The sequence below is a fragment of the Actinoallomurus purpureus genome (assembly GCF_024055795.1).
GTDB classification, from domain to species: Bacteria; Actinomycetota; Actinomycetes; order Streptosporangiales; family Streptosporangiaceae; genus Actinoallomurus; species Actinoallomurus purpureus.
Genome location: NZ_JAMXMY010000011.1, coordinates 169,652 through 225,889, shown reverse-complemented (window position 1 = coordinate 225,889; position 56,238 = coordinate 169,652). Strand labels below are relative to the sequence as shown.

55 protein-coding genes (1 of these 55 running past the window's edge) are annotated in these 56,238 nt (G+C 71.1%); 34 read left to right on the top strand and 21 right to left on the bottom strand.

Features of this window, described 5'->3' with window-relative positions:
• Positions 1-227: 227 nt before the first annotated feature.
• The 3 genes from NE236_RS21930 (at position 228) to NE236_RS43695 (ending at position 5,848) form a co-directional block, all read left to right on the top strand.
• On the top strand, positions 228-836 hold the full coding sequence (locus NE236_RS21930; RefSeq protein ID WP_252843926.1) for a hypothetical protein: 609 nt from the start codon (positions 228-230) through the stop codon (positions 834-836).
• A 120-nt stretch (positions 837-956) separates the two neighbouring features.
• Positions 957-5,621 carry a cation-translocating P-type ATPase gene (locus NE236_RS44575; protein WP_252843925.1) on the top strand — a complete coding sequence of 1,555 codons (4,665 nt, stop codon included), beginning with the start codon at positions 957-959 and terminating at the stop codon, positions 5,619-5,621.
• A 104-nt stretch (positions 5,622-5,725) separates the two neighbouring features.
• A complete protein-coding gene (locus NE236_RS43695; protein ID WP_289850701.1) occupies positions 5,726-5,848 on the top strand; it encodes a hypothetical protein in 123 nt (40 codons plus the stop codon).
• 307 nt (positions 5,849-6,155) lie between these two features.
• Here the strand turns inward: NE236_RS43695 and NE236_RS21920 are convergent, their stop codons facing one another.
• Positions 6,156-6,749 carry a TetR family transcriptional regulator gene (locus NE236_RS21920; protein WP_252843924.1) on the bottom strand — a complete coding sequence of 198 codons (594 nt, stop codon included), beginning with the start codon at positions 6,747-6,749 and terminating at the stop codon, positions 6,156-6,158.
• Positions 6,750-6,978: 229 nt separating this feature from the next.
• On the opposite strand from NE236_RS21920, the gene NE236_RS21915 reads away from it, so the two are divergent.
• Genes NE236_RS21915 through NE236_RS21890 form a run of 5 tightly spaced genes read left to right on the top strand, consistent with a single transcriptional unit; the run spans position 6,979 to position 13,441 of the window.
• Positions 6,979-8,598 (top strand): AMP-binding protein, encoded by a 1,620-nt coding sequence (locus NE236_RS21915; RefSeq protein WP_252843923.1) that lies wholly within the window; start codon positions 6,979-6,981, stop codon positions 8,596-8,598.
• Positions 8,599-8,608: 10 nt separating this feature from the next.
• Positions 8,609-9,682, top strand: coding sequence for an acyl-CoA dehydrogenase family protein (locus tag NE236_RS21910; RefSeq protein WP_252843922.1), 1,074 nt, complete (start codon positions 8,609-8,611; stop codon positions 9,680-9,682).
• The gene (locus tag NE236_RS21905) at positions 9,682-10,854 is read left to right on the top strand and encodes an acyl-CoA dehydrogenase family protein (RefSeq protein ID WP_252843921.1); all 1,173 of its coding nucleotides are present in this window, start codon (positions 9,682-9,684) and stop codon (positions 10,852-10,854) included. Before NE236_RS21910 ends, NE236_RS21905 begins: the two co-directional genes overlap by 1 nt.
• 14 nt (positions 10,855-10,868) lie before the next feature.
• On the top strand, positions 10,869-12,275 hold the full coding sequence (locus NE236_RS43690) for an OB-fold domain-containing protein (protein ID WP_289850700.1): 1,407 nt from the start codon (positions 10,869-10,871) through the stop codon (positions 12,273-12,275).
• Positions 12,272-13,441, top strand: coding sequence for a lipid-transfer protein (locus tag NE236_RS21890; RefSeq protein ID WP_252843920.1), 1,170 nt, complete (start codon positions 12,272-12,274; stop codon positions 13,439-13,441). The genes NE236_RS43690 and NE236_RS21890 overlap by 4 nt, the downstream gene beginning before the upstream one ends.
• A 227-nt stretch (positions 13,442-13,668) precedes the next feature.
• Here the strand turns inward: NE236_RS21890 and NE236_RS21885 are convergent, their stop codons facing one another.
• The gene (locus NE236_RS21885; protein WP_252843919.1) at positions 13,669-14,319 is read right to left on the bottom strand and encodes a Type 1 glutamine amidotransferase-like domain-containing protein; all 651 of its coding nucleotides are present in this window, start codon (positions 14,317-14,319) and stop codon (positions 13,669-13,671) included.
• 229 nt (positions 14,320-14,548) lie between these two features.
• Between NE236_RS21885 and NE236_RS21880 the strand changes: the two genes are divergently transcribed.
• Complete coding sequence (locus NE236_RS21880; RefSeq protein ID WP_252843918.1) at positions 14,549-15,118, top strand: dihydrofolate reductase family protein; 570 nt, start codon at positions 14,549-14,551, stop codon at positions 15,116-15,118.
• Positions 15,119-15,173: 55 nt separating this feature from the next.
• Here the strand turns inward: NE236_RS21880 and NE236_RS21875 are convergent, their stop codons facing one another.
• The 3 genes from NE236_RS21875 to NE236_RS21865 all read right to left on the bottom strand — a co-directional run bounded on the left by NE236_RS21875 (position 15,174) and on the right by NE236_RS21865 (position 17,476).
• Positions 15,174-15,611, bottom strand: coding sequence for a DUF8820 family protein (locus NE236_RS21875; protein ID WP_252843917.1), 438 nt, complete (start codon positions 15,609-15,611; stop codon positions 15,174-15,176).
• An 11-nt stretch (positions 15,612-15,622) separates the two neighbouring features.
• Positions 15,623-16,705, bottom strand: a complete 1,083-nt coding sequence (locus NE236_RS21870; RefSeq protein ID WP_252843916.1) for a DUF6745 domain-containing protein — start codon at positions 16,703-16,705, stop codon at positions 15,623-15,625.
• A gap of 330 nt (positions 16,706-17,035) precedes the next feature.
• A complete protein-coding gene (locus NE236_RS21865; RefSeq protein WP_252843915.1) occupies positions 17,036-17,476 on the bottom strand; it encodes a nuclear transport factor 2 family protein in 441 nt (146 codons plus the stop codon).
• 174 nt (positions 17,477-17,650) lie between these two features.
• On the opposite strand from NE236_RS21865, the gene NE236_RS21860 reads away from it, so the two are divergent.
• Positions 17,651-18,436 carry a TetR/AcrR family transcriptional regulator gene (locus NE236_RS21860; protein ID WP_252843914.1) on the top strand — a complete coding sequence of 262 codons (786 nt, stop codon included), beginning with the start codon at positions 17,651-17,653 and terminating at the stop codon, positions 18,434-18,436.
• A 22-nt stretch (positions 18,437-18,458) separates the two neighbouring features.
• Here NE236_RS21860 and NE236_RS21855 read toward each other — a convergent pair whose 3' ends face one another.
• The gene (locus tag NE236_RS21855; RefSeq protein WP_252843913.1) at positions 18,459-19,346 is read right to left on the bottom strand and encodes an aminoglycoside phosphotransferase family protein; all 888 of its coding nucleotides are present in this window, start codon (positions 19,344-19,346) and stop codon (positions 18,459-18,461) included.
• 197 nt (positions 19,347-19,543) lie between these two features.
• Here NE236_RS21855 and NE236_RS21850 point away from each other — a divergent pair, with 197 nt between their 5' ends.
• Positions 19,544-19,738, top strand: a complete 195-nt coding sequence (locus NE236_RS21850) for a hypothetical protein (protein WP_252843912.1) — start codon at positions 19,544-19,546, stop codon at positions 19,736-19,738.
• Positions 19,739-19,871: 133 nt separating this feature from the next.
• On the opposite strand, the gene NE236_RS21845 is transcribed toward NE236_RS21850, so the two are convergent.
• Positions 19,872-20,291 carry an ATP-binding protein gene (locus NE236_RS21845; protein WP_372494408.1) on the bottom strand — a complete coding sequence of 140 codons (420 nt, stop codon included), beginning with the start codon at positions 20,289-20,291 and terminating at the stop codon, positions 19,872-19,874.
• Between the two features lie 159 nt (positions 20,292-20,450).
• On the opposite strand from NE236_RS21845, the gene NE236_RS21840 reads away from it, so the two are divergent.
• Genes NE236_RS21840 through NE236_RS45120 form a run of 3 tightly spaced genes read left to right on the top strand, consistent with a single transcriptional unit; the run spans position 20,451 to position 21,468 of the window.
• The gene (locus tag NE236_RS21840) at positions 20,451-21,245 is read left to right on the top strand and encodes a helix-turn-helix domain-containing protein (RefSeq protein WP_252843910.1); all 795 of its coding nucleotides are present in this window, start codon (positions 20,451-20,453) and stop codon (positions 21,243-21,245) included.
• A complete protein-coding gene (locus NE236_RS21835) occupies positions 21,242-21,337 on the top strand; it encodes a DUF397 domain-containing protein (RefSeq protein ID WP_252843909.1) in 96 nt (31 codons plus the stop codon). Before NE236_RS21840 ends, NE236_RS21835 begins: the two co-directional genes overlap by 4 nt.
• A 23-nt stretch (positions 21,338-21,360) precedes the next feature.
• The gene (locus NE236_RS45120) at positions 21,361-21,468 is read left to right on the top strand and encodes a DUF397 domain-containing protein (RefSeq protein WP_372494407.1); all 108 of its coding nucleotides are present in this window, start codon (positions 21,361-21,363) and stop codon (positions 21,466-21,468) included.
• 17 nt (positions 21,469-21,485) lie between these two features.
• On the opposite strand, the gene NE236_RS21830 is transcribed toward NE236_RS45120, so the two are convergent.
• Positions 21,486-21,884 carry a winged helix-turn-helix transcriptional regulator gene (locus NE236_RS21830; RefSeq protein ID WP_252843908.1) on the bottom strand — a complete coding sequence of 133 codons (399 nt, stop codon included), beginning with the start codon at positions 21,882-21,884 and terminating at the stop codon, positions 21,486-21,488.
• A 99-nt stretch (positions 21,885-21,983) separates the two neighbouring features.
• On the opposite strand from NE236_RS21830, the gene NE236_RS21825 reads away from it, so the two are divergent.
• Positions 21,984-22,652, top strand: coding sequence for an NAD(P)-dependent oxidoreductase (locus tag NE236_RS21825; protein ID WP_252843907.1), 669 nt, complete (start codon positions 21,984-21,986; stop codon positions 22,650-22,652).
• Positions 22,653-22,675: 23 nt separating this feature from the next.
• Here the strand turns inward: NE236_RS21825 and NE236_RS21820 are convergent, their stop codons facing one another.
• Positions 22,676-24,040 carry a cytochrome P450 gene (locus tag NE236_RS21820; protein ID WP_252843906.1) on the bottom strand — a complete coding sequence of 455 codons (1,365 nt, stop codon included), beginning with the start codon at positions 24,038-24,040 and terminating at the stop codon, positions 22,676-22,678.
• A gap of 388 nt (positions 24,041-24,428) precedes the next feature.
• On the opposite strand from NE236_RS21820, the gene NE236_RS21815 reads away from it, so the two are divergent.
• Positions 24,429-25,115 (top strand): hypothetical protein, encoded by a 687-nt coding sequence (locus tag NE236_RS21815; RefSeq protein WP_252843905.1) that lies wholly within the window; start codon positions 24,429-24,431, stop codon positions 25,113-25,115.
• 182 nt (positions 25,116-25,297) lie between these two features.
• Here the strand turns inward: NE236_RS21815 and NE236_RS21810 are convergent, their stop codons facing one another.
• Complete coding sequence (locus tag NE236_RS21810; protein ID WP_252843904.1) at positions 25,298-26,023, bottom strand: TetR family transcriptional regulator; 726 nt, start codon at positions 26,021-26,023, stop codon at positions 25,298-25,300.
• Between the two features lie 98 nt (positions 26,024-26,121).
• On the opposite strand from NE236_RS21810, the gene NE236_RS21805 reads away from it, so the two are divergent.
• The 3 genes from NE236_RS21805 (at position 26,122) to NE236_RS21795 (ending at position 28,944) form a co-directional block, all read left to right on the top strand.
• Positions 26,122-27,708 carry an MFS transporter gene (locus NE236_RS21805; RefSeq protein ID WP_252843903.1) on the top strand — a complete coding sequence of 529 codons (1,587 nt, stop codon included), beginning with the start codon at positions 26,122-26,124 and terminating at the stop codon, positions 27,706-27,708.
• A gap of 60 nt (positions 27,709-27,768) precedes the next feature.
• A complete protein-coding gene (locus NE236_RS21800; protein ID WP_252843902.1) occupies positions 27,769-28,170 on the top strand; it encodes a hypothetical protein in 402 nt (133 codons plus the stop codon).
• A 63-nt stretch (positions 28,171-28,233) separates the two neighbouring features.
• A complete protein-coding gene (locus NE236_RS21795) occupies positions 28,234-28,944 on the top strand; it encodes a rhomboid-like protein (RefSeq protein WP_252843901.1) in 711 nt (236 codons plus the stop codon).
• A 164-nt stretch (positions 28,945-29,108) separates the two neighbouring features.
• Here NE236_RS21795 and NE236_RS21790 read toward each other — a convergent pair whose 3' ends face one another.
• The 5 genes from NE236_RS21790 to NE236_RS21770 all read right to left on the bottom strand — a co-directional run bounded on the left by NE236_RS21790 (position 29,109) and on the right by NE236_RS21770 (position 33,839).
• The gene (locus NE236_RS21790; RefSeq protein WP_252843900.1) at positions 29,109-30,326 is read right to left on the bottom strand and encodes a CU044_5270 family protein; all 1,218 of its coding nucleotides are present in this window, start codon (positions 30,324-30,326) and stop codon (positions 29,109-29,111) included.
• On the bottom strand, positions 30,323-30,880 hold the full coding sequence (locus tag NE236_RS21785) for an RNA polymerase sigma factor (RefSeq protein WP_252843899.1): 558 nt from the start codon (positions 30,878-30,880) through the stop codon (positions 30,323-30,325). The genes NE236_RS21790 and NE236_RS21785 overlap by 4 nt, the downstream gene beginning before the upstream one ends.
• A 246-nt stretch (positions 30,881-31,126) precedes the next feature.
• Positions 31,127-32,335, bottom strand: a complete 1,209-nt coding sequence (locus NE236_RS21780) for an RNA polymerase sigma factor (protein WP_252843898.1) — start codon at positions 32,333-32,335, stop codon at positions 31,127-31,129.
• 115 nt (positions 32,336-32,450) lie between these two features.
• Positions 32,451-32,948: a cysteine dioxygenase gene (locus NE236_RS21775; RefSeq protein ID WP_252843897.1), complete on the bottom strand. Its 498-nt coding sequence runs from the start codon at positions 32,946-32,948 to the stop codon at positions 32,451-32,453.
• Between the two features lie 3 nt (positions 32,949-32,951).
• Positions 32,952-33,839 carry an amidohydrolase family protein gene (locus tag NE236_RS21770; protein ID WP_252843896.1) on the bottom strand — a complete coding sequence of 296 codons (888 nt, stop codon included), beginning with the start codon at positions 33,837-33,839 and terminating at the stop codon, positions 32,952-32,954.
• A gap of 201 nt (positions 33,840-34,040) precedes the next feature.
• On the opposite strand from NE236_RS21770, the gene egtA reads away from it, so the two are divergent.
• From egtA to NE236_RS21740, 6 genes are all read left to right on the top strand, one after another.
• Complete coding sequence (egtA, locus tag NE236_RS21765) at positions 34,041-35,267, top strand: ergothioneine biosynthesis glutamate--cysteine ligase EgtA (protein WP_252843895.1); 1,227 nt, start codon at positions 34,041-34,043, stop codon at positions 35,265-35,267.
• Positions 35,258-36,544, top strand: a complete 1,287-nt coding sequence (egtB, locus tag NE236_RS21760; protein ID WP_252843894.1) for an ergothioneine biosynthesis protein EgtB — start codon at positions 35,258-35,260, stop codon at positions 36,542-36,544. Before egtA ends, egtB begins: the two co-directional genes overlap by 10 nt.
• Complete coding sequence (gene egtC, locus NE236_RS21755; RefSeq protein ID WP_252843893.1) at positions 36,544-37,278, top strand: ergothioneine biosynthesis protein EgtC; 735 nt, start codon at positions 36,544-36,546, stop codon at positions 37,276-37,278. Before egtB ends, egtC begins: the two co-directional genes overlap by 1 nt.
• A 47-nt stretch (positions 37,279-37,325) precedes the next feature.
• Positions 37,326-38,276, top strand: coding sequence for an L-histidine N(alpha)-methyltransferase (gene egtD / locus NE236_RS21750; RefSeq protein WP_252843892.1), 951 nt, complete (start codon positions 37,326-37,328; stop codon positions 38,274-38,276).
• A gap of 105 nt (positions 38,277-38,381) precedes the next feature.
• Positions 38,382-38,552 (top strand): hypothetical protein, encoded by a 171-nt coding sequence (locus tag NE236_RS21745; protein ID WP_252843891.1) that lies wholly within the window; start codon positions 38,382-38,384, stop codon positions 38,550-38,552.
• A 121-nt stretch (positions 38,553-38,673) separates the two neighbouring features.
• Positions 38,674-39,687 carry a LacI family DNA-binding transcriptional regulator gene (locus NE236_RS21740; RefSeq protein WP_252843890.1) on the top strand — a complete coding sequence of 338 codons (1,014 nt, stop codon included), beginning with the start codon at positions 38,674-38,676 and terminating at the stop codon, positions 39,685-39,687.
• 108 nt (positions 39,688-39,795) lie between these two features.
• Here the strand turns inward: NE236_RS21740 and NE236_RS21735 are convergent, their stop codons facing one another.
• The 3 genes from NE236_RS21735 to NE236_RS21725 all read right to left on the bottom strand — a co-directional run bounded on the left by NE236_RS21735 (position 39,796) and on the right by NE236_RS21725 (position 42,721).
• Positions 39,796-40,395, bottom strand: a complete 600-nt coding sequence (locus NE236_RS21735; protein WP_252843889.1) for a hypothetical protein — start codon at positions 40,393-40,395, stop codon at positions 39,796-39,798.
• Positions 40,396-40,415: 20 nt separating this feature from the next.
• A complete protein-coding gene (locus NE236_RS21730) occupies positions 40,416-41,027 on the bottom strand; it encodes a matrixin family metalloprotease (protein ID WP_252843888.1) in 612 nt (203 codons plus the stop codon).
• A gap of 254 nt (positions 41,028-41,281) precedes the next feature.
• Positions 41,282-42,721 carry an aromatic amino acid ammonia-lyase gene (locus tag NE236_RS21725; RefSeq protein ID WP_252843887.1) on the bottom strand — a complete coding sequence of 480 codons (1,440 nt, stop codon included), beginning with the start codon at positions 42,719-42,721 and terminating at the stop codon, positions 41,282-41,284.
• Between the two features lie 75 nt (positions 42,722-42,796).
• Between NE236_RS21725 and NE236_RS21720 the strand changes: the two genes are divergently transcribed.
• Genes NE236_RS21720 through NE236_RS21705 form a run of 4 tightly spaced genes read left to right on the top strand, consistent with a single transcriptional unit; the run spans position 42,797 to position 45,906 of the window.
• A complete protein-coding gene (locus NE236_RS21720) occupies positions 42,797-43,591 on the top strand; it encodes an ABC transporter ATP-binding protein (protein WP_289850696.1) in 795 nt (264 codons plus the stop codon).
• Positions 43,591-44,262: an ABC transporter permease gene (locus tag NE236_RS21715; RefSeq protein WP_252843886.1), complete on the top strand. Its 672-nt coding sequence runs from the start codon at positions 43,591-43,593 to the stop codon at positions 44,260-44,262. Before NE236_RS21720 ends, NE236_RS21715 begins: the two co-directional genes overlap by 1 nt.
• Positions 44,262-44,939 (top strand): ABC transporter permease, encoded by a 678-nt coding sequence (locus NE236_RS21710; RefSeq protein ID WP_252844007.1) that lies wholly within the window; start codon positions 44,262-44,264, stop codon positions 44,937-44,939. Before NE236_RS21715 ends, NE236_RS21710 begins: the two co-directional genes overlap by 1 nt.
• Positions 44,940-44,973: 34 nt before the next feature.
• The gene (locus tag NE236_RS21705) at positions 44,974-45,906 is read left to right on the top strand and encodes an ABC transporter substrate-binding protein (RefSeq protein WP_252843885.1); all 933 of its coding nucleotides are present in this window, start codon (positions 44,974-44,976) and stop codon (positions 45,904-45,906) included.
• A 119-nt stretch (positions 45,907-46,025) separates the two neighbouring features.
• On the opposite strand, the gene NE236_RS21700 is transcribed toward NE236_RS21705, so the two are convergent.
• The gene (locus tag NE236_RS21700; RefSeq protein ID WP_252843884.1) at positions 46,026-46,931 is read right to left on the bottom strand and encodes a serine hydrolase; all 906 of its coding nucleotides are present in this window, start codon (positions 46,929-46,931) and stop codon (positions 46,026-46,028) included.
• Complete coding sequence (locus NE236_RS21695) at positions 46,910-47,854, bottom strand: LysR family transcriptional regulator (RefSeq protein WP_252843883.1); 945 nt, start codon at positions 47,852-47,854, stop codon at positions 46,910-46,912. Before NE236_RS21695 ends, NE236_RS21700 begins: the two co-directional genes overlap by 22 nt.
• A gap of 83 nt (positions 47,855-47,937) precedes the next feature.
• Between NE236_RS21695 and bla the strand changes: the two genes are divergently transcribed.
• The 3 genes from bla to NE236_RS21680 all read left to right on the top strand — a co-directional run bounded on the left by bla (position 47,938) and on the right by NE236_RS21680 (position 52,274).
• Entirely contained in the window at positions 47,938-48,876 is a 939-nt protein-coding gene (bla, locus tag NE236_RS21690; RefSeq protein ID WP_252843882.1) for a class A beta-lactamase, read from the top strand.
• 191 nt (positions 48,877-49,067) lie between these two features.
• Positions 49,068-50,234: an RNA-guided endonuclease InsQ/TnpB family protein gene (locus NE236_RS21685; protein WP_252843881.1), complete on the top strand. Its 1,167-nt coding sequence runs from the start codon at positions 49,068-49,070 to the stop codon at positions 50,232-50,234.
• A 165-nt stretch (positions 50,235-50,399) separates the two neighbouring features.
• Positions 50,400-52,274 (top strand): glycine betaine ABC transporter substrate-binding protein, encoded by a 1,875-nt coding sequence (locus tag NE236_RS21680; RefSeq protein WP_252843880.1) that lies wholly within the window; start codon positions 50,400-50,402, stop codon positions 52,272-52,274.
• 60 nt (positions 52,275-52,334) lie between these two features.
• Here the strand turns inward: NE236_RS21680 and NE236_RS21675 are convergent, their stop codons facing one another.
• The gene (locus tag NE236_RS21675) at positions 52,335-53,867 is read right to left on the bottom strand and encodes an RtcB family protein (RefSeq protein ID WP_252843879.1); all 1,533 of its coding nucleotides are present in this window, start codon (positions 53,865-53,867) and stop codon (positions 52,335-52,337) included.
• A 338-nt stretch (positions 53,868-54,205) separates the two neighbouring features.
• On the opposite strand from NE236_RS21675, the gene NE236_RS21670 reads away from it, so the two are divergent.
• Together NE236_RS21670 and NE236_RS21665 are read left to right on the top strand one after the other, a co-directional pair.
• The gene (locus NE236_RS21670) at positions 54,206-55,105 is read left to right on the top strand and encodes a sugar transferase (protein ID WP_252843878.1); all 900 of its coding nucleotides are present in this window, start codon (positions 54,206-54,208) and stop codon (positions 55,103-55,105) included.
• 232 nt (positions 55,106-55,337) lie between these two features.
• Positions 55,338-56,238 carry the 5' portion of an amidohydrolase gene (locus tag NE236_RS21665; RefSeq protein WP_252843877.1) on the top strand. 356 nt of this gene lie beyond the right edge of the window, so the window shows 901 of its 1,257 coding nt (coding positions 1-901); its start codon is at positions 55,338-55,340; its stop codon lies off the right edge, out of view.

Here is a 56,238-nt window from a genome sequence, read left to right as displayed (position 1 = left end):
CCCCACCGACGGTCTCCATCGTGCGGCGAACGGCGTTCGCGGACTGTCGGGCCTGCTGCAAGTCCGGCGTCTGGCGCAAATCGCCCGAAGTTGCCGTTCGTATGACCCTGACCAGGGAAAAGGTCTGTCCGGATCTCCCCTTGTGGGCTTGTGTCGAGGCCTTCCGCGGAGCAACGTGGAGCTTCGAGAGCGGAAAACGGTGTTCCGGCACGGGGGGGATGGTCGGCATGGCCGCGCAGAAGAAGGCCACGAAAGAGAAGTCCACGTCGCGGAGGGCATCGGCGAAGACCACGGCCACCGGCCGGGGCGGCCGATCGGCGACCTTGGAGCGGACGTCGCGGCGCGCTGAGCACGGGGCGACGGTTCCCGTCCCCGTCGTCATGCCGCGCGTGAAGGTCATGCAGGTCCCCGTTCCCACCCGTGGGATCTCCTACGTCGGCGACGCGGGCCGGGTCGCCGTCTCCTTCCTGCCGCCTCCGGACCGGCTGATGTTCTACGGCGGTCTGGGAGCCGCCGCCGTGTTCGGCATCATCGACTGGCCGGTCGCCGCCGCCATCGGCGTCGGAACGATGATGGCGCGCCGGGCATTCGGCAAGCGAGGACCGGCGCAGCCCTCCCGGGCGCCGAGCGCGCAGGAAACGGGACAGCCGGCGAGCACGTCTCGGTCCACGAGCCGGTCCGGAGCGACGGGCCGGTCCCGAACGACGGCCAGGACCGCGACCGCGGCCAGGACTGCGACCGCGGCCAGGACCGCGAGCGAGAGCGGAGCCGGGAGCCGGTCGGGAACCGCGGGAGAGTCCGCGACCGGCCGGTCGAAGGCCCCCGAGAGCGTCTGACGGCCGGGCCCCCGCGTCATGCCGCTGCGAGGCCTGCTCCGTACCGCGACTGATCTTGTCTACATCGCGACGACACTCCCTGGCACGGCCGCGCTGGCGTCGGGCGCGGTACTGCCTGCCGTGGCGCGGCGAGCCTCGGACGAGGCCGCGCGTCTGACGAGTCTGCCGGGTGCCGTGACCGGCGCGGTGACGAGTCTGCCCGGCGTGGTCGCGGGCGTGCCGGGTGCGGCGCGTCTGCCCGGTGCGGTCGCGGGTCTGCCGGGTGCCGTGGCGCGTCTCCCGGGCGCGGTCGCGGAACTACCGGACCTCGCCGTGCGGGCGCCGGGCGAGATGGCGCGGCTGCCGGGGCTGGTGACGCGCCTGCCCGCGGCCGCCGTCCGGGCCTCGGACGCGGTCGTACGGGAGTCGGGCGCCGCGCTGCGCACCGTCGTCGAGGCGATAGAGGAACGGCGGGTGCACCGGGTCGACGGGCGGACCAGCATCCGGGTCCGTGGCCTGCACCGCTCGGGCCGCGAGGATATGGCGGGCGACCTCGTCACCGGGCTGCGGAACGTCGCGGGGGTGGCGCGGACCGAGGTGAACGCCGTCCTCGGGGTCGTCATGGTGGTGCACGACGGCGACGTGCCCGTCGACGCGCTCCTCGACGTCGTGGAGACGATCGAGGACCGGCACGATGCCACCGGCGATCCGTTCAGCCGGCATCCCGACCCGGCCCACCGGCAGGCGGTGCTACGGGAGATGGCCCTCGTCGCCGCGTACCTCGCCGGCGCCGGCACCGCGATCGCGGGCCGACTGGCGCTGCGCGCCGTGCCGATCCCTCCGGCGGTGGGGACCGCGATCTCCATGGTCGACTCCTCCCCTCAGATCAGGGACCGGCTGACGCGGTACATCGGGCACGCGGCCACCGACGTCATCCTCGGCGGTGCCCTCGCGAGCGTTCAGGCGCTGGCGCAGCAGCCGGTCGGCCTCCTCATCGGCTCCGTGCACCGGACGGCCCGCACCAGGGAGATGCGCGGGCACCGGTCCGCGTGGCATCGGCGCGTGGAGCACCTGATCCGTGAGGAGGGCTCCTTCGAGGCCTCACCCCTGACCGTTCCGGGGCGGCCCGTGCCGCTGCCGTACGGCCCGGTGGAGCGGGCGGCCTGGGTGGTACCGGCGGCGATCACCGCCGCCGTCGGCACGTACTTCTTCACCCACGACGGGCAGCGGGCGCAGGGGGTGCTCGCGGCGGGCGTGCCGAGGGCGGCGCGCATGGGCCGCGAGGCGTTCGCCACCCAGCTCGGCCGGATCCTCGCCGGCCGCGACGTCGTCGCCCTGGATCCGGAGAGCGTACGCCGGTTCGACCGGGTCGACCACGTGATCCTCGACGCCTCGGTGCTGCGCACCGGCGACATGGTGATCGAGGACGTCGTCCCCCTCTCTTCGGCGGTGGCCGCCGAAGAGGTCCACGAACGCGCCCACGCCCTGGTCGACCTGGGCCGCCCGGCGGCCCGGCGGGAAGAGGGCTCCTGGACGATCTCCCCCGTGCGTACGGCCGGCGCGCCGGCCGGCCGCCGCCCCGCCGACGCCCTCTCGGACGGCTCCGCTCCCACACGAGAACCCGACCTCACGGCGGAGGCCCGCGAGCGCGCGGCCGAGCTGCGCGAGCGGGGCGCGACCGTGCTCCTCCTGACCCGTGACGGCGAGCCGGCCGCCCTCGTCTCCGTGGTCGCCGAGCTCGACCCCCTGGCCGAGGCGCTGATCACGGCCGCCCGCGGCGTGGGATCGGTCGCCGTGGCCGGTCCCGCCGCGCTGGCACAGCGGCTCTTGGTCGACCACACGGTCGCCGGGGGGAAGCGGCTGCTCGCCTCGGTACGAGCGTGCCAGGAGGAGGGACGTGTCGTCGCGCTCGTCTCCGCGCACGGCGGTGAACCGCTCGCGGCGGCGGACGTGGGGATCGGGCTGCTCGGTCACCGCCGCCGTCCGCCGTGGGGCGCGCAGCTGCTGTGCGGCCCCGGCCTGGCCGAGGCGTGCCTGGTTCTGGAGTCCATCCCGCCGGCCAGGGAGACCAGCGCGCGTGGCGCACGGATCGCCGCCGTCGGATCGGTGTCGGGGGCGCTGCTGGCCGCGGCCGGATCTTCCGCCGGCGCGCCGCGGCGGGCGCAGCTGGCGATCGACCTCGCCACCATGGCGGCGTTCGCCGTCGGCACCTGGTCGGGCCGGGCCGCGGCCCGGCGACCCGCCCCCGTGCCCCAGGACCGTACGCCCTGGCACGCGTGGCCGGCCAAGGCCGTGCTGAGCCGGCTGGACTCCTCCATGTCCGGCATCGACGAGGATGAGGCGGCACGGCGCCGCTCCGACCTGGGCGAGCAGGTGAGGCCGCCCGGCCTGGGGCAGGTGACCGTGGAGGAGCTCGACAATCCGCTCACTCCGGCGCTGGCGGCGGGGGCCGGGGTCTCGGCGGTCATGGGATCGATCACGGACGCGGCCCTCATCGGCGCGGTCCTCGGAGTGAACGCCGTGATGTCCGGTCTGCAGAGGGTCCGCGCCGATCACGCGCTGCGGCGGCTCGTCGACATGAGCGCGGTGCGCGTACGGCTCCGGCGGCCGGGCGAGGACGGCGCCGAACCGCGGGCCACCGCCGACGAGCTCGTCCCCGGCGACGTCGTCGTCCTCACCGCGGGGGATGCGGTACCGGCCGACCTGCGCCTGCTGTCGGCGAAGGACCTGGAGGTCGACGAGTCCAGCCTCACGGGTGAGTCGCAGCTGGTCACGAAGAGCCCCCGGCCGAGCCTGTCGCAGTCGGTGGCGGACCGTCGTTCGATGCTGTACCAGGGCACGGTGATCGCGGCGGGCGACGCGTCCGGGGTCGTCGTCGCCACGGGCCCCCAGACCGAGGTCGGGCGTACGATGCGCCAGGCCGGTGACGAAGGGCGCGAGGGCGGGGTGGAGAAGCGCCTGCGCGCGCTGACGGAGGTGACGCTGCCGATCGCCCTCGGAGCCGGAGCGGTGCTCTTCGTGTCCGACCTGGTGCGCGGGCATTCGATGGCCCAGGCGCTCGGGCCCGCGGTCAGCCTCGCCGTCGCCGCCGTGCCCGAGGGGCTGCCCTTCGTCGCCACGGCGGCCGAGCTGGCCACGGCGCGCAGGATGTCCCGCCGGGGCGCGCTCGTCCGCAATCCGCGCACCATCGAGGCGCTCGGCCGTATCGACGTGCTCTGCTTCGACAAGACCGGCACGCTGACCGAGGGACGACTGCGGGTGCGTCAGGTGTCCGACGGCATCGCGGCCACTCCCGTCAAGAAGAAGCTGTCGCCGTTCCTCCGGAAGGTGATCGCCGCCGCCGTGCGTGCGACGCCCGACCCCGGTGGGCGCCGGCTGCCCCACCCGACCGACCGGGCGATCATGAGAGCCGCCCGGAAGCTCGGCATGGACCCCGCGGAGGACCTGGGCTCCTGGGAGCGGGTCGACGAGATGCCGTTCGAACCCGCGCGCGGCTACCACGCCGTGCTCGGCAGGACGGACGGCCGTCAGCTGCTGAGCGTGAAGGGCGCGCCGGAGATCGTCCTGGAGCGGTGCGACACCTGGCACCGGGAGGACGGGTCCGTTCCGTTCGACCAGGAGGCGGGGGAGAAGGTCGGACAGGAGATCGACCGGCTGGCGCGTCTCGGATACCGGGTCCTGGCGGTGGCGGAGCGTGAGGCGTCGGGACGCCAGGACCTCACCGAGTCGCGCATCGACCGGCTGGGGTTCCTCGGCCTGCTGTGCATCGCCGATCCGGTCCGGCCCACTGCGGCCGAGGCCGTGGACCGGCTGCGCAAGGCGGGCGTCGACGTCATCATGATCACCGGTGACCATCCGACCACCGCCGAGGCCATCGCCGCCGAGCTGCGGTTGCTGAACGGCCGCATCATGATCGGGCCGGACCTGGACGCCCTGCGCGACGACGAGCTGGCCGAGGCGCTGGCCGGGGTGGCGGTCTTCGCCCGGGTCAGTCCGGCGCAGAAGGCCCGCGTCGTCCAGGCTCTGCGCGCCGCCGGGAGGGTGGTCGCCGTCACCGGTGACGGTGCCAACGACGCCCCGGCCATCCGGCTGGCCGACGTCGGCATCGCGCTCGGCGAGCGGGCCACGCCCGCGGCCCGCGAGACGGCGGACGTCGTCGTCACCGACGACCGGATCGAGACGATCACCGACGCGATCGCCGACTGCCGCGCGATGTGGCGTTCCACACGGGACGCCCTGGCCGTGCTGCTGGGCGGCAACCTCGGTGAGATCGCCTTCACCGTGGGCACGGGCCTGCTCAGCGGGCGCAGTCCGCTCAACGTGCGTCAGCTGCTCCTGGTCAACCTGCTCACCGACATGCTTCCCGCGATCGCCCTGGCGGCCCGCCCGCCGTCCGGGGTGACGCACGAGGAACTGCTGGCGGAGGGCCCGGACCGGTCGCTCGGTGGCGCGCTCACCCGCGATGTGACGGTGCGCGCGGGCGCCACGGCAGGGGCGGCGCTGGCCGCCTGGTCGCTGGCGCGGGTCTCCGGAACCCGCGGTCAGGCCGACACCACGGGTCTCGTCGCGCTCGTCACCACGCAGCTCGCCCAGACGATCGCGGCCGGCGGGCGCGACCCCCTGGTGCTCGGCTCGGGCCTGGCGTCGCTCGCCGCGCTGGCGGTCATCGTCCAGGTGCCGGGCCTCAGTCACTTCTTCGGCAGCCGGCCCCTGCTGCCGCACTGCTGGGCGATCGGGCTGGGCTCGGCCCTGATCTTCGCCCTGGCGGCGGTGTTGCTCACGCGCGTGCGGCGATCCCTGCCCTGACTTGGGAAGATGTTCATTTCCCCGACATTCCCACAGGTCGCGACCGATACGGACAGCAAGGCATAATTCACGCGTAAGTGTCCCCGAACACCCTAGGTGCCCCAATGCCTGACCTCGTGTCGACCGTCCTCGCCAAGGCGCTCGTGATGCTGCTTGAGGCCCTCGCCACCCGGCTGGTCCTCCACCTGGTCCGTACCGGGATGTACCGGCAGCTCTGGGCCGCCTGAGCGTCCCCCTTCGAGTCCCGGCCCCGGCCTGTCGCCGAGGGCCGGTGCTCGCATTCCCCCCGGCTTCCGGCCTCGGTCCGCCGCCCGTCCGTCCGCCCGCCCGACCGTCCGCCCGCCCGACCGTCCGCCCGCCCGACCGTCCGCCCGCCCGACCGTCCGCCCGCCCGACCGTCCGTCCGCCCGCCCGACCGTCCGCCCGCCCGACCGTCCGTCCGCCCGCCCGACCGTCCGCCCGCCCGACCGTCCGCCCGCCCGACCGTCCGCCCGTCCGCCCGTCCGTCTGGCCGACGGACCGGCGTCCCCGTCGTCAGAAGCCGGCGAGCAGGCGGTCCGCCGCGATCTCCAGCCGCGCCTGGATCTCCTCGTTCGTGGCGTGGCCGCGGAGCATCTCGAGCATCTCCATCACCCACACGCTGCTGAGCGAGCGCAGGAGGACCCGGCTCTCCCCGCCCTCCCCGTCGGCCTCCGTCGCCGTCACCCGCCCCAGCAGGCCGGCCATGCGGTTGCCGAAGTCGGTCTTGACGTCCGACAGCAGGAGTGACCGGATCAGTGCGTCGGCGAGCTCCGGCTCGCGCATCAGCCCGCGCGTGGCGCGCATCAGCACCTCGACGGCGCGCCCGGCGGCGGTCGCCGAGCGGGGCGGGCGGCGATCGAGACTGCCCTCGAGGGTGTCCATCTCTTCGCTGACCACGGCGACGACCAGGTCCATCTTGGACGGGAAGTAGCGGTACAGCGTGCCGAGGGCGACGCCGGCGCGCTCGGCGACGGTGCGCATCTGCATCGCCTCGACCCCGCCACGGGAGGCGAGGGCGGCGGCCGCCTGGACGATGCGCCGGCGGCGCTGGTGCTGGCTGCGGGAGCGGACCCCCTGGTGGCTGGCGGCTGCGGACTCTGCCGTCACGACGACTCCTTGGGCTGGGGGCGCGGTGCCCCGTCCGCGCGTGTCAGGGATCAGCCTACCGCCGGTGAGAACACGTTATGCATTACCGGCATGTTGCGGGCCCGAACAGGTTTAGCCGAGGTAAGCGAGCCCTGACATCGCCTTGTGGGTGGTCCTCGATCTCCGGTAGTGGACACATATTAGAATCTGTTCTAGTTTTCTTCCGGGGTCGAGCACGGGAGGTGACGCGGTGTCCGGCACGGTGGCCGACCTGCTCCAGGCGAGGTCCGCGGACGACCGCGTCGGACTGTGCACCGCCGACGCCGCCTGGACCTGGCGCGAGGTCACCCGGGAGTGCGCCGCGCGCGCCGGCTGGATGGCGACGGTGGCCGGTCCGGGGCGCCGGACGCGGCCGTTGCACGTGGGGGTGCTGCTCGACAACGTCCCCGAGATGGTGTTCCTGCTCGGCGGCGCAGCCCTGTCCGGAAACGTGATCGTCGCGCTCAACACCACACGGAGCGCCGACGAACTGGCCGGTGACGCGACGCGCGCCGACTGCGACCTGATCGTCACCGAGCCGCGTCACGCCGCTCTCGCGGACCGGGTCGCCGCCCGTACCGGCCTGCCGGTGACCGAGCCCCGGCCGGCCGCGCCCCTCGACGCTCCGGCGCCGGCCACCCCGGAGACCCTCCTGATGCTGATCTTCACGTCCGGCACGTCGGGGCGGCCCCGGGCGGTGCGGGTCACGCACCGGAAGGTCGTCGTGCCCGGCACGGTGCTGGCCGGGCGCCTGCTGCGGCCCGAGGACGTCGTCTACTGCCCCATGCCGCTCTTCCACTCCGGCGCGGTCATGGCGGCGTACGCCCCGGCGCTCGTCGCCGGGGCACAGCTCGTCCTCCGCGCGCGGTTCTCGGCCTCCGGCACCCTGCCCGACATCCGCCGGTACGGCTGCACGTACCTGCACTACGTCGGCAAGGCGCTGTCGTACGTGCTGGCGACCCCCGAGCGCGCCGACGACGCGGACAACCCGCTCCGCGTCGCCTTTGGGAACGAAGCCGCGCCGCTGGAGCAGAAGCGGTTCGCCGAGCGCTTCGGCTGCGCCGTCGTCGACGGGTACGGCTCCACCGAGACCGCGATCGCCCTGTCGCCGGATCCGGCCGGACCGCCGGCAGCGCTCGGCCGCCTCGGCGACGGCATCAAGATCCTCGACCCGGCCACCGGCCGGGAGTGCCCGCCCGCGCGGCTCGACGCCCACGGCCGCGTGACCAACGGCGACGAGGCCATCGGCGAGCTCGTGAACACCCGCGGGCTCGGCCTGTTCGACGGCTACTACAACGAACGGGCCGACGACCGGCTCCGGGACGGCATGTTCTGGAGCGGAGACCTCGCCTACCGGAACGCCGGCGGCTTCGTGTTCTTCGCCGGACGGGACGCCGACCGCCTGCGCGTCGACGGCGAGAACTTCGGCGCCGCCCAGGTCGAGCGGGTGCTCGGCGAGCTGCCCGGCGTGGAGACGCTCGCGGTCTATGGTGTGCCGGACGTCGCGGCCGGCGACCAGGTGATGGTCGCGCTGGTCGGCGCCTTCGATCCCGGGAGGTTCGCCGCGTTCCTGCGCGAGCGCGCCGACCTGAGCCCCAAGTGGACGCCGCGCTACGTCCGGGTCGCCGAGAGCCTGCCGTCCACCGCGTCCAACAAGATCGTCAAGCGCGGGCTCGCGACGGACGCGTGGAGCACCGCGGATCCGGTGTGGTGGCGGCCCGGCCGGGAGATCCGGTTCCGCCGCATGACCGCCGAGGACGTCGACCGGCTGCGCGCCGAGTTCGAGAGCCGGGGCCGGGGACACCTGTGGCCCGCCGGAACCGCGAAGTGAGGAGGGGACCATGGACTTCGACCTGGACGAGAACGCGCGTGAGCTGCAGGATCTCGCGGCCGGCCTGTTCGACCGCGAGGTGACGACGGAGCGCCTGGAGACGCACGAGAAATCGGCCGCGCCGTACGACGCGGCCCTGTGGGAGGCGATGGCCCGAGCCGGTCTGCTCGGTGCCTGCCTGCCCGAGGACCTGGGCGGCGCCGGGCTGGGAACGGTGGAGTTCGCCGTCGTCCTGCGCCAGGTCGGCGCGCACGTCGCCCCCGTCCCCGCGTACGGCTCCCTCGTCGCGGCGGTGACCGTCGCACGGCACGGCACCGGGGAGCAGCGCGCGCGGCTCGCCGACTTCGCCGGTGGCGGGTCGGTCCTGAGCGTCGCGGTCCGCGAGCCGGGCCTCGGTCTCACGGCGACGGCGCGCCGCGACGGGGACGCGTACGTCCTCGACGGCGTGAAGACCTTCGTGCCGTACGCCGAGCAGGCCGACGCCATCCTCGTCCCGGCGCGGACCGGCGACGAGACCGGCGTCTTCCTCGTCGAGCCCGGCGGGGTGACGCTCACCCCGCAGCCGTCGGCCACCGGCGAGCCGCTCTGGCGGGTGGGACTGGACGGCGTACGCGTCGGCGCGGACGCGCTGCTGGGCGCCGGGGCGCATGAGACCCTCACCGGCCACGCCACGGCCGGCGCCGTCGCCGTCGTCTCCGGAGCGCTCGACGCCGCGCTGGCGCTGACCACCGAGCACGTCAAGACCCGCGAGCAGTTCGACCGGCCCCTCGCCGAGTTCCAGGCGGTCACCATGCAGATCGGCGACGTCTACATCGCCAAGCGGGCGCTGGACGTGGCGGTGTGGGCGGGTGCGTGGCGGCTCGCGGAGGGCTACGACGACGCCGCCGAGGTGCTCGCCATCGCCGCGTACAACGCGTGCGACCCGGCGCTGAACGCCTTCTACACCTGTCAGCACCTGCACGGCGGGCTCGGCCTGGACGTGACCTACCCGCTGCACCGGTACTTCGCGTGGGCCAAGCACCACGCGCACCTGCTGGGCGGCGCCGAGGCGCAGCTGGACGCGATTGGAGCTCTGGTGGCCTGATGTTCATCGACCTGACCGACGAGCAGAAGGCGCTCCGCGCCGAACTGCACGACTACTTCGGCTCCTGCCTGACCGGCGAACAACGCGACCAGATCGCCGACGACCCGTTCGGCACGGCGTACATGGCGCACTGCCGGCGGCTCGGCCGGGACCGCATGCTCGGCATCGCCCTGCCCAGGGAGTACGGCGGGCGCGGCTTCGGCCCCGTCGAGCAGCAGATCTTCGCCAACGAGATCGCCCGCGCCGAGGTGCCGTACCCCATCATCACGCTGAACACCGTCGCGCCGACCCTCGTGCAGTACGGAACCGACGCGCAGAAGAAGAGGTTCCTGCCGGGAATCCTCGCGGGGGAGTGTCACTTCGCGATCGGCTACAGCGAGCCCGGTGCCGGAACGGACCTGGCCGCGCTGCGCACCACGGCGGTCCGGGACGGCGACCACTACATCGTCAACGGCCAGAAGATCTTCACGTCCGGCGCGCACTACGCCCAGTACGTCTGGCTGGCCGCGCGGACCGACCCCGGCGCCAAGAAGCACAAGGGCATCTCGATGCTCATCGTCGACTGCGAGGACCCCGGCTTCTCCTGGACGCCGATCGTCACCATGGACGGCCGCCACCACACGAACTCCACCTACTACCAGGACGTCCGAGTCCCGGCCGACCTGCTCGTCGGCGAGGAGAACAAGGGCTGGAACCTCATCGTCAACCAGCTCAACCACGAGCGGGTCACCCTCGGCCCGGCGGGCAACATCGGGCACACCTACGACCGCTTCCTGCGCTGGGCACGCACGAAGCCGGGCCGCGACGGCCGGCCGCTCATCGACCACCCCGACGTGCGCCGCGCGGTCGCACGGGTCCACGCGTACCTGCGCGTCAACGAGCTCCTCAACTGGCAGGTCGCCGCGAACATGGACCTCGGCTGGCTCGGCGCGCCCGACGCGTCCGCCACCAAGATCTACGGGTCGGAGCGCATGCAGGACGTCGGACGCGTCGTCGGCGACGCGCTCGCGCGGTACGGCGACCCCGGCGACGAGGAGACCCGCGACTTCATCGACCGCCTCGACCACGGCGTGAAGGGCGCGATCGTGCTGACCTTCGGCGGTGGCGTCAACGAGATCCAGCGGGAGCTCATCGCGATGATCGGCCTCGGCCTGCCGCGCGCACCGCGCTGATGGAGGGAGAGACATTGCACGATCAGTTGATGGCCCTCGCCGGGGAGCTGACCGCCGCCGGGGAACGGCCCGCAGGTGCCTGCCCGGACCCGGTCAACGCCGCGATGATCCGCAACTGGACCCAGGCGCTCGGCGACCGCGGCACCCGCTGGGCCGAGACCGCGCCGCCCGCGATGATCCAGGTCTGGTCGATGCCAGGGCTGAACCCGGACAAGCCCGGCTCGATCGCCGACCGTGCCCTGACCCTGCTGAACGATGAGGGGTTCACCGGCGTCGTCGCCACCAACTGCGAGCAGACCTACGACCGGTACCTGCGGCACGGTGAGCACCTGCGCTCCACCATGCGGTTCGGGGGAGCGACCGGCCCCAAGCGCACCGGCCTCGGCGAGGGCTACTTCGTCACCTGGTACCAGACCTGGTACTCCGGCGACGAGCGCGTCGCCGAGATGATGTTCCGGGTCCTGAAGTTCCGCCCGCGCCGGCGTTCGTCCGGGAGCCACGCGGCGAAGGGATATCCGCTCCGGCCCGCCGTCGGCCCGGACACCCGGTTCTTCTGGGACGGCGTACGCGACGGAGAGCTGCGTATCCAGCGCTGCGCCGAGTGCGGGCGGCTGCGCCACCCGCCCGGCCCGATGTGCCCGGCCTGCCAGGCGACCAAGCGCGACCACGTCACCGCGAGCGGGCGTGGCACGCTCCACAGCTACGTCGTCCACCACCACCCTCCGGTCCCCGGACTCGACCCGCCGTTCGTCGTCGCGCTCGTCGAACTCGACGAGGGCGTGCGCATGGTCGGCAACCTCCTCGGCTGCCCGCCCGAGCAGGTGCGCATCGGCATGCCGGTCGAGGTGTCCTTCCAGGAGATGGACGACGAGCTCACCCTGCCGCAGTGGCGCCCGGCCGGATCGCCGACGCCCTCGCCGGCCGGGACGGAGACGGGCGCGGGGGCCCGATCGGAGCGGGGCCCTGGGGCTGAGACGGCGGGTTCGGAGCCCGGCCCGGAGGTAGAGACGGCGGGTTCGGAGGCCGAGACGGAGGTAGAGACGGCGCTGCACCCGGAGGCCGCCGAGGGGCTGCCGGAGCTGCGCGTCGAGCTGACGCCGACGTTCGTCATCGCCACCGCCCTGGCCACACGCGACTTCACGCCGGTGCACCACGACACCGCCCTGGCCCGGGCCCAGGGGTCCAAGGACATCTTCCTGAACATCCTCACCACCATGGGCCTGGTCCAGCGCTACGTCCTGGAACACCTGCCGGATGTGGCGCTGGAGGGCATCTCCGTACGGCTCGGCGTCCCCGCGTACGCCGGCGACACGCTCACGCTGACCGGGCGCGTCGTCGACGACCGCGCCGTCGAGGTCCGGGGCGCGGTGAGCCTCGGCGACCACGCGGTGGCGACCGTACGACTCAAGGAGCAGCCATGACCCTCTCCGGGAAGACGGCGATCGCCGGGATCGGGGCCACCGAGTTCTCCAAGGAGTCGGGACGCTCGGAACTCCAGCTCGCCGCCGAGGCGTGCGTCGACGCGATCAAGGACGCCGGGCTGACGCCGTCCGACGTCGACGGTCTGGTGACCTTCTCGTCGGACTCCAGCTCCGAGATCGCGGTGGCGCGCGAGCTCGGCATCCCGGGCCTGTCCTTCTTCTCCCGCGTGGAGTACGGCGGCGGCGCGGCCTGCGGAACCGTCGCCCACGCGGCGATGGCCGTGGCGACCGGGCAGGCGCAGACGGTCGTGTGCTACCGCGCTTTCAACGAGCGCTCCGGGCATCGCTTCGGCCAGGCGGCCCCCCGCTCGGATCGCGGCGTGACCTCGACCGGCATGGAGTTCTCCTGGCACCTGCCGTACGGCTTCGCGACACCCGCCGCGTGGGTCGCGATGTACGCGCGCCGGTACATGCACGAGTACGGCGCGACCAGCGAGGACTTCGGCCGGGTCGCCGTCGCCATGCGACGGCACGCGGCCACCAACCCCAAGGCGTGGTTCCACGAGCGGCCGATCACCCTCGAGGACCACCAGGCCAGCCGGTGGGTCGTCGAGCCCCTGCACCTGCTCGACTGCTGCCAGGAGTCCGACGGCGGCGTCGCGATCGTCGTGACGAGCGCCGAACGCGCCCGCGACCTGCCCAACCCGCCCGCGCTGATCAGGGGGGCCGCGCAGGGCGCCGGGCCGAACCAGATGATGATGTTCTCGTACTACGAGACCGACCTGACGACCCTTCCCGCGATGGGCCGAGTGGGGGAGACGCTCTGGCGGCAGGCCGGGCTCGGGCCCGCCGACGTGCGGGCCGCGATCCTGTACGACCACTTCACGCCGTTCGTCCTGGTACAGCTGGAGGAGCTCGGCTTCTGCGGGCGCGGCGAGGCGAAGGACTTCGTCGCGGACGGCGGCGTCGAGCTCGACGGGCACCTGCCGGTCAACCCGAACGGCGGCCAGCTCGGCGAGGCGTACATCCACGGCATGAACGGCATCGCCGAGGCCGTCCGCCAGGTCCGCGGCACCGCGGTCAACCAGGTCGCCGGAGTCGAGAACATCATCGTGACCGCCGGCACGGGCGTGCCGACGAGCGGCCTGATCATCAGCCGTTTCTGAGCGGCGCCCGGCGCGCCGGGAAGCCCCCTGGAGGGCGACTCGTGGTGACGGGCGTACAGAACGCTCGGCGAACGCCGCCACAAAGCGCGCCATACCGGGACGAGTCAACGGCGGACGGCTCCTTTGCCGAGCATCCCGTACGCCGGCGAGCGGGAGACGTCTCCGCGATGCCGTACGAGGTGTGCGCAGCCGTTAGCGAGCCGCTGTCGCGGACGGTCGGGCGGCGTTCAGTGGACGCGGGCGTACTCGCTGTCGATCACCAGGACCTGTCCGTCGCGCAGCGCCCGGTGCGGGACGCCGTCCGCGCGGTACCACGCCGCGACGGCGGTCAACGCCTCCGTCTCGGGGTGTCCGGGGGAGTCGACGTGGGGCACGATGGCGTGGTCGAGGACCCCGAGGCCGGTCCAGGTCACCGGTTCGCCGTAGACGTCGGGCACGACTCGGGGGTCGTCGCAGTCCTCCAGACCGCGCAGGCTCGGGGCGAGCACGCACGCTCCGGCGCTGTACCCGGCGTAGACGAGCGCATCGTCTCGCAGGAGAGCGGCCAGCGCGGTGTCCGCGCCGCTGCGGGCGAGCGCGTGGCGCAGCATGAAGACGTTCCCGCCCCGCACCCACACGGCGGGGAAGGGGGCGAGCGCCGCCGCGATGTCGCCCTGGGACCGATCGAAGAACTCGCGGAGGTCCAGCTCCACCGGTCGCAGGCCCAGGCGGGTCAGCGCGTCGACCTCCCGCCGCACCCCGGCCCGGCGTTCGTCCTCGGGCTGGGCGTCCACCGCGTTGGCGATCACCGCGATGTCGGCCGGCCCAGAGCCGTCGAGCAACGCGAGCAGGCGGTCCGGGTGGTCGCCCACACGGAACGAGGAGAGGTACATACGCATCGGGCACCCGTTCTCTGACCGAATCCGCGAGTGTATGGGTAGGTCCCCGTTGTTGAGATCGCGCGGCGCCCCGGGCGAGCCGCCGACCTATTCGATCGTGGTCTCATCCCCTCCCGTCCCGGCAGGAAGCCGTAAAGAATCCGTAAACGGGTTCCGCGAGGCTGAAGGCACATGAGGACGGCGGGCCGGACGGGCCCGCCGCTCGCTCGAATCCCGGAAGGAGCATCTGATGCGCAGGTTCAAGCTTCAGGTCCAGACCACCGTCGATGGCTACATGGCCGGCCCGAACGGAGAGATGGACTGGTTGACGTTCCCGTGGACCGACGACATCAAGGACTACATCACGTCGCTCATGGAGCCGGTCGACTGCATCGTGCTGGGCCGCAGGCTCGCCGAGGGGTTCATCCCGGCGTGGGAGGCGGGGCCTCCCGGCGAGGACCAGAAGGCCATCGACGCGATGAACGACACGCCGAAGGTCGTCATCTCCAACACCCTCACCGAGTCGCCCTGGAAGAACGCCGTCGTCGCCGGCGGCGACCTGACCGAGACCATCGACCGGCTCAAGGCCCAGCCGGGCGGCGACATGATCGCCTACGGCGGCGGCACACTCGTGGCGAGCCTGATCGCCAAGGGGCTGCTCGACGAGCTCCACCTGTTCGTCAACCCGACGGCGATCGGCACCGGAATGCCCGTATTCCCCGACCTGGGCGCCCATCATCGTCTCCGCCTGGTCGCCGCCGAACCGTTCAGGTGCGGGATAACGGTGCTGCACTTCGAACCGAAGCGCTCCTCAGCTTGATCGTCGAGGTTTTTCGCATGAGGAACGACGAAGGACCTCGACGATCACGGTCGGCTCAGTCGGCGACGAGGCGACTCCTTCGGCCTTCCTGCTCACGCTGCCGCCGGACGACGTATGTGCCGGGTACGCAGCCGGTGGCGCCGTGCTCCGGGTGCAGCAGGTAGACGGGAGCTGAGCTCTCGAAGACGCCGATCGCCAGCCAGTCGGCGTCGGTCACCCCTCTCGTCCAACGGCAGGTGCCGGCATCGGCGACGAGCGTGTGCGGATTGCCCCCGGCGGCGCCGCGAAGCAGCTCTACGCCCTCGGCGGGCACGTCGGTCCAGTGCGCATCGGCCCCGACCTTCACGGACGAGGCGACGACGGAGAGCGGGATGACGATGAGGTCGCCCTGGGCCTGGAGGCCGTCGACGACGGGGATGCCCACCGACTGTTCGAGGTGGTCGAGGACGGCGAGCCCGGTCTGCAGGGAAAGGGAGGCAAGGGTCACGGTCATGGAGATCACCTTTAGGTTCGGCGGACGAGGAGGGAGTACTGCTGGGCGGACAGCCCGTAGGTCCAGCCCGCGGCGGCGATCGGATCATCGAGGAAGCCCGGCACCGTCAGCCCGTACCTGCGACGGTGCCCGTCGCGTTCGACGGACCCGTTCACGGCGAGGAGCACCCGCGTGTCCTCGCGCATGTCGTAGAGCCGGAGTTCCGAGCCGGGGTTCCCGGGATCCGGGGCGGTGGTGAGCAGGCGCAGCCCGGCCTGGTCGACGTACGACGCCCAGCCGATGCGCTCGATCGCGCACCGCCGGACCTCGACGTTGCTCTCCCTCGTGATCCGTTCGACGCTCGGGTCGTCGATCACCCAGGACGGCACCCGCGTCCCGTGCCAGGCGTGGACCTCCCACCCGTCGGCGTACCGTACGGCGGGGCCGTCCGCGCAGTGCAGGCACACCTCGCCGTCACCGGCCCGAACCTCGATGCGTACGGCGACGGGTCGCTCGGAGACGACGCAGACCTGTTCGCGCGGCCACCACCAGCCGCAGGACCCGGCCAGGGTCGCCCACAGGTCGAACCGCCGCTCCTGCTCCCGGGTGAGGACCAGCCCGGCGACGCGGCGCAGCGCGTCGTAGTTGGCGATCCAGGAGATGCCCAGCGCGTCGTACCAGATGCTCGCCAGGCGCTCGCGCGGGTCGTGCGCCGCCCGTAGCACCATGCCGAGCGACCCGTTGAAGGAGCGTTCGAGCAAGATACGGACGCGTCCGTGGATGTGCTGGTACAGCCCCCGGTCGACCCGTCTGGCCTGGGCGTCGAGGTCGAGGCACAGCCGCGTCCTCAGCGCGCGGAGCCGGTTGGGCACCGGCCATTCGGCCAGGCGCTCGACGGCCTCGGAAGGCCGCAGGCGTACGCCGGGCGGAACGGTCGTCAGGGCGGTGACCGGTGAAGGCACCCAGTGAAAACGCGGCGGGCCCAGCCCGATCAGGCGGTACAGCTCGGAGATGGCGGCCTCGGCGGCCGGACGGTCGGCGGGCAGCGCCGACAGGAGCCGGCCCAGCCATTCTTCGCGGATTTCGGCAGCTTCCCGCTGCCCCAGAGCGCTCACCAGATGAAGGTGGCGTCGTCCTTTCCAACGATCATGTCGGAGAGGGTGACAGATCGACCGTGCCCCTGTCCACCGCCGAACGCCCGCTGGCCGGCGCGAGCGCTCAGCCGCCACGGCCGACCCGGTGTCCGGGTCGGCCGATGCGGTGTCCGGGCCGACGCGGCGTTCGCCCAAGCCAACGTGGCGTTCGCCCGAGCCGACGCGGCCCTGGGACGGTGCGGGCGCAATGCTCGGTGAACGCCGCCGCAAAGCGGCTCATTGCGGACGCGATCAAGGGCCTCCGGGGGCTTTCACCGAGCGTTGCGCGTGCTCCCGCTCACCGCGGTCGGATCAGCGGACGGTGCCCAGGACCTCGGTGATCTCTTCGCGGAACTCCGCGCCGGCGAGGTTGTCGCCGTAGTCGCGTGAGTGGACGATCAGGCCGTCCCTGACCCGGACCACCATGACGTACGAGAAGGCGAACGGCCGGCCGGACCGCGTCATCGTGCCGTGAAGGGTGTACTCGGTGACGACCACCTCGGGGTCATCCGTCTCGCGCAGCACCAGCGGGTCGACCTTGGTGAAGCGTCGCGCGGGGGCGACGGCCTTGAACCGGGTGCGGTGGCCCTCGCGTCCCTCGAACCGGCCGGGGACCCCCGGTGGGGCGAACGGAAGCTCGATGACGGCGTCGGGCGCGTACAGGTCGGCCACCTCGTCCCACGCGTTGGCGGCGGCGGCGCGGATGAAGCGTGCGACGACCTCGCGGGGCGAGGCGATGACTTGTCCGGTCATGGATGACTCCAACAGAATCGGGGGAGGCGCGAGCGGTCTCCGGGGAACACGGACGGCGGCCCTGAAGGCAGGGCGAGGTCCCGTAGAATCGGAACGATCAACCCGGTTTTGACGTTACGGAACGAGCGCTCCGCTTGTCAATGGCGTCCGCCGTGTCGCGGGAGAGGGGAGAGCGTGTCCGGAGCCACCGGCCGTACGACCGCGCCGCCGCGCGCGGACGCACGGCGCAACCGCGCAAGGGTGCTGCGGGCCGCGCAGGAGGCGTTCGCGGCCGACGGGCTGTCCGTGCCGCTCGACGAGATCGCCCGCCGGGCGGGAGTCGGGCCGGGCACGATCTACCGCCATTTCGCGAGCAAGGAGACGCTCTTCGAGGCGGTCGTGATCGACCGGATCGGCGGGCTCGTCGACGAAACGAGCGCACTGGCCGCCGTGGACGACCCGGGGGCCGCCTTCTTCGACGTGTTCGCGCTGGTCGTCGAGCGCACCGCGCTCAACAAGGCGCTGTGCGAGGCGCTGATGGCGGGTTCGGGGTACAGCGTGAAGGTGGCGCCGGAACTCCGGGAGCGCTACCGGTCGGCGTTCGGGACGCTCCTCGAACAGGCCCAGCGGGCCGGCGCCGTACGGGCCGACGTCACCGTCGACGACGTGCAGCGTCTCGCGCTGGGCTGCGTGAGCATGGAACGCGACGCGGGAGGCTCGGCCGGGCGCGCCACCGCCCTCGTGTGCGACGGGCTCAGGCCCGCTCGGGATGCCCGGCGTTCACTGCCCGCCGTAACGGAATCTACACCTGAGCGTTACGAAAGTCGGTCGGCGGTCGTCCCGGTACCGACGCCCGACCTTGAGCCGACCCGGTGTGCGGAGTGCGGCGAGCCCATCCGGACCGCGCGCACCGGACGGCGCGCGCGGTACTGCGGCTCCGCCTGCCGGCAGCGGGCACACCGCCGACGCGCCGCGGGCTGACACCCACTGCGCCGGCTTTGCTTCATGCGGCGAGGAGCTCGCGGATGACGTGGCGGGCGTTGGCGGAGATGATCGGGTTGGTGCTCCGGTAGTACGGGAGCTGGCCGACGGCCATGGACAGGGCCCAGCCGCGACCGCGCGACCAGGTCGCATCGTCGACGTCCACGGCGTCCTGGAATGCGTCTCTGCATGAGCCGGGCAGCAGGTTCCACGCGACGATCAGGTCGCAGGCGGGGTCACCGACCCCGGCGGTGGGGAAGTCGAGGACCCCGGTGAGTCTTCCACCGGCGAGGAGCAGGTTGCTCGGCATGAGGTCGGAGTGCAGCCAGCACGGTGGGCCGGTCCAGGGCGGTGCGGCCAATGACTGCTCCCAGACCGCCAGGGCCGCCTCGGCGTCGAAGGGCTCGTCGGTGTCGCTCAGCTCCGCGATCGTGGCACGGGTCTGCGCGTCAACGGTCGCCAGCGGACCCCCGCGGTAGGCGATGGGGGCGCCGTCGACGTCCACCTTCCGCAATGCCGTGATGAAACCCGCCAGGTCACGGGCCAGAATCTCGGGTTCGGCGACTCGGGCCTCGACCGGGCACTCGCCGTCGATCCACCGGTGCACCGACCAGGTCCACGGGTATCCCCCGGCGGGTTCACCGCGCCCGACCACCGTCGGAATCGTCACCGGCAGCGCGGGCGCCAGCCTCGGCAGCCACCGCTGCTCCCACTCCACGGTCTCCACGCCATCCGTGGCGAGGGGGAGCCGGGCGGTCAGGGCATCACCGACCCGGTAGACGGCGTTGACTGTTCCCCCGGAGGCGAGTCGCTCGACCGGCAGGTCCGCCCACTGCGGAAACTGCCCGCGGATCAGCTGCTCGACGAGGTCTGTGCCGGTGTCCACCTCATCGGCGTGCATCTTGCCCATCCGCAAACAAGACCGCCCTGGTTCGCAGGCCGTCAACCGATTTTCGCGCGAACCCTGTCGGCGGTGCGGGCAACCGTCGGCCCGGCCATCGCCGAGGCGTCTCAGCCCATGCTCTGTCGATCGGGCGCGATGAGCGCGACGACCCGCTCCTCGCCGCGCGAGTAGGGCCGCCGGTTTACCACCTCGTCGACCAGGGCGTGCTCGAGCGCCATCCCTACGACGGGCGGCCGCGCTATGAGTACCACCTGACGGCGAAGGGGGCCGAGCTAGTGCTCTACCGCCATCACGCGTGCGGTGAGATCAGCGGTGTCGACCTGCGCTGCGCCCACTGTGGCGAGCGGATGCACGCAGGCGACGTCGACGTCCTGCCAGGTCCCGGCGCAGCCGTGTGATCAAGGCGGGGCCCAGAGCTCCCCGGCCCGTACACAATGCTCGGTGAACGTCGCCGCGAAGCGGCCATACCGGGACTCCGGAGCGCCTGACGAGCGCCTTCACCGAGCATTTCGTACGCCACCCATCGTCGGATCAAGGTCCGAAGCGGGCCCACACCACCTTTCCGGCTCGCTGGGAGGGGTGCCAGCCGAGCCGGCCGCCGGTGAGCTCGTTGATGAGGAACAGGCCGCGCCCCGTCTCGGCGGCCTCGTCGGCGTCGACGATCCGGGGCAGGTTGACGCCGTCGGGGTCCCACACGCCGACCTCGCCGACGCCGTATCGCGGGGTGGCGACCCACGTGAGGATGACCTTGCCCGGATAGAGCCGGCAGGCGTTCGTCGTGAGCTCGGTGAGGATCAGCCGGCCGAGATGGCGGACGTCGCTGGACAGGCCCCACGACTCGGCGGCCTGATCGACGAGGTTACGCACCAAGTAGACATTCTCGGCGCATGCGTGCAAATCAAGGGTGAGTCGTGGGGGTGGAGTCCATTTCTCCGGATTCGCCGTGTCCATCGAACGTCCTTTCGCCGAAACTCGCTGCATTCGCGCGATGACCTGTGGTGACATGGTCCGTGGACATCAACGCGGTTGGTGACGACTGGCGGATCCAGGGGTGAACACGCCGACTTCGGCGACGCGAGTCGTGAAGAGTCGCGAGACGGGTGAGGAGTGGTGACGGTGGCCGGAAAGGAACGACCGGGAACGCTCAAGGTATTCGGATCGGTGGTGCGGGGATATCGCTGCGCCACCGGCCTGTCGCAGGATCAGCTCGGGGAGAAGATCCCCATCTGCGGCTCGCATATCGGCAAGATCGAGCGCGGTGAGACGCGCTGCGATCGGTCTATCGCCGTCAAGCTCGACGAGCTGTTCGACACGAAGGGCGCGCTGCCCTCGCTCTGGGACGAACTCGTCCTCGACGCGGCCTTCCCCGTCTGGTTCGACTGGCCGAAGGTCGAGACCGATGCCGACTTTCTCAAGTCGTACCAGTGCCTGGTCGTCGACGGCCTGCTGCAGACGGAGGAGTACGCCTCAGCCCTGCTGGGTGGTGACAAGGCCGCCACGGCGGCACGCTTGGGGCGCCAGGCGCTTCTCTCGCGAGATGACCCGCCGCCGCCCCGCCTGTCCGTGCTACTGGCCGAGAGCGTGCTGCGCAACGAGGTAGGTGACCGCGACGTCATGCGCGGACAACTCGAGCACCTTCTCGCACTCTCGTTCTCACGCGTCTCCCTGCAGATCGTCCCTGGCCCGCTCCACCCCGCCGACACCGCCGGGGCGTTCGGCTTGGCGACTCTTCCGGACCGCAGCGAGGTGGCGTATGTGGCGACGGCCATGCGCGGAATCACGACGAGCGAATCAGACGATATTCGCCTACTCTCAGAGGCGTACGACGAAATCCGGTCGCGAGCCCTCCCTGTCGAGATGTCGCGCGACTTGATCCGCCGGATTCTGGAGGAACAGTGGACATGACGGACACCATCTGGCGAAAGAGCAGCCGCAGTGAGGGAAACGGTGGCCACTGCGTCGAGATCACGGTCGTCGAGTTCCACTCTGTGGACTGACCGAAAACCTATTTGGATGCGTTATGGACATCGCAGATATGGCCTGGCGGAAGAGTAGCCGCAGCGAGGGAAACGGCGGCGACTGCGTCGAGGTGGCCGTGTTCGCGTCGATGCGGGTGGTCTCTTCGTAGGACGCCGGGCTGTGCCTTCACGGCGCGGGTCGTTGAAGAAGGGCCGGGCGCGGGGTTGACTCGTGGGCTCGGCGGGCTTCGAGCAGGGTGGGGAGGTGATCCCTGCTCCAGCTGCGGGCGGCGTCGATCAAGGTCAGCAGGCTGCGGCCCAGCGTGGTCAGCTCGTACTCGACGCGCGGAGGGTTCTCGTCGTATGCGGTGCGGGTGACCAGGCCGTCGCGTTCCATCGCCCGCAGGGTCTGAGTGAGCACCTTCGGGGTGATGCCGCGCAACGGGACCCGCAACTCGGTGAACCGCCGCGGGCCGCCTTCGAGGCAGATCACGACCATCGCGGTCCACTTGTCGCCGATCTGGATCGGCATGGCGCTCGACGGGCAGACGGGGTCGAACATCTCCGGGTCCAGCGGCTCCACCATGGCCCCGGACCCTATCCCGGTATCGTTGAGGTAACCAGTATCCCGTGGATACCGTCCTGTTTCGGCGGCGAGATGCGCGGCCGGAACGGGAGTGCGGGCATGAGCGGGATCGTCATCTTCGGGGCGGGCGGCCGGGCGGGGCGCGCGATCACGGCCGAGGCGCGGAACCGGGGGCATCAGGTCACAGCGGTCGTGCGCGATCCGGGCCGCTACGCCGATCTCGAGTCGGGCGGCGTGCGGGTGGTGCGGGGAGACGTCACCGACGTACGGGCGGTCGCCGAGATCACGGCAGGTCAGGACGCTGCGGTGAACGCGGTGAGTCCGTTCTCCGGGCCGGAGCAGGGATTCGACGATCTCGACCCCGACTTCTTCGTCAAGGCCGCCGATGCCCTGCTGCGCGGACTGGCCGAGACCGGGGCGTCTCGTCTCCTCGCGATCGGCCTGTTCGCCAACCTGAGGTCCTCCCAGGGCGGCCTGGTGATGGACGATCCGACGGCGTTCCCCGCCGAGATCCGGCCGTTCGCGGCCGCGCACACCGCCGGCCTGGACCGGCTCCGTGAGGCGGACACGACTGTCGACTGGCTGATGCTGACCCCGCCCGCGCAACTTGAGGTCGTGGGCGCCAGGACGGGGCGCTACCGGATCGGGGGTGAGACCGTGCCGCCGTCCGGGTCGCGCCTGTCGTACGCCGACCTCGCCGTGGCGGTGATCGACGAGATCGAGACGCCGCGCCACCATCGGACCCGCGTCTCCGTCTTCGATCGGTGACGGCGCGTTCGTGACCTCGCCTATCAGCGCCGGGTCAGGATGACCGGGAGGCCGTTCTTGGGCTGGTAGGTCATCGCGTAGCGGCCGGTGACCTGGACGCCAGGTGCGGTGCGCACGTCGTACGCCTGGGCGATCGTCGCGATGAGGAGCTGGGCGATGGTGAGTGACATCGGCTCGCCGATGCACATGCGCTGTCCCTTGCCGAACGGGTAGTACGCCTCGCGGGCGCGGGAGTCGTAGCGCTCCGGGGCGAAGCGGTCGGGGTCGAAGGTCTCCGGGTCGTCCCAGTGGCGCGGGTCGTGGTGGGTGGCGTACGGGCTGATGATGATGTTCGCGCCGCCGGGGATCGCGTACGGGCCGACCACGTCGTCCTCGACGGAGCCACGGAAGTACATCGGGAACGCCGGGTAGAGCCGGAAGGTCTCGTCGACGACCCGCCGGGTGTACGTCAGCGCGGGCAGGTCCTCGTAGGCCGGAGGCCGGCCGCCGAGAACCCGGTCGACCTCCTCGCGCAGCCGGGCGGCGGCCTCGGGGTGCTGTGACAGCAGATGCCAGGCCCACGTGACGCCGCCGGCGGTCGACTCGTACCCCGCGAGGAACATGGTGAAGATCTCGTCGCGGAGCTGGCGGTCGCTCATCCGCTCGCCGGTCTCGGGGTCCTCGGCCTGGATCAGTGCGCTCAGGAGGTCCTCCCAGGCGTCGCCGTCGGCGAGGGCCGCACGGCGGGCGGCGATGAGAGCGTGGATCTCCTGGTCGAGCGCCTCGATCGACCGCCGGTACGCCGCGGCGCCGGGGGTCGGCAGCCACGACGGCACGAAGAACGTCCACACCCGCCGGGTCATGCCCGCGAACACCTGATCGGTCAGGTCCAGCAGGCGGGCGGAGCGTTCCTCGTCCACCGTGGTGCCGAAGAGGGTCTCCAGGATGATCGTGATGTTCATCCGGATGGACTCGCGGAGCATGTCGACGGGTGTGCCGTTCGCGACCGCCGGGGCCCAGCTCGCCATGGAGGCGCGTACGGTCTCGGCGACGGTCTCGGCCATCCGCTGGATCTGCCGGGTGTGGAAGGCGGGCTGCATGAGCCGCCGCTGCCGCCGCCAGAAGTCGCCGTCGCTGGTGAACAGGCCGTTGCCGAGGGCGAGGCGGATGCCGTCCATGATGCTGCCCTTGACGTAGTTGGCCGCGTTGCCGACCAGGATGTGGCGCACGTAGTCCGGGTGGCTGACGAGGTAGGCGCGGACTGGCCCGGCGCCGAGCCGTACCAGGCCGTCGCCCTCCCGCGCGGCCCTCATGCAGAAACCGAAGGGGTCCTTCGCCAGCGCGACGAGGGGGACGCCGCGAACTCCGGGGACCGCTACGGCCGCGCCGACCTGGGTGGCTGTGCCCATCGTGGCGTCTCTCCTGAACCCGGCCGGGGGAGTGCCGGTGACCCGTGTGCGGTCCGGCTTCCGGCCAGAGGAAGGCCGATGCCGGTGCGGGGGGAGTCCGCCCTCGGATTTTGGACCATCCGCAACAAAAATGGCCAGCCCGTAAATCGGCCGGCACACGGTTCTGGTGCCCGCGTACCCCGAACTCAACCTGGCGTATCACGTCGTGTTTCAGCGTCACGATCCCGATCGTCCTGGGTTATCTCATCTTTCCCGGTAGAAGTAGTCGGGTTCGAGTGGCGCACATTCTGCCAGGAAGGACGGTCCGGGACAGGCCGGTCGTCAAGCACCGGTGCCGTCCCCCGTTTCACGGAGGGACCTAAACAGAGATCCTGAAAGCGAGGCCGAGATGATCGGAGAGGAATCGGTGACCGTGCTCGCCAAGGGCGGCGCCGACCGCACCGTGGGCACGGAGACCATGAGTCCAGAGGTGGCCGTACTTCGTGATCGCGTGGCCCAGGACACGGCATCGACCGTCATGGGGGTCACTCCGGACGAGCGAGTGAAGAGGGCCATTCTTCATCTGCTGGATCTCGCGGTGGGAGGGGAGTGCGGGTTCAGCCTTCCGCCGGAGCTGACGGATGACGATCTCCTGATCCCCTTGCACACGCTGTTCGAAGAACTCCGCATCCTGGCGCGGCAGATGGGATGCGTCAGCACCCTCGAGCTGTTCGTGGAGTACGTCTCCGCCGAGGACGCGGGGCTGGAGCCCGGGCACGCCCGGAATGCGGACGAGCTCCTGGAGGTGTTAGAGAAGCATCGCCACGGAGGCTTCGACCCCCGAATCGCCGGCGTCCGCCTCACGGCTAAGGCGCTGGTTCATGCTCTCGACGAGCGCGACATCAATCCCCTCGACGAACGGACGGTGGCCGCGCTCGCCGACATGATCGCCGAGGCCGGTGTGGGCGGACGACCCAGCGCCGGCCGTTCTACGTGGAGTGAGGCCCTCACCGTCGGCATGGCGCTCCGCCGGCATGCCAGGGACCACGGCACGACCGTGGCCGGCCGACTGCGTGAGCTGATGGCGCGGTCCTGAGAACTGCGGGGCGGGGCCGATGAGAGTCACGGCTTCGGGCGATCGCCTGAAGCCGTGTTCGATCGGCTTCCCGCCTCGCTTTCCGCCATTCGATGATCTTGATGGGGAAACCCGCGATGGAGACGCCCGCGGCGTCGGCAGCGGGCGTCGGTGGCTCTCCCGCAGGAGGGTGTCGGTGATCGTCAGCCGGACGACGAGGGACTCGCCGCCGCTGCGGCGGGGTAGTTGATGCCGTCCTCGAGCAGGGCGAACAGCTCGGACAGTACGTCCGAGAACCGATCCACCTTCACCGTGCCGGAGCTGAGCAGCTCGAAAGCCGTGTGGAACACGGAATTGATCGCACTCGCGACCACGTGCGGACGCAGGTCGGTCGTCGGGTCGACGCCCATGCGCTCGGCGATGATGTGGGTCATCTCGGCGTGCTTCTTCTGGCCGTGTTCGAGACTGCTGCCGAAGACGGCCGGGCTGGACTCCATCAGCTGCCGGAGGCAGCCGAACCGCTCGGGGTCGAAGCCGAACGCGCCGTCCTCGCAGGCGCGGATCATGGAGACCGCGGCGTGGTGGACGGCGGTGATCACCGGCTCGTCGGACGGCCGAGCGGAGAACGCCGCCTTCACGGCGCCGAACTGCTCGTCCTGGAACGTGCGGAGGACGTCCTCCTTGGAAGCGAAGTAACGGAAGAACGTCCGGGAGGACACGTCGACCGCGTCGGCGATCTCCTCGACCGTCGTGGCCTCGAAGCCCTTCTCCGCGAAGAGCTGGAACGCGCTGTCCACGAGTGCCTCGCGGGTGCGCTGCTTCTTGCGCTCACGACGACCTGCCAACGGTGAGCAGGCCTGAACAGCAGTGGTCGCCTCCATGCCCGCAGGGTAGCCGACGTTGGACGCTCCGGCCAATAGTTCCTTCATCTTGTGACAGTCGTCATACGGAGGCGTTCGTCGCTTGACGACAACTGTCACAGCATGACAGTTTGTGTCCCACGCGAACTCTCTCGGAGGCAAGTTTCATGTCCCAAGCGACAATCGCGTCCCGTCCGGGGGCGCGCGAAAGACCAGGCCGCCCCGGGCACGGCCACCCCTGGCTCACCCTGCTCGCGGTCGCCCTCGGTGTGATGATGGTCGGCCTCGACGCGACGGTCGTGTCGATCGCCAACCCCGCCATCGCCAAGGATCTGCACGCCGACCTGACCGGCCTTCAGTGGGTCACCAACGGCTACCTGCTGGCGCTGGCCGTGGCCCTGATCCCGGCCGGCAAGATCGCCGACCGGTTCGGGCGCAAGCGCACCTTCCTGGCCGGGGTGATCGGCTTCGCCGTCGCCTCGGTGCTGGTCGGCGTGTCCGGCGGCATCGGCATGGTGATCCTCTGGCGCGTCGTCCAGGGCTTCGCCGGCGCGCTGCTGCAGCCCGCCAGCCTGGCGATCCTGCGCAACACCTTCCCCGCTGAACGGCTGAACGCCGCGATCGGAATCTGGGGCGCCACCGTCGGCATCTCGATCGCCGGTGGCCCGATCGTCGGCGGCCTGCTCGTCCAGCACGTCAACTGGGAGTCGGTCTTCTTCCTCAACGCCCCGCTCGGCCTGGTGGCCCTGCTGGTCGGCCTGTGGGTGATCCGCGAGTCCCGCGACGAGGAGGCCGCCGGCTCGTTCGACGTTCTCGGGGTCGTCCTGCTGTCGGGCGCGCTGTTCGCCCTGGTCTGGGGCCTGATCAAGGCCGGGACGTACGGCTTCGGTGACCAGGTGCCGCTGTTGTCGTTCGCCGCGTTCGCGGTCCTGATCGTCGGCTTCGTGATCTGGGAACTGCGGACCCCGCACCCGATCCTGCCGATGAGCCTGTTCCGCTCGGCGTCGCTGTCGGCCGCGACCGGCCTCATCGTCCTCGGCGCCTTCGCCCTCTTCGGGACGATCTTCTTCATCACGCTGTACCTGCAGCAGGTGCACGGGATGACCCCGGTGCAGGCGGGCGTCCGGATGCTGCCGATGACCGGGATCTTCATCGTGTCCTCGCCGCTGGGCGGGGCGCTGACCCAGCGCTTCGGGCCCCGCGTGCCGCTCGGCCTCGGCATGGTCTTCACCGCGGGCGCGCTGTTCGGGCTGTCCCGGATCGGGGTCGACGCCTCGTACAACCAGATCTGGCCGTGGTTCGTGCTCATGGGCCTGGCGTTCGGCTTCATCCTCACCGCCGGGACCGAGGCGATCGTCGCCAACGCCCCCGTCCACCTGGCCGGGGTCGCGGGCGGCCTGCAGCAGACCGCGTTCCAGATCGGCGGCGTGCTGGGCACCTCGGTCCTCGGCACGATCCTGTCCAACCGCGTCGGGAGCGTGCTCGTCGACCGGCTGACCGGCGCGGGACTGCCCGCACCGGCGGCCCACCAGCTCTCCACCGCCAAGGACTACATCGCCCAGGGCGTCGCCCCGGTGCCCGCGGGCGCTCCGGGACCGGTCGCCAAGGCGATCACCACCGGCAGCCACCTCGCCTTCATGGACGGTTTCCAGACGTCCATGACGGTCGCCGCGGGCGTCGCGCTCGTGGCCGCGCTGGCGGCCCTTCTCGTACGACGTGGCGCGTCCCCGGTCGAAGGGGCCGTCGCCATCTGAGTGTCACCCGGGTACGGGCGGTCGCCGCCGCCCGTACCCGCCCCCGAACGGAGATTGACCATGACCCACGCGATGCCGTTCCCCACGACTCCCTTGTCCGCGAGCGGCTGGGAGCTGCGCGTCGGCCGTGGCAGCCGGCACCGCCCCGCCCTCGAGGTGCACACCGGTGACGGGCTCATCGACGTCGCCGTCGCCGCCGGCCTCGACGCCTCACTGGTACGCGGCGCCGTGCGCGGCAGGCGCTGGTCCGTGGCGTGGGGCGAACTGCCGCCCGGTGGCGAGGTGCTCGTGGAGTTCCACGCCAAGGGGTCGATCGTGAAGGCCCCCGCCGTGACGATCGCCGGGGCGTTCTGGGTGGCCGAGGTGCCCGGGCGGTACCGCTCCGTCGTGGTCACCACCGCCGTCGACCGGGTCTCCACCCGGCTCCGCCGCTTCCGGGAGGCCCGGCTGTCCCGGCGGTAAGACCAGACTGACGATCATCCGGTTGTCATCAACCTCTCAGAAAGTGCCCCTACGCTTTCTGGCGTGCACTCGATCCTCAGGCGCTACCCCCTCCCCATGCTGTTCATCGTCGCGTTCTGCGCCGTCTCCGGCGTCTACGCGTACGGCCTGGGACCGGCACAGCAGCGTCTGGTGGTCGCCACGACGGCCACGAACCTGGTGAACCTGAGGACCGACCCCTTCGGCACGATGATCGCCTCGGCGTTCGTCGCCGAGGCCGCGCCGTGGATGTGGGTGGCCTTCGCGATCGTCGGGCTGTTCCCGGTGGCGCACCGCTTCGGCAACGTACGGACGCTGGTGCTCGTCGGCGCCGCCCAGGTGGTCGGGACGCTGCTCAGTGAGGGCCTGCTCGCCTGGCGGATCTCGACGGGCGCGATGCCCGCGTCCATGCGGTACATCGACGACGTCGGCCCCTCGTACGTCATCGCCTCCGCCCTGGTCGCGACGATCCTGTACGGCGCCGAGCCGCTCGTGCGCACCGCCCGGCACGGCCACTGGCTCTTCGACCGCGTTCCGAGCCGCTGGTGGCGCATCGGCGCGGGCGTCGGCATGGCCTTCCTCGCACCGCATCTGTTCAACAAACTGGACCGGCTGGACGTCGCGGCCGTCGGCCACGTCGTCGCCCTGCTCGCCGGCGCGGGCGTCGGACTGCTCTTCGCCCGCCGCGAGCGCACCCGCGGCCCCGGCGGAACCGGACCGCGTACGGAGCTCGTCCCCGCCCTCAGCGAGGCCTGACCGCCCCCGTCCGCACGTCCCGGCGCTGATCGGCCACTCGTCACGGTCGTCGAGCGCGACCGCGACTCTCCGGGCACCCCGGCGGTGGGCCGGAGTGCCCGGAGGGACGGCTACTTCCAGCGGGCGATCAGGGGACGCATGTGCTGGTCATCGCCGGTGACCGGTCAGGAGGCGGGGACGGCGCCGATCTTGTTCACCCAGCCCTGGTTTTCGTAGGCGATGTACTCGTCGGGGCTGTTCTTGCGGGTGCCGGTGCCGGGCACCTCGTAGTCGAGGAGCTGGGCGGTCACCGGGTCCACGACCAGTCGGGTGTCCACGCCGTCGGTGACGTGAGCGGAGATGGCCACGCCGGACCTGCCCTCTCGATCCGTGATCCGTCCGGTGACGCGGACGGACGGGGAGTCCGCGAGGATCCGGTAGAGCGCCGCGCGCGTGCCGGGGGTGGTCGGAGTCCTGAGCAGGTCCGAGGCGCTGACGAAGACGTACTTCCCGAAATCGGCCCTGCCCTTGGTGTCCTCCTGCCACAGCCTCTGCAGGTAGCCCTCCAGTCCGCTCTTGGTCGTCGGCAGCTTCGGGATGGTCTTCCACTCGATCTCGTGGCGGCCGATGTCGGGGTTCACCGAATGCGAGCCGTCGTGGTACGTCGTCGTGCGCGGCTTGGACGCCGTCGTGAAGCCGTTGACGTTGAGAGGCGCCGAACCCGCCGCCCGCCAGGCCGCCTCGTCCTTCTTGGTGGGGAAGGTGACCTGGACGTTCAGCGGCAGGCGCGATCGGAACCGCATGCCCGTCCCGCCCGGCACGGTGCACGCCCAACTCTCGTCGCTGCTCGCGCCCCGCGCCTGGAACGTCTGGGGCTTGACCTGGGGGATCTGGTGCTTGCTCTGGGGGACCGGGCTGTTCCGGGGGGTCGGGCTGTTCCGGGGGACCGGGCTGTTCTGGGGGGTCGGGCTGTCGTGCGGGCTGGGCTGCTCGAGGGGCACCAGGTGGTCATCCCACGTGCGCGTCCGGCTGTACCAGCACGTCCCATGGGTGGCGGGCTGCTTGGCGGCCGTCTCCGCGCTGGCCAGCAGGAACGTACGCGTGTTGATCGCTCCTGGTTGGCCGGTGGCGCCGTTCCCCGCCGTACCGCCATCGTGTCCTCCGGACAGCACGCCCGTGGCCAGCACCGCCGTGGCCGCCACCACCGCGGTCGCGCCGGTGGCGAAGGCCAGCCGCCGGACCGGCCGCCGTCCCGGGGCCAGACCCCGCCTCACGGTGGCCGTGCCGGCACGCGCACGGACCAGTGACGTGTCGGGACGTCGTTCATAGGCTGCGCCGGCGAGCTCGTCCACCACCGCGGGCTTCAGGGCGTTGATCATGCTGTCGAGTTCGTTCTGCTTCACAGCTTCTCCGGGATGACTCGGTCGTGCGAGACGCGTGCGGGAGTTTGCGTGCCGGGTTCGTGGGACGCCTCCAGAGCCCTGGCCAGCCGTCGGCGTCCGCGGTGCAGCCGGACGGTGAAGGCGGTGCGGGAGCAGCCGGCGACCCGGGCCGCGTCGGCGGGCTCGAGCCCGTGCCAGGCGGTCAAGGTGACCGCTTCGGCCTCCTTGGGGGACAGGGTGCGCAGGGCCGCCAGCGCCTGGTCACGGGCAATGACGTGGTCGGCGGCATCCCAGGCGCGCAGGTCCGCGTCGGTGGTCAGGCCGCCCAGCCGGTCGACCAGGCGGCGCGCGTGTCCGGCGGCGCCATGGGACTGGCGGGCGAGGTTCCTGGCCACGGCCAGCAGCCACGGCAGCGCCCGCTCGGGGATCTCATCGACCTTCCGCCACGCGATCGTGAACACCTCGTTAGTGACGTCCTCGGCCGCCTGGGGCGCGACCCGCAGCACGACGTAGCCGAAGACGTTGCGGTAATACGTCTCGTAGAGGCGGGTGAATCGGGCCTCGTGCTCGTCCACGCCACCTCCTCTCTTCTCGGGACAGGAACGCCAAGAAGTCGGAGAAGGCGTGATCGGATTACGCGACGGTTCGCGGATTCTTCGCGATGGGCCCTGCCCGTACGGACCGTACGAGGCGTCGACCGGTCTTCTCATCGGTCGCCGGAGGCGACGCCGGCCGAGCTGACCGTGTTCCTGGCCCCTAGCGGGACACCCGGCCGTAGCGTGCCGTCGTGCCGGTGCGCTGCGGCGCGCCCGGGGCGCCGGTCAGTGCCCGGGCTTCTGGGTGGTCTTCTTCGGAGCGGGGGTCGCGTCCGGCGACCCGCCGACCGGTGGCAAGAGGGGCGGCACCGAGGACGTCGGCGAGGGAGTCGCGGACGCCGGCGGTTTGGGCGTCGGAGTCCCGGGCGGGGTGGGACGGGCGGAGGACGCGGGCGGACGGCTCACCGTCACCGTCGGCGAAGGCCGCGCGGGCGTGACCGAGGCGGACGGGGACGCGGCGCCGGTCTGCGGGGCGATGGGCGCACCGCGGACGGGCGAGGACCCGCCGCCCAGCGGCGTGGTGTCCCCCGTCGACGCGGGACCGCTCGTCGGAGACCCCTGACGCACGATTCTGCTGTGGTCGCCGACGCGGGAGGCCCCCTGATCGGGGCCGGCCGGCCAGATCATGATGGCCCCGATGACCGCCGCGGCGCACGCGGCGAGCGTGAGGGCCTCGGTGAGCACGAGGTTCCGCCGAGGACGGGGCTTGCGCCTGCGCCCGGCCGGCATGGGAGCGGCCGGCCCGGCGACGCGCGGCAGCGGGCGGGTCATCACCTCGGCCGGACCGAACAGCCCGTCCAGCGGCAGGCCGTCGGCGTCGAACAGCAGCGCACCGCCGGACGTCCGCTCGGCGGCGGCGCAGGCGGCCAGGACGCGCTCCCGAAGCGACGCGGGCGGTTCGGCCGCCCGGCTGCTCATCAGCGCCCGCAGGCGGCCCTTCGCGAGCGCCGTCAGCAGCCCGTCGTCCGCGCCGGCGCCGGTCTCGAGCACGGCGATGACGGCCTGTTCGAGCCGGCGACGCGCCATGCGGTCCAGCTGCTCGGCGGTGTCGCGTGCCACCCCGATGATCCGCCGGAACTCCTCGGTGTCCAGCACGGCGGTCAGCGCCAGCGCCTCGCGGTGCTCGGGACGCAACCGGGCCAGGGCACGCTCCAGCGGCGGCGCCCCGGGCGCCGTCGTGGCGGCGCGCAGCAGAGCGGCACGGCGGACGCACTCCGCCCGCGCGAGCGCATGCATCCAGACCGGCAGCGCCTCGTCGTCGGACGGGGCCCCGGCCGGGTGACGGGCGGCGGCGACGAAGGCGTCCCGCACGGCGTCGGCGGCCTCGTCGCCGACCATGCGGTGACAGTAGGCGTAGATCCGCGCGCCATGCTCGTCGTAGAGCAGGCCGAAGACCTCCGGGTCGCCGGCGCGCAACGCCTCCGTCAGGGACACGCTCTAACTCCGTTCCGGCACGTGGGCCCGCTGGTGCCAAGTCAAGAGCAAGGTATCAGCGTGCCAAAAATCGACGCCAGTGCGATTTGGTCACAGCGTGCGGTGGTGCCGCGGATCAGGCGACCTGGTCGACGGGGCGGAGTTCGTCGGCGTAGCTGACGGAGACGCGGCGCATGACGCCGCCGCTGTCGATGGAGTACTGCCCGAGGCGCCAGAGCGGCGGCGAGTAGGCGTGGATGGACACGCTGCGATCCGCCGACCCGACCAGGCGGTGGATGTGCTCCGGCCCGAAGGAGAACGACGTCCCCGCCTCGACCTCCACCTCGACGTGTGCGCCGCCGATCCGCGGGTTGCACTCCTTGAGGGAGCCGTCGACGACCGCGACCGCGCCCGAGGAGAGGTCATGGTCGTGCCAGCCGGTGTCGTTCTCCGGCGTCCAGCACAGCAGCCATACGTCGACGTACTCGTCACGGTGCAGCGACACGTAGTGCCGCTGGCCGTCGGGGAAGTCGACCAGCTCACGCCACGTCTCGGGATGACGGGCCAAGTCGTCGACGAGCCGGCGCAGTTCGTGCCGGTCGAGGCTTCGTTCGGGGAGGGACTCGAAGGCCACGGGTCAGTCCTTTCCGGTGAGCAGTCGTTGGGGGTTCGCCGTGCGGATGGCGTGCTCTGCGGCGTCGCCGAGGCCGAAGGAGGTGGGCGGCCTCGCGTACGGGCGGTCCGAGCCGCACACGATCGTGTCGATGCCGATGGCCCGGACCATGCCGTCGACGGCGCGCGGCCCGTACGACGACGTCTCCACGTAGGCCTGCCGGTCGACCTGGCCGCGTCCGCCGCCGCGCGCGGCGAGGCGTTCGCCGTGGAGGGGCGCGAGGCCGGCGAGCAGCGCGAAACAGACGCGCAGGCCGGGATGGCGCGGCCGGCCGAACGCGCGGAAGGCGTACCAGGCGGCGTGCATCTGCTGGACGTACGGCACGAGGGCGGGCCACCACGCCGGCGCCTCTTCGGCGGGCGCCGTGCCGGGGTGGACGAACAGCGGCAGGCCGCGCTCCTCCAGCAGCGCCAGGAGGGGGGCGCACCGCTCGTAACCGGCCGCGTCGATCAGCGCGGTCGCGGGCAGCTGCAGGCCGATCAGGCCCTGGTCGAGGAGCCGGGCGAGGGCGGCGGTGTCGATCTCGGCCAGCCCGGCGGCGGCCCACGCGCGGAACGGCTCGGGCAGCGCCAGCGCGTCCGCGTGGTAGGCATCGAGCAGGGGAGCGGCCTGCTCGGGGGGCAGCCATTCGATGCCGAGCGGCGCGGACAGGGAGGTCAGGATGAGCTCGAAGCCGTCTTCCGCGGCCGCCGCGGTGCGCTGTCGAAGGTCGTGGGCGGCCGGATCGACCTCGTACGGGGCCTCTCCGGCGAGATGGAGCGTCCAGCCGTCGAGCCTGGGGGCGGTCGTACGCCGGCGGAGGGCGTCGAGGAAGGCCGGGCCCCACAGGTGCTGGTGAACGTCGATCCCCACAGGGGTCTCCTTTCCCGCTCTCCAGGGAGCTGAACCGGTTCACTGAACCGTATCAGTGTACCGGTTCACTTGAGCGTTTCACCTGCTCGCCGGACACCTCGCGGACATCTGCCGCTTTCTGTAACGAAAAGAACTTTTGGGATTATTGATGCGGTTCAGGAGGGAAGGACCTCCGTTCGTCGTCCGATCGGAGGTGCCCCGATGAGTCGCTTGACCATCGATGACGTGTACGAACACGTCAGGGGAGTGTGTTTCAAGACCGGCCCGCCAGGGCTGGTCGGTGTCGAGACCGAGTGGTTCGTGGTCGACCGGAACGCCCCGTCGCGGCGCGTTCCGCTGGCCCGCGTCCGGGCGATGATGGAGGCGGCCGGTCCGCCGCCCGCCGGAAGCCGCATCACGTACGAGCCCGGCGGGCAGCTCGAACTCAGCTCGCCCCCGCGGCGCGGCCCCGCGGCGGCGTACGCCGCGATCGCCCGCGACGTCGCCCACGTCGGCGAGCACCTGGCAAAGGAGAGGCTGGCCCTGGACGGGCGTGGCACCGACGGCCGCCCGACCGCGTTCCAGGCCACCGAGGGCCGCTACCGGTGCATGCGGGAGTACTTCGGCGAGCAGGGCCTGCGGATGATGTGCGGCACCGCCTCCCTCCAGGTCTGCCTCGACATCGGCGCCGACGACAAGGAGGCCGCCCGGCGCTGGCGGCTGGCGCACGCGCTGGGACCCGTCCTGGTCGCGGCGTTCGCCAACTCGCCCGGACCGGCCGCGCGGTCCTCGCGGCAGATCGTCTGGGAGACGCTCGATCCGGGCCGTACCGCGCCGGTTACCGGCGACGACCCGGTCGAGGCGTGGGCGGGCTACGCCCTCGACGCGCAGCTCATGCTCATCCGCGACGGCTGGGTGGCGGCCCCGGGGATGACCTTCCGCGACTGGATGGCCACGGGCCGGCCCGACGTCGGCGACCTGGCCTACCACCTGTCGACGCTGTTCCCGCCGGTCCGGCCGCAGGGCTGGCTCGAACTGCGGATGATCGACGCCCTGCCGGAGCCGTACTGGCCGGTGCCGGTCGCCGTCGCCACCGCGCTGCTCGACGATCCGATCGCGGCCGACATCGCGGCGGAGGCCGCCGAGCCCGCACGGGACCGCTGGCGGCAGGCCGCGCGGGACGCTCTCACCGATCCGGTGCTGGGCCGCGCCGCGCGGCGCTGTTTCGAGGCCGCGCGGGAGGCCCTGCCCCGGCTCGGCGCCGACACGCTCGTCCCCATGGTGGACGCCTACGCCCGCCGCTTCATCGACCGCGGCCGATGCCCGGCCGACGAGCGACAGGCGGACGACCCCGCCGAACGCCCCGACCCCGCGATGACCGAGGCATGCAGGGCGGTGCCGGGCGCTCCCGCCGCCACGGCAGCTGAGGAGGAACCCACGTGGACCTGAAGGAACGGATCGCGACGGAGCTGATCGCCGCGCGTGACCGCAGCGTCGGGCTGACCCTGGAGGCGCTCGACGGGCCGGACCTGGTGGCGCAGGTCTCGCCGCTGATGTCCCCGCTGGTCTGGGACCTGGCGCACATCGGCAATTACGAGGAGTTGTGGCTGCTGCGCATGGCCGCGGGCGAGGAGGCGATGCGCCCGGAGATCGACGATCTGTACAACGCCTTCGAGCACCCGCGCGCCGAACGGCCGAAGCTCCCGCTGCTCACCCCGGCCGAGAGCCGGGCCTACATCGACACGGTGCGGGCCAAGGTGCTCGACTCGCTGGAGAAGGCGCCGCTGACCGGACCGCTCGGCGAGGGCGGCTTCGTCTACGGCATGGTCATCCAGCACGAGCACCAGCACGACGAGACGATGCTCGCCACCCACCAGCTCCGCGAGAACGGCCCCGCGCTGCTCGACCCGTCGCCGCCGGAGCCTCCACCCGGCGACACCGCCCTGGCCGGGCGCGAGGTGCTCGTCGAGGCGGGCCCCTTCGTCATGGGCACCTCCGACGACCCGTGGGCGTACGACAACGAGCGCGGCGCGCACACGGTCGACGTGCCCGCCTTCCTCATCGACGTCACACCGGTGTCCAACGCCGCGTACCTCGCGTTCATGGAGGCGGGCGGGTACGACGACCCGCGCTGGTGGCACCCGGACGGCTGGGACTGGCGCATGCGGTCGGGCAAGCGCGCCCCGGCGTTCTGGAGACGGGAGGGCGGCCAGTGGCTGCGGCGGCGGTTCGGCCGGGTCGAGCCGGTACCGCCCGACGAGCCGGTGCAGCACGTGTGCTGGTACGAGGCGGACGCCTACGCCCGCTGGGCGGGCAAGCGGCTGCCCACCGAGGCCGAGTGGGAGAAGGCGGCGAGCTGGGACCCGGTCGCGGGCCGCAAACGCCGCCTGCCCTGGGGCGACACGGGCGAGCACGCCAACCTCGGGCAGCGGATGATGCGGCCCGCACCGGTCGGTTCCCACCCCGAGGGGGCGTCGGCGTACGGCGTGCGGCAGCTGCTCGGCGACGTCTGGGAGTGGACGTCGAGCGACTTCCACGCCTATCCGGGGTTCCGTGCCTACCCGTACAAGGAGTACTCCGAGGTGTTCTTCGGCGGCGACCACAAGGTGCTGCGCGGCGGCTCCTGGGCCACGCACCCGCTGGTCGGCCGGACGACGTTCCGCAACTGGGACTACCCGATCCGCCGGCAGATCTTCGCCGGATTCCGCTGCGCGAGGGACGTCTGATGTGCCGTCACCTCGCCTACCTCGGAACCCCGCGCACCCTGCACGAACTGCTGTACGCCCCGGAGTACTCCCTGGAGCGTCAGTCGTACGCGCCCCGGATGAACGGCACCTGCATCCTGAACGCCGACGGGTTCGGCGCGGGCTGGTACGACCCCACCCGCGCCCGGCCCGTCCGGTACCGCCGGTCCCAGCCCATGTGGACGGACCTGTCCTTCGCCGACATCGCCGAGGTCGTCCGGAGCGGCTGCGTGGTCGCGGCGGTCCGCTCCGCGACGCCCGGATTTCCGGTGGACGAGTCGTGCGCCCAGCCGTTCACCGACTCCGAACGGCTGTTCAGCCACAACGGCCTGGTCGAGGGGTTCGCCGGGGTCGAGGCGAAGCTGCGGGAGCTCGCCGGCGACCTCGCGCCGATCCCTGACGCCCGCGCCCCGGTGGACTCGGCGCTGCTGTTCGCCCTGGCCGCGGGGCGGTGGCGGGCCGGCGGTACCCTCGCGGAGGGCCTCGCGCACGCCGTCGAGGCCACCGCCGCGCTCGCCCCCGGGCGGTACAACCTCCTCGCGGCCGACGGCCGCTCCCTGGCCGCGACCGCCTGGGGGGACACCCTGTTCGTCCGCCGGGGCGAAGGCGTCGTGATCGCCTCCGAGCCGTACGACGACGCGCCCGGCTGGGAGGAGGTCCCCGACCGCTCCCTGGTGACGGTCGATCACCTCGGCGTACGCGTAAGCCCGCTGTGACGGCCCCCGCAGGACCGACGACGTACACGAGAACATCAGGAGACATCGTGGATCGCTTTCTCACCCCGGACGACCTCGGTAAGGCGCTGCGGCAGGACGTCGCCGACGGCCTGGGGACACGGCCGAGGACACTGCCCGCCAAGTGGTTCTACGACGAGCGCGGCAGCGAGCTGTTCGAGGAGATCACCCGGCTGGAGGAGTACTACCCGACCCGCCGCGAACGCGAGATCCTCGCCGCGCGGGCGCCGGAGATCGCCGAGGCGACCGGCGCGGTCACGCTCATGGAGCTGGGGGCCGGATCGGGGGAGAAGACCCGGATGCTGCTGGAGGCCCTCGGCGGCACCCTCCGCACGTACATGCCGGTCGACGTCAGCGGCGACTTCCTCGCCCGCGCGGCCGAGCGGATCGCCGAGGACCACCCCGGCCTGCGGGTGCGCCCCGTCGTGGCCGACCACGAGCGGCACCTGGCCCTGCTGCCCGGCGGGGAGCGCCGCCTGGTGGTGTTCCTCGGGGGCACGATCGGCAACATGGCCCCGGCCGAGCGGGTGGCGTTCCTCAGCGCCCTGCGGGCCACGATGAACGACGGCGACGCGCTGCTGCTCGGCGCGGACCTGGTCAAGGACGAGCGAAGGCTCGTCCGTGCCTACGACGACGCCCGCGGTGTCACCGCGGAGTTCAACCGGAACGTCCTGAACGTCCTCAACCGTGAGCTCGGCGCCGACTTCGTCCCCGAGCGGTTCGAGCACGTCGCCGTCTGGAACCCGGGCGACGAGTGGATCGAGATGCGGCTGCGCTCGGTGGCACCCCAGGTCGTCCGCGTGCCGGCCGTCGACCTGGAGGTGGAGTTCGACGAGGGGGAGGAGATGCGCACGGAGATCTCCGCGAAGTTCCGCCGGGACCGGCTCGACGCCGAGGCCGGAGCCGCCGGCCTGCGCATCGACCACTGGTGGACCGACCCCGACGGCGACTTCTCCCTCAGCCTCCTCAGGCCGGCCTGATCCGGCCGAGATTCGGCCTTGCCGAGGAGCGGCGCGCCCGGACAGTGAAGATCACTGCGGCCAGAGTCCGCAGCGCAGAATACGATCGAGAATCCAGGAGTGATCATGGGTATCGTTCCCAGCCGCAAGGCCAAGATCGACAGCGCGCCGCACGGCAGCGTGACCTTCGAGTCCAGCAAGTCGAAGTCCAGCAAGCCCGACAGCTACGACAAGATCGGGCAGACCAAGGCGGCGGCCGAGAAGACGATCACGGAGAACGGCGGCACGGTGAGCTAGCCATCGCAGTGGTGGCCAGCTGAAACAGACCGGTTCCCGGCCCGCCCTCGTGGCGGGACCGGGAACCGGTTCTCTCCTTCTGGGACCGGCTTTGTCAGTGGGGCTCTGTACTGTTGGGGACGTGGCGCAGCAGCAACGTAAGCGGGCGACCATCCGCGAGGTGGCGAAGGCGACGGGGCTCTCGCCGGCCGCGGTCTCGTACGCGTTGCGCGGCATCCAGACGTCGGAGGAGACCCAGCAGCGGGTCCGCGAGGCCGCCGCGGAGCTCGGCTACGAGGCGCATCCCATCGCGCGGGCCCTGGCCAGCGGGCGCACCGGCATGGTGGGCCTGCTCTGCGGCTCGCTCGAGGACCTGTGGCAGCAGTCCCTCGCCGTCGGCATCGGACGGGCGCTGTTCGCCCGCGACCGCTTCGCCATCATCCTCGACGCGGCCGGCGACCCGGAGCGGGAGGTCATGCTCGCCCGGCAGCTGCGCGACCAGCGCGTCGACGGCCTGATCGTGCAGCCGGTCGACCCGGCAGCCGAGGTGTGGACCGAGCTCGGGGAGAGCCTGCCGATCGTGTCCATCGGCGATTCGCTGCACGGCGGCCACGCCTACGGCGAGGTGGTGTTCGACAACCGCGCCGGCGTCACGCTCGCCCTGGAGCACCTGCACCGGCTCGGGCACCGGCGCGTCGCCGTCCTCACCCCCACGCGCGCCAGCACCCCCGACCGCCCCGCCGACGTGCACGTCCACGCCGAGGCCGAGCGCATCGGGATCGAGGTCGACGTGGTCACCTCGCCGCAGGCGCTGCCCGGCGCGACCGAGACCGCGCTGGCGGTGCTGACCGGCGCCGCCCGCCCGACCGCGCTGTTCTGCTTCTCCGACTCGATCGCCTACGGCGTCTACGCGGCAACGCGTGAGCTGGGCCTTGACGTGCCCGATGACGTGTCCGTCATCGGCTTCGACGACCACCCGATGTCCGCGCTGCTCACCCCGCCGCTCACCAGCGTCGACTGGGACATCGACGGCATCGTCCACTCGGCGGTGCGGGTCATCGTCGGCGGCATCGACGGCAAGCCTCGCCGCCGCCGCGTCGTCTGCGAGCCCAGCCTCCTCCCACGGGAGTCGACAGGTCCTGCTCAGCCTTGCTGATCCCGGGATCCCGGTGCCTGCGGTCGCGATGCGCGTCTGGTCATGGGGACATGAGACCGGTGGCCGCCGCGCACGCCGCAGCGGCCACCGGCCGGAAACGCGGGATTGCTACCGCAGGCGCGCCAGCTGCTGCTTGAAGACGTCCGCGCTGCTGACCTTGGCCGGGTTCTTCAGGCTGCGGACCTGCTGTCCCTTGCCGTCGTAGGCGAAGGAGAAGTTCGGCGTGAGGGCGCGCAGCCCGTCGCCGGCGTCGACGATCGGCTGGGTGAACAGCGCGAGCCGCAGGCCGGGCGTGAAGCTCGAGGGGGCGGCCCCGAGCTCGCTCACCGTCGCGTGGCCCTGCGTGGTGCCGCCGAGGGCGCGGATCGTGACGACCTGGCCCGCCTTGACGGCCGTGCCCTTGTAGACGCGCTCGACGCGAACCTGGATCGGCGTGTAGACATAGTCGATCGTGTTGCCGCCGCTGAATTTCCGGACCACGCGACGCGCCGGCCCGGCCCCTTGGACGACCGCGTCGAACACCTCGGAGTTGCCCTCGAATTTGACGGCGCTCGCGGCGTCGTCGGCCAATGCGAACCCGTCGATCCGGGTCGTGACCGTCGGGGTCTGCGCGGCCGGTTTCGACTGCCCGGCGGCAACGGCGTAGCCGGTGCCCAGGCCAAGGGCGGTGACGGCGGCGCAACCGCCGATGATGATGAACCGTTTCATCGGTATGAGTTCCCGTCTCGTCAGTACAGCTTGGCTATTCCGGCCTTGTCGTCCGAATTCGGGTACCGCTTCTTCGTCCACGTGACATTCATCACGCTGGCCTTCTCCGCCTTCGTCATGGCGCCACAGGCCCCCGTGTGGGACAGGCCGCTCGCGTGACCCATCTCGTGGACGGCGACCGTCCAGACGTCGGTCTTGCGCTTGCTCTGGCTCATAGCGCCCGAGGTGTTCCACGTGAACCGGCTGTTGAGCTCGACGGCGGCGGTGCTGTGGCGAGACCCCTTGCTCTTCTCGACCCCGAGGGTGATTCCCGGATAGTCGGGAATGCCGGCGTTCGCGAAGTTGATCTTCTCGATCTGGAACGCGGGGTTGGCGGCGTTGCTGCGCACCTGGGGGCCGTAGTACTTGAGCCCGGATCCCTTGATGCCGCTCCACTGGCGCATGGCGCTCTTTACGGAGGCGTTCCAGGAGGTCGGAATGCTCTTTCGGCTGTGCAGGGTGTACGAGGCGTACTTCCAGCGGCTGATCTGGGTGAGGCAGTACGCGTGGGCCGGTGTGGCCGTTGTCGTTACAACGGCCACGGGGGTAACGGCCACGGCGATCGCCATTCCGAGGCTTGCGAGTCGTCGCATATGCCCGCCTTTGTCGGATTAGGTGGGAAACGAACCATCAGATCATGGTCCTGTATGCTCCGCTTTGTCAAAGGGATTACCTCCTGGATGTATGTCCGATGTATGTCTGAAATGTTGGTATTTAATCGTGCTCGAATAGCCGGCAGAGCAGACAGCAGGTCGGCGGGGTGACTCCGGATTTACGGCAGGTTTGGCACTGTCCTGATCAGGCCAATTCGGCCGGGATCCTCATCGGGACACTCGGGCGGAAATCGTCAGGAGGCATCGGCGATGCCGGGGAGGATTTCGGCGGCCATGCTGATGTCCGCGTCGAGCGGCCGGTCCTCGATCCGTGGATCCAGCACGTCCGCCGCCTGTTCGTACGCGACCCGGAGCGGGCCGCGTGGCACCCGCCCCTGCATGCGCAGGGCCCGGACCGCTGCCACGAGTTCGCAGGCCATGGTGATGCGGTACGCCGTGATCGCGTCGGTCGTCGCACGTGCCGCCTGCGTGGAGAAGCCGGCGTGCTCCTCCACGCCGCGGGACAGGACGGCGCTGCCGAGGGCGGCAGGCGTGGCCAGCCGGCGGATGTCCGCGATCGCCGAGTGCGCGACGTACTCCAAGATCATGATTCCGGAACCGGGCTCACCGGGTGCGGCCTGGAACGCCGGCAGCCCCGTGAACGCCGGTTCCACCAGCGTGCCGAGGCGGGCGGCGGACAGGGCCGCCGTCTGGAACATCGCCGCCCGCACGGCGTCCAAGGCGAGGCCCACGTATGCGGTGTGGAAGTTGCCGTTATGCCAGACCGTGGCGCCGTCGACGTCGACGAGCGGGTTCTCGGCCGCCGCGTTGATCTCTATGGTGACGATCGTCTCGGCGCGCTCGGCGGCATCCAGCGCCGGACCGTGAACCTGCGGAAACGCGCGATAGCCGTACGGGTCCTGAACGCGGACGGGCTCGAGGTCCTCATGAGCCAGCACGTCGCGCATGGCCGCGCCGACGCGGCGCTGTCCCGGATGCGGACAGGCGTCGTGCACCGGGGCGGCATACGGCTCCGAGGAGCCGCGCGTGGCGAGCAGGGACAGGCCGGCCACCGGGATGGCGGCGCGGAAGAGGAGGTTCAGGTCGTGGCAGGCGAGCGCCGACTCGCCGAGGGTCGCCGCGTTGGAGCTGATGAAGGCGAGGGCATCGGATGGCCGCAGCCCGAGATACGGCCCCGCCGCGCCGCCCTGCCACGGACGCTCACCGATCAGGCACAGTGCCGTCGAGGCGAGCGCGGTGAGGTCACCGGTGCCGATCGCGCCGTACACGGGAATGGCCGGGACGAGCCAGCGGTTGATGACGTCCGTGAGCGCGCCCAGGACGTCCGGGGTCACCCCGGAGCCGCCCGCGGCGATCTGATTGAGCCGGACCACGAGCATGGCGCGGACGATCTCGGCGGACAGGAGCGGTCCGGCGCCGCCGGCGTGGCTGCGCAGCAGGCGCAGCCCGTGGGCGTCGTCGGCGTCGATGCTGACGTCACGGTTGGCGCCGACCCCTGTGGTCCGTCCGTACACCGGCCGCCGCTCGGCGACCTCCCGGACGGTCTCCCATGCCTGCCGGGCCCGCTCTACGCTTCGTGGTGAAACTGTGACAAACGCGCCGTCTCGCGCTACTTTCCCCACAACTTCGCAGGTCAGGCCCTCGCCTGTAATCTCAACACTCGTGTGGTTCATCGGTCGACCCGCAGGCAACCTGGAATAGCCACTATCTTGACCTCTTATTCGGGATACCTCAGGGGCTGAGAAACCTTGATCAGATTCGACGGCGTAACGAAGCGGTACGCCGACGGCACGGTGGCCGTCGATGCTCTCTCCTTGGACATCCCCACCGGGCAGATCACTGTGCTGGTCGGCCCCTCGGGCTGTGGGAAGACCACCTCCCTGCGGATGATCAATCGGATGGTGGAGCCCACGGGCGGCACGATCTCCATCGACGGTGAGGACATCCTCTCGAAGGAGCCCGCGCAGCTGCGCCGGGGCATCGGCTACGTCATCCAGCAGGCCGGATTGTTCCCTCACCGCACCATCATCGACAACATCGCGACGGTGCCCTACCTGCTCGGCTGGGACAAGAAGAAGGCGCGCGCCAGGGCGATGGAGCTCCTGGAGAGAGTCGGCCTGGATCTCCGGATGGCCAAGCGCTACCCCTTCCAGCTGTCCGGCGGCCAGCAGCAGCGCGTCGGCGTGGCCCGGGCGCTGGCCGCCGATCCACCCATCATGCTGATGGACGAGCCCTTCAGCGCGGTCGATCCGATCGTCCGCAAGAGCCTGCAGGACGAGTTCCTGCGCCTCCAGGCCGAGCTGAAGAAGACGATCGTCTTCGTCACCCACGACATCGACGAGGCGGTCAAGCTCGGCCACGAGATCGCCGTCATGGCGGTGGGCGGCAAACTCGCCCAGCTCGCGACGCCCGAAGAGCTGCTCGCCGCTCCAGAGGACGGCTTCGTCGCCGAGTTCCTCGGCGGCACGCGCGGCCTCCGGCGCCTGCGGTTCGCGCGCGAGTTGGACGCCGAACCGGCGGCGTCGACCTCAGAGGAGCCGTGATGGACCTGCACGGTGAGCCGCTGGTGCGGTGGAACTGGGTCGCCGACCATGTCGACCTGTTCGCCACGCTGACCCGCCAGCACCTGTTCCTGTCTCTGATGCCCGTCCTGCTCGGTCTGCTCATCGCGGTCCCGCTGGGCGTCGTGTCGGTGCGCTGGCGCTGGTTGTACCCACCGGTGTTCGCGGCCGCGAACCTGCTGTACACGGTGCCCTCGCTGGCGCTGTTCATGCTGATGCTCGACATCACCGGGCTGCTGTCGCCGTGGACGGCCATCATTCCGCTGACCGGCTTCACGCTGTCCGTGCTGGTCCCGAATGTCGTCGACGGGCTGCGGCAGGTGCCCGACCCGGTGCGGCAGGCGGCCACTGCCATGGGGTTCGGCCGCCTGCGTCGCCTCCTGCAGGTCGAGCTGCCCATCGCCGTGCCCATCGTCATGGCCGGCCTGCGGGTGACGACGGTCTCCAGCATCAGCCTGGTCAGCGTCGCGGTGCTCGTCGGGCAGGGAGGTCTCGGGCAGCTCTTCATCGAGGGGGCGCAGAAGGACTTCCCCACACCGATCATCGTGGGGATCGTCCTGATCACCCTGCTGGCGGCCGTCTTCGACCTGCTCCTCGTCGTCGCTCAGCGCCTGCTCACTCCCTGGGCCCGTACGAGGAGGGGCACCCCGTGATCCACATCATTCAGCTCTTCTGGGACTGGATCACCCAGTCCGCCAACTGGAGCGGCGACGACGGCATTCCGAACCGCCTCGCCGAGCACCTGTGGTACTCCGGACTGGCGCTGCTGATCGCCGCGGCCATCGGACTGCCGCTGGGCCTGCTGACCGGGCACACCGGCAGGGGCGGATTCCTCGCGGTCAGCCTCGCCAATTTCGGCCGTGCCCTACCGACGCTGGGCATCCTGGTGCTCGTCGTGCTCCTCTACGGGGTCGGCCTCGGCCCGGTGCTCACCGCGCTCATCCTGCTGGCCGTGCCCCCGATCCTCGTCAACACCTACGAGGGCGTCCGCGGCGTCGACGCCGACATGAAGGACGCGGCCAAGGGCATGGGCATGACCGGCCGGCAGGTCCTGTTCAAGGTCGAGGTTCCGGCGGCCCTGCCGCTCATCCTGCTCGGGCTGCGCACCGCGGCGATCCAGATCGTGGCCACGGCGACGGTCGCGGCGTACGTCAGCCTCGGTGGCCTGGGCCGTTACATCTTCGACGGCTTCCAGCGCCAGGACTATCCGATGGTCGTCGGGGGATCGGTGCTCGTCGTGCTGCTGGCCGTCATCGTCTCTCTCGGCTTCCTCGCGTTGCGTCGGTTGGTGGTCCCGCTGGGTGTCCGCCACCGGGAGAAGGCCGTGTGACCCCGACTTGTGATCCCTCCAGGAGGAAACTGATATGAGGAACATTGTCCGAGGTGCCGCAGCGGCGATGGCGACGACGATGACGCTTTCGCTCGCCGCGTGCGGTGGAAGCAAGTCGAACGGCGATCCGCTGTCGTCCTCGTCGCCCGGTGGAGGCGGTAAGGGAACGGTCGTGGTCGGCTCCGCCAACTACCCGGAGAACGTGCTGCTCGGCGAGATCTACTACCAGGCTCTCAAGGCCAAGGGCGTCAAGGTCGCGAAGAAGCTGAACATCAACGCCCGCGAGGTGATCTACAAGTCGATCCAGAGCGGTGAGCTGAGCGTGCTGCCCGAGTACAACGGTGCGCTGCTCTCGTTCATTGACAAGTCCGCGAACGCGGTCACCACCGACCAGGTCAACACGGCGCTCAAGCAGAAACTGCCCGCGTCGTTGGAGCTCCTGCAGTCGGCGCAGGCTGAGGACAAGGACTCGGTGACGGTGACGAAGACCACCGCCGACAAGTACAAGCTGAAGTCCATCGCGGACCTCAAGCCGGTCGCCGGGCAGCTGACCATCGGCGGCCCGCCGGAGTTCAAGACCCGGGCGCAGGGCCTCATCGGCCTGGGGAAGGTGTACGGCCTGACGTTCAAGGGCTTCAAGTCCCTCGACGTCGCGGGCCCCGTGACGGTGAGCGCGCTCGCCAAGAACCAGGTGCAGGCGGCGGACCTGTTCACGACGGACCCGGCGATCGTCAAGAACGGCTTCGTCGTCCTGCAGGACCCGAAGAATCTGTACAGCGCCCAGAACGTCACCCCGCTGGTGAACAAGGCGGTCGCGAACCCGGACGTGACGTCCACGTTGGACGCCGTCGCCGCGAAACTGACGACTCAGGACCTGCTCGATATGAACAAGCAGGTCTCCGTCGACAAGAAGGACGCCGAGGAGGTGGCCGCCGACTGGCTCAAGAAGGCCGGTCTCGGCGGCTGACCCCGTACGGCGGCCGGCCTGGTACGGCGGCCGACCTCATCCCGCGGCCCCTCGGCGATCTTGCCGAGGGGCCGCGGGAGGGGAGCGGGGCGCGGACCACGTCCCGGAGGGGACGGGGGTCACGTCTCCCGGAGGCGGTCGCGGAGGGCCCGCGCGACCTGGCCCATCAGCGCCTCGGCCCCGGGCTGGTGCACGGCCGGCACCCGTGACTCGGTGAGCACGGCCACTCCGAAGACCCGGCCGTCGGCGTGCTCGACCACGCCGACCTCGTGCCGCAGGTTGAGGAGCGTCCCGGTCTTGGACGACCAGCGTGACGCGTCGGAGCTGAAGTCGGGCGCCAGCCGGTGCCGCAGCATGTTGTCGCCCATGAGGCCCCGGACGCGCTCGGCGACGCCCGCGTCGATCCTCGAGGGCGTCCACAGCGCCTGCAGCAGATCCATGTACGCCCGCGCGGAGCCGGAGTTCGCGAGGGTCACGTCGAGCTGGGGGATCCGGTGGCCCCGGCCGGTCGTCCCCGCCTCGATGGCGAGGGCATGGGCGAGGTGGACCTCCTCCGGTGGCAGGAGCGCGGCCAGGGTCCTGGCGAGGTCACTGATCGTGTGCCGGACCGCGATGCCACCCACGCCGAGCTCCTGCAGGATCGCCGCGACCTCGGCGGGCGGGGTGAGGGTGAACAGCGCGTCCGTCGCCGCGTTGTCGCTCACGGCCATGCTGAGGTGGAGCAGGTCGTCGACGGCGATCTCGGCCGGGTGACGGAACCTGCTCAGCCCGGCCGGACCGGGAGCCGTGACGCCGCCCGGCCCCACCAGGAGCCGCGTGGAGCCGTCGAGCTCGGCTCGCCGGATCCGTTCGAGGGTGGCGAGGGCCAGCGGGATCTTCACGAGCGAGGCGACCGGGAACTCCAGGTCCGGCTCGATGCCGATCTCGTCCCCGGACCGCAGGTCCCGGACCAGGAACGATCCGCTGAGCCCCGCGTCGTCCAGCGTCCGCCGCAGCTCGCGGATCAGGCCCTCGACGCTCGGCACCGCGCACCTCCATCCGTCGTCTCGTCCGCCGGGCCGTCGTCCGGGCCGGGCGGATCGGCGCCGAGGCAGCGGGCGATCTCCTCCCGGAGCCGGGCCCGTACGCGCTCCGCGTCGTCACCGATCGCGGCGGCCACCCCGTAGCCGCGCGCGACCCGGATCTCGCCGACCGGACGCCAGTGCAGCCCGAGGTCGCCGGCCTGCTTCGGCGAGCACAGCAGGAGATCCCCCGCGCCCACGACCTCGGCGGTGGCGGCGACGAGGGACGGCGCGACGGTGATCTGGGCGGGCCGCAGGCCGACCGCGTCGCGGACCCGGAACAGGCGGTCCCTGATGTGGGGCACGTCGTCCTCGGGCTGGATCCAGATCCGGCACCGACGCGACGACAGCGCCGCCCGGTCCGCTCGGAGATGCTCGACATAGATGGTCCGCGCGGGCGGATCCGCGGCGCCGGCCAGCCCGAGCCGTACGGACCAGGTCCCGTCGTCCGGCGGGACCGCCGTCAGCGCGGCGCGGACCTCCCGCGACCGGACGAGCTCGGCCCGTTCGGCCGGTGCCGCCGGGTGGAAGTCCAGGTAGACGCCCTTGCGGCGCGCCTCGGCGTCGAGCACCGCCAGGTCGCGGACGCCGCAGACGTCGGGGACGGCGAGGCGGAGGGGGCTCAGTTTGGCGCGTTCGGCCTCGTGCTCCATGGCGTCCGCGAGGCGGATGAGGCGTTCGGCCGACGGGAGCATGTCGCGGCCGAACCGCGTGAGCGTCACCCGGCGCGACGACCGATCGAGCAGTCGCTCCCCGAGGTGCTTCTCCAGGGCGGCGATCCGGCGGCTCGCCACCGACTGCGGGATGCGCGTCGCCGCCGCGCCCTCCGTGAAGCTGCCGTGTTCGCTCACGTTGACGAACGCTCGCCAGGCCCCGAGGACGTCCACGACCAGAGTCTATGCCGATATGGCATTGAACCTCCTGTTTCCGTCTTTGACGGCATGCAACGGAGGCCGTGAGACTCCCGGCCATGACCAACGCACGACATGAAGACCGGTCCATCCGCCGCCGCGCCGGGCTGGCGGCGCTCGCCGCCCTCGCGCTGGTCCCGCTGACGGGCTGCGGCGCGGCCGACCACGCGGCGACCGCGTCGTCCACGGTGACCGCGGTGAGGACGCCCGCGCCGCAGCGGGGCGACCAGGCGTTCCAGGACCTGGAGAAGCGGTACGACGCCCGGCTCGGCGTCTGGGCGCTCGACACGGGCACGGGGCGGGTCGTCGCCTGGCGCGCCGACGAACGGTTCGCCTACGCGTCCACCCACAAGGTTCTGAGCGCAGGAACCGTTCTGCGCCAGGATCCGATGAAGCGGCTGGACCACGTGGTGAAGTACACCGCGAAGGACATCATCAGCAATTCCCCGGTCACCGAGAAGCACGTCGACACGGGCATGACCATCCGCGAGCTCTGCGACGCCGCGCTCCGGTACAGCGACAACACGGCGGCCAATCTCCTCTTCCGCGAGATCGGCGGGCCGAGCGGCCTCGGCGCCGCCCTGCGGCGGATCGGGGACCGCACCACCCATGTCGACCGTACCGAGCCGGCTCTCAACACCGCGATCCCGGGCGATGTCCGCGACACGAGCACGCCGCGGCAGATGGGCACCGACCTGCGAACGTTCACCCTCGGCCACGCGCTGCCGAGGCCCAAGCGCGACCTGCTCATCGACTGGATGCGACGGAACACGACGGGGAACGCCGTCATCCGCGCCGGCGTCCCGGCCGACTGGACGGTGGGGGACAAGACCGGCTCCGGCGACTACGGCACGCGCAACGACATCGCCGTCGCCTGGCCTCCGCACCGGGCCCCGATCGTCTTCGCGGTCCTGTCCACGCGCTCCACGAAGGACGCCACGCGGGACGACGCGCTCATCGCCGCGGCCGCCAAGGTCGTGGCCGGCCGGCTGACCTGAGGACGGCTGTGTGGACGTCCCGAAGACGTCTCGGGACGTCCGCACCTTGTTAGTGAAGACGCCAGTCGGTACTTCGGCGTCAAGACCGATTGCGGTGAGCATGAACAAAGCCTGTGGGGGTGTGCCCCCTGCGCGTGTATCGGGTGCGACTCGCCGCGTGGCCACAGAAAGCGATGATATGGTCACGTCTTGTGAAGGTCGTGGTGCAGGTCAAGCTCACCCCGGATGCCGTGCAGGCACGGGCGCTTGAGCGCACCTTGCCTGCGATCAACGAGGCGGCCACCTGGGTGTCCAAGGTCGCTTTCGAGCGCTTCGGTCTGCGGGCGTCGGTTCGTGACCTGCGCAAGCTGTCCTACGGCGAGCTGAAGGCTCAGGGCTTTGGGGCACAGGCTGCGCAGCACATCATCAAGCGGGTGGTGGACGCCTACACCGCACTGCGGGCCAACATTCGCGCCGGGAATCTCGGCAAGGAAGGCTCACCGCGCCGCCGTAAGGCCGAGTCCAAGCCGATCGTCTTCCGCCCGAATGCCGCGCACACCTACGACGACCGGTGCCTGTCATGGAACTACGACGCCCAGACCGTCTCGATCTGGACGCTGGACGGGCGGATCAAGGACCTTCGTTTCGCCTGCTCCCCAGGCGCGCTCAAGCAACTCATCGGCCACCGCAAGGGCGAGTCCGATCTCGTCTTCCGGGACGGCAAGTGGTTCTTGATCGCCGCCATCGACGTTGTCGAGCCGCAGGTGTTCGCACCCCAGGACTGGATCGGGGTGGACCGGGGCATCGTCAACCTGGCCACCACCAGTGATGGGGACAACCACCAAGGCCGCAGGCTCAGCCGGTATCGGCGCTGGCAGGCGCGCAAACGCGCCGAACTCCAGGCCAAGCGGACCCGCTCGGCCAAACAGCTCCTCAAGAAACGGGCGCGCCGTGAAGCCCGGCACGCCGCTCACATCAATCACAAGATCGCCAAGACCGTCGTTGCTGTCGCCCAACGCACCGAACGCGGTATCGCCATCGAAGACCTCGGTGGTATCCGTGAGCGGGTCACGGTTTCTCGCGACCAGCGAGCACGACTGTCCACCTGGCCCTTCTACCAATTCGGTGAGTTCATCGAATATAAGGCACGCCGCGCTGGCGTGCCGTTCATCGAGGTGGATCCGGCTTACACATCCCAAAAGTGCCCCGTGCCATGGTGTGGGCACACCGAGAGGGCTAACCGGCCCGATCGGGATCACTTCTGTTGTCGTCGGTGCGGCTTCGCTGGGCTCGCCGACGTCGTCGCCGGGATCAACGTGCGCACCCGTGCACGCTCGGCGTGGGTATTCGTCAACATGCCCGACCCCACCCCCACATGAAGGGGGCGGGTAGATGTGACCCCGACACGACAGCCAGCCGCGCGGGGAGCATAAACGACGCCCTCACGGACCGCGCCGGCAAGCTCGGTCCGTCAGGCCGAGTAGTTGACTGCGCGACAATGGTCCCGACTCCGGCTTGCGCGTATTCCGGGGAAGGGAAGTGCGATGCGCGACACCGACCCGCTGCGCCCCGAAGATCCAGACCGGATCGGCGACCACCGGCTCACCGGGCGGCTGGGCGAGGGCGGTCAGGGCGTCGTCTATCTCGCGGTCGACGGTGACGGTGGCCGGGTCGCCGTCAAGGTCCTGCACGCCCGGCTGCTCCGTGGCATCGCGGCGCAGGCCGGATTACGCGACCAGATGGCCCTGATGCGGCGGGTGGCGGACTTCTGCACCGCGAAGGTCCTCGATTACGGCATGTACGGCGACCGCCCCTACATCGTGAGCGAGTACATCGACGGCCCGTCGTTGCAGACGCTCGTCGAGACCGACGGCCCGCTGAGCGGCGGCGCACTCGAGAGACTGATGGTCGGCACGGCGTCGGCGCTCGTGGCCACCCACCAGGCCGGCGTCCTGCACCGGGACTTCACGCCGCACAACGTTCTCATCGGCCCGGACGGGCCACGAGTGATCGACTTCGGCATCGCGCGGGCACTGGACACCGACACGACGACCACCAGCGGGCTCGTCGGCACCCCCGCGTACACCGCCCCGGAGCGGCTGCACGGAGGCCGGCCGGGCGCGGCGGCCGACATCTTCGGCTGGGCGGCGACGATGACGTTCGCCGCCACCGGGCGACCACCGTTCGGCACCGAATCGGTCGCCGTGGTGCTCAGCCGGATCCTCCACGACGAACCCGACCTCGCCGACGTTCCACGGCCGCTCCGTGACGTCATCGGCCGGTGCCTGGCCAAGGACCCGGAGCGGCGGCCGGACGCCCGCGACGTCCTGCTGCAGGTGCTCGGTCACGCGGAGGAAGAGGCGGCCCAGGCCGAAGAATCGGAGAAGCCCCTGCGGGCGGATCGGCTGACCGTCGACCGGCCGGATCGGTTCACTCCGCGGCCTCCGGCCTCCGTCCCACGGCCGCGACGATGGTGGCACGGCCGGGGCCGGGCACTGATCGCGACCGGTGTCGCCATCGCCGCCATCGCCGCCATCGGCACCTCGGCCATGGCGTTCGTCCTGAGCCCCGACGGCCGGTCCCACCGGCCCATGACACCTCGCTCCGTCCATCCCACGGTCACGGTGGGCTCGGCCAACTTTCCCGAGAGCCACCTGCTCGGCGAGATCTACGCGCAGGCGCTCGAGGCGAAGGGCATCAGGGTCATCCGGAGATTCGACCTCGGCGAGCGGGAGACCTACTTCAGCCAGGTCGCGTCGGGACAGATCCAGGTGATGCCGGAGTACAACGGCGCGCTCGCCCAGTCGCTCGACCACACCAGCGAGGAGGTCAACACGGACGAGGTCAACGGGGTGCTGAGACGCGCGCTGCCGCCCCAGCTCGAGATGCTCGCCTCCGCGCGGGCGGAGGACAAGGACTCGGTCACGGTGTCCAAGAAGACCGCCGACCGGTACCACCTGCGCACCATCGCCGATCTCGCGCCCATGGCGGGCCGGCTCGTGATGGGCGGGTCACCGGAGTTCCAGACCCGCCACCAGGGCCTGGTCGGGCTGCGCGGAACGTACGGGGTGGGATTCCGCGGCTACCAGCCGTTCGAGACCGGGGATCGCGACACCATGATCCAGCAGCTCGAGAAGGACGTCATCCAGGCGGCGAACCTCTTCACGACCGAGCCCGCGATCGCCGAGAACCACTTCGTCGTCCTGGCCGATCCGAAGCACCTCTTCAGCGCGCAGAACGTCACACCGTTGGTCTACCGGTCGGCGCTCAACACCGCCGGGCGGGCCGCGCTGGCCGCCGTCTCGGCCAAGCTGACCACCGAGGACCTGCTGACCATGAACACCAAGATCTCGATCAACAAGGTCGATCCCGCGGCCGTGGCCAAGGACTGGCTGCAACGGACCGGCCTCCTCGGGTGAGGCCGGTCCGCCGCTACCGATCAGGTCCGACGACCGGCGTTCAACGGCAGGCCGCGGCGGTCAGCCCTTGACCGTCATGAGCGGGCGCAGCTCGACGACCGGGTCGGCGACCCCGGCTCCGCTCAGGCTCGAGATCACCGGACCGATGTCCTTGTAGACCCAGGGCGCCTCCTGTTTGAGGTCACGACGCCACGCGGCGATCACGTCCGACCGGCGGGTCACGGCCGGGTCCCGATGGTCGAGGGGCGTCACGACCCGGAAGTCCCGCAGGAAGGCGTCCAGGTCGGCATCGCTCCCGCGCGAGGCTGCACCGCGCGGCACCCGCCGGCCCGCGCCGTGGCAGGCGCTCGCCAGCGTCCGGGTGTTCCCGTGTCCCCGCAGCACGTAGCTGGCCGCGCCCATCGAACCCGGCACGATGACGGGCTCGCCCCACAGGGCGTACGGCCCGCCGGCCGCCTCGGCGTACCCGCCGGCCGGCGTGGCCCCCTTGCGGTGAACGACGTGCCCGTCGCCGGACGGCCACAGCAGGTTGTGCGGAGCGTCGTAGACCACATCGCCGGACAGTTCCCCGCACTCGGCGGCCAGCCCGCCCCGCAGCATGAGCGCCAGGAAGAGCCGGTTGCCGACCGCGAAGTTCGCCGCGTTGCCGAACGCGTCGAGGTAACGCCGCCGTGCGCCCTCGGATCGCTCGTCCATCAGCAGCGGCAGGATCCCGTTGTCGGGCAGGGGAACGCCGCGCGGCCACATCGCCCTCGCCTGCTCCAGCCCGGTCGCGCCGGCCTGGTGCCCCAGGGACAGCGAGCCGCTGTGGACCATCAGCACCACCTGCCCGAGGGAGAATCCCCAGGCGTACGCGGCCTGCCGGTCGTGGACGGCCGCGACGAACTGGAGTTCCGCGAAGTGGTTCCCGCCGCCGACGCCGCCGATGATGCTGTCGTAACTGGTGCCGCCCGCGCTGTCGATCCAGTCGCGGAAGGCGTCCGCGGTCGTGGTCGGGTACCGCGCGCAGTGAAGCCGCCCCGCGTCGGCGTCGCCCGGTCGCAGGGCCGACCACACGCCGTCGGCGACCGGCGCGCCGGCCGTCATCAGCCCGGGCAGACCGTCGCGCAGCAGCCCTTCACGCTGGACGCCGGACAGCGCGATGCGCCGGCCGCCCTCGAAGAACACGTGCCGGAGCCGCCGTTCGAGGGCGTCCAGGCGCGGGCGCACCTGGTCGACGGTCAGCGACGTCGTCTCCAGCCGCATGCCGCAGTTGATGTCGTTGCCGACCGCCTGGGGGATCAGCGCGCCACGGGTCCGCAGCACGGTGCCGATCGGGATTCCCGCACCTTTGTGCAGGTCGGGGGTGAGTACGACCCGGTCGAGGGCCGCGCCGGAGTGCCCGGTCGCGGCCGTGAGCCGCTCGAGCGTCTCCGCGGTCCGCAGCACCGTGAGGATCTCGTCGATGGCGCTGGACTCGACGGGGACGTCCGGTCCGGCGCAGATGTCGACGGGGATGTCCCACGGGTTGGGCAGGGTGAGCCAGTCGTCGTCGACGCGGACGAGCCGGGGGTCGTGGGAGGAAGCGGCGATCCGCCGCTTGGAGATGGTCATGATGCCTTCCTGGTGGCCGCTGATGCGAGGGCGTGGGTGAATGACGCCGCCATCCGGTGGATCGATGGCGCACGGGTCGCCGCCGGACCGGGTCCGGGGACGTGCTCCCCGGGTTCAGCAGCCGCAGGGTGAATCCACCGTAACGACCGAGATCGGCGTGTGTCGCCCCTTTTTTTGTACGGCGCGTTCATCGCGGCGGGGCGTGGCCGGACAGGCGGCGGGTGAGCTCCGCGGACACCTCCCGTACGCGACGGCGCGGCTGGGCGCCGAGATGCCCGGGTGCTTTTTGTGTGTGGCTTGCTGTTCGTCCCTGTGGTCGGACGGTACGGAGCGGAGGAGTGGGCACCGAAGTCAACGGTGCTCCAACAAACAAAATGAACACACGATCATTAGCGGCAGAGGACGCGATTCAGGCGATCGGGACTCTTCTGTCGGCACCGGTGAACGGGGAGCAGGTTTCTATCGGCCGGCTCTTCAACGCAGGCACCATCCCCGCGAAGGAGGGTGTCCAGGCGGTTCGTGACTTCCTTCACGCGCCGCAGATCAAGTGCGAGAAGAAGGGGATCGACTGGTTCCTCAGCGAGGAGAAGAGGCAGCTGGACCTGGAACTCTGCAAGGTCCTCGCGCCGCTCTTCCTCCCCGTCATCACCGCGGCGGCCTCGCTGATGGTGATCGAGGACGGAAGGCCGCCGTTCTTCACGCAGCAACGTGTCGGCAAGGGCGGTGTGCTGTTCGACATGTACAAGATCCGCACTATGTCCGACACGGACGGAACGGGTCCCAGTATGGGTCCCAGCGACTCGCGAAGGACCATGGTCGGAGGGCTGCTTGGTCGGCCGATCATCGACGAACTCGTGCAACTGTGGAACATCTGGTTGGGCCACATGACATTCTGCGCTTCCAGGGCGCTCGTGGAACGCGAGATCTTCCGCAATGAGGTGCCGTGTCGCGACGGCGAACTCGACCTCACCATGGAAGAGCTCCTCGGGCCGTGCGGGTTCGACGGGTGGTTCTGGAGGGGCTACGCGCTGATGCCGCCCGGGCTCGTCAGCCCGTTCGGCAACGTGAGCGTCTGGATCCCGAAGGGCCGCGACTATTTTCTGAAGCGGCGCGAACTGGACTGCTGGTACTTCGGGAGCGGGTGTCTGGAGCTGGACATGATGCTCCTGGAGACGAAGCTGAATCAGTCTCTCGCCGCTCTTCAGCAGTTCTGGATCCGTCCGCTGGGCCTCTCGTAGGGGCCACGAATCGGAGGGCACGGCCATCGGCCGTGCCCTCCTCTCCTTCACCGTGCGTTTCCCTTCCAGCGGCCGTCCAGGACACGACGGCGGGCTTCCCGGTCTGCCCACGGCCGCTTTGACCAGCAGTGCCGCTCCGTTTCGACCACGCACTTGCGTAGTCAATGTGAGTCCGGACCGTCTTGATGGTGGCGATCAAAAGACGCCACAGGGACAAACAAGAGGAGGACCCATGTCCACCATTGGAATGGGCAAAGACACGCTCGGCCGTGAACCCCTGGAGGGGCGTATCGGCGGGCTCAGTGCAGCCGAGCTGAGGCGGCGGCTCGACCTGTCCGAGACCGATCGGCAGATGCTGGTCGCGTTTCGCCGGGACGTGCACGCCTACCCGGAGGTCGGGTTGCAGGCACCCCGTACCCTGAGCTGCATCACCGACCGGCTGAAAATGGCCGGGCTCCAGCCGCGGATCCTGCCCGGGGGAGCCGGGCTGATCTGCGACATCGGCCCGGCGACGGGTCCAATGATCGCGTTGCGCGCCGACGTCGACGCGCTGCCCCTGCAGGACGTGAAGGACGTACCGTACGCTTCGACCGTCCCAGGTGCGGCGCACGCCTGCGGCCACGACGTCCACACCACCGTCGTGCTGGGGGCAGGTCTCGTCCTGGCCGAGCTGGACAAGTCCGGGCTGTTGCCCGGTCCGGTCCGGCTGCTCTTCGAGGTTGGAGAGGAAACCGGCAAGGGTGCGCGCAAAGTGATCGCCGCCGGCGGTCTCCGCGGTGTGCGCCGCATCTTCGGGCTCCACTGTGACCCGAAGAACGATGCCGGACGGGTCGGCCTGCGCGTCGGCCCGATCACGGGGTCCATGGACTTCGTGAAGGTGCGGATCACCGGGCCGGGTGGGCACACCTCGCGGGTGCACCTGACCCGCGACGTGGTGTCCGCACTGGGCGAGGCTGCGCTCAAGCTGCCTTGGGTGCTGTCCCGGCGGATCGACGCCCGCGCCGCCTACACACTGGTCTGGGGCCGGATGGAGTCCGGAACGGTCGCGAACGCGATTCCCGAATGGGGAGAGCTCAAAGGCACGTTCCGGAGCCTGAACGAGGCTGCGTACGGTCTCGGGCTGGACCTGATGG

Bases quoted from the DNA above. Each gene is read 5' to 3' on its own strand.
- NE236_RS21930 (WP_252843926.1), top strand. From the start codon at position 228: ATGGCCGCGCAGAAGAAGGCCACGAAAGAGAAGTCCACGTCGCGGAGG.
- NE236_RS43695 (WP_289850701.1), top strand. From the start codon at position 5,726: ATGCCTGACCTCGTGTCGACCGTCCTCGCCAAGGCGCTCGTGATGCTG.
- NE236_RS21910 (WP_252843922.1), top strand. From the start codon at position 8,609: ATGGACTTCGACCTGGACGAGAACGCGCGTGAGCTGCAGGATCTCGCG.
- NE236_RS21905 (WP_252843921.1), top strand. From the start codon at position 9,682: ATGTTCATCGACCTGACCGACGAGCAGAAGGCGCTCCGCGCCGAACTG.
- NE236_RS21890 (WP_252843920.1), top strand. From the start codon at position 12,272: ATGACCCTCTCCGGGAAGACGGCGATCGCCGGGATCGGGGCCACCGAG.
- NE236_RS21885 (WP_252843919.1), bottom strand. From the start codon at position 14,319: ATGCGTATGTACCTCTCCTCGTTCCGTGTGGGCGACCACCCGGACCGC.
- NE236_RS21880 (WP_252843918.1), top strand. From the start codon at position 14,549: ATGCGCAGGTTCAAGCTTCAGGTCCAGACCACCGTCGATGGCTACATG.
- NE236_RS21875 (WP_252843917.1), bottom strand. From the start codon at position 15,611: ATGACCGTGACCCTTGCCTCCCTTTCCCTGCAGACCGGGCTCGCCGTC.
- NE236_RS21865 (WP_252843915.1), bottom strand. From the start codon at position 17,476: ATGACCGGACAAGTCATCGCCTCGCCCCGCGAGGTCGTCGCACGCTTC.
- NE236_RS21855 (WP_252843913.1), bottom strand. From the start codon at position 19,346: ATGGGCAAGATGCACGCCGATGAGGTGGACACCGGCACAGACCTCGTC.
- NE236_RS21845 (WP_372494408.1), bottom strand. From the start codon at position 20,291: ATGGACACGGCGAATCCGGAGAAATGGACTCCACCCCCACGACTCACC.
- NE236_RS21835 (WP_252843909.1), top strand. From the start codon at position 21,242: ATGACGGACACCATCTGGCGAAAGAGCAGCCGCAGTGAGGGAAACGGT.
- NE236_RS45120 (WP_372494407.1), top strand. From the start codon at position 21,361: ATGGACATCGCAGATATGGCCTGGCGGAAGAGTAGCCGCAGCGAGGGA.
- NE236_RS21830 (WP_252843908.1), bottom strand. From the start codon at position 21,884: ATGGTGGAGCCGCTGGACCCGGAGATGTTCGACCCCGTCTGCCCGTCG.
- NE236_RS21825 (WP_252843907.1), top strand. From the start codon at position 21,984: ATGAGCGGGATCGTCATCTTCGGGGCGGGCGGCCGGGCGGGGCGCGCG.
- NE236_RS21820 (WP_252843906.1), bottom strand. From the start codon at position 24,040: ATGGGCACAGCCACCCAGGTCGGCGCGGCCGTAGCGGTCCCCGGAGTT.
- NE236_RS21815 (WP_252843905.1), top strand. From the start codon at position 24,429: ATGATCGGAGAGGAATCGGTGACCGTGCTCGCCAAGGGCGGCGCCGAC.
- NE236_RS21810 (WP_252843904.1), bottom strand. From the start codon at position 26,023: ATGAAGGAACTATTGGCCGGAGCGTCCAACGTCGGCTACCCTGCGGGC.
- NE236_RS21805 (WP_252843903.1), top strand. From the start codon at position 26,122: ATGTCCCAAGCGACAATCGCGTCCCGTCCGGGGGCGCGCGAAAGACCA.
- NE236_RS21800 (WP_252843902.1), top strand. From the start codon at position 27,769: ATGACCCACGCGATGCCGTTCCCCACGACTCCCTTGTCCGCGAGCGGC.
- egtA (WP_252843895.1), top strand. From the start codon at position 34,041: ATGAGTCGCTTGACCATCGATGACGTGTACGAACACGTCAGGGGAGTG.
- egtC (WP_252843893.1), top strand. From the start codon at position 36,544: ATGTGCCGTCACCTCGCCTACCTCGGAACCCCGCGCACCCTGCACGAA.
- NE236_RS21745 (WP_252843891.1), top strand. From the start codon at position 38,382: ATGGGTATCGTTCCCAGCCGCAAGGCCAAGATCGACAGCGCGCCGCAC.
- NE236_RS21735 (WP_252843889.1), bottom strand. From the start codon at position 40,395: ATGAAACGGTTCATCATCATCGGCGGTTGCGCCGCCGTCACCGCCCTT.
- NE236_RS21730 (WP_252843888.1), bottom strand. From the start codon at position 41,027: ATGCGACGACTCGCAAGCCTCGGAATGGCGATCGCCGTGGCCGTTACC.
- NE236_RS21725 (WP_252843887.1), bottom strand. From the start codon at position 42,721: ATGAACCACACGAGTGTTGAGATTACAGGCGAGGGCCTGACCTGCGAA.
- NE236_RS21715 (WP_252843886.1), top strand. From the start codon at position 43,591: ATGGACCTGCACGGTGAGCCGCTGGTGCGGTGGAACTGGGTCGCCGAC.
- NE236_RS21705 (WP_252843885.1), top strand. From the start codon at position 44,974: ATGAGGAACATTGTCCGAGGTGCCGCAGCGGCGATGGCGACGACGATG.
- bla (WP_252843882.1), top strand. From the start codon at position 47,938: ATGACCAACGCACGACATGAAGACCGGTCCATCCGCCGCCGCGCCGGG.
- NE236_RS21680 (WP_252843880.1), top strand. From the start codon at position 50,400: ATGCGCGACACCGACCCGCTGCGCCCCGAAGATCCAGACCGGATCGGC.
- NE236_RS21675 (WP_252843879.1), bottom strand. From the start codon at position 53,867: ATGACCATCTCCAAGCGGCGGATCGCCGCTTCCTCCCACGACCCCCGG.